The 57671-nt window shown below is 60.4% G+C and carries 46 protein-coding genes and 1 pseudogene (2 of these 47 cut by a window edge); 20 read left to right on the top strand and 27 right to left on the bottom strand.

The annotated features are described in order from the left end of the window. The 4 genes and pseudogenes from hflC to cfaB form a co-directional block, all read left to right on the top strand. A protein-coding gene (gene hflC / locus GTQ41_RS28060; RefSeq protein ID WP_047297355.1) for a protease modulator HflC crosses the window boundary here: on the top strand, positions 1-478 show its 3' portion. 569 nt of this gene lie to the left of the window's left edge; only the last 478 of its 1047 coding nucleotides appear in the window; the start codon falls outside the window, past its left edge; its stop codon occupies positions 476-478. After that, a pseudogene (hflK, locus tag GTQ41_RS28055) lies at positions 475-1536 on the top strand (protease modulator HflK). Before hflC ends, hflK begins: the two are co-directional and overlap by 4 nt. Then, positions 1533-3440, top strand: a complete 1908-nt coding sequence (locus GTQ41_RS28050) for a heavy metal translocating P-type ATPase (RefSeq protein ID WP_047297353.1) — start codon at positions 1533-1535, stop codon at positions 3438-3440. Before hflK ends, GTQ41_RS28050 begins: the two are co-directional and overlap by 4 nt. 211 nt (positions 3441-3651) lie before the next feature. Further along, positions 3652-4839, top strand: a complete 1188-nt coding sequence (gene cfaB / locus GTQ41_RS28045) for a C17 cyclopropane fatty acid synthase CfaB (protein WP_047297352.1) — start codon at positions 3652-3654, stop codon at positions 4837-4839. Between the two features lie 42 nt (positions 4840-4881). Here cfaB and cls read toward each other — a convergent pair whose 3' ends face one another. Further along, positions 4882-6321: a cardiolipin synthase gene (cls, locus tag GTQ41_RS28040; protein ID WP_047297351.1), complete on the bottom strand. Its 1440-nt coding sequence runs from the start codon at positions 6319-6321 to the stop codon at positions 4882-4884. Positions 6322-6452: 131 nt separating this feature from the next. Between cls and GTQ41_RS28035 the strand changes: the two genes are divergently transcribed. Then, positions 6453-6971 (top strand): DUF3617 domain-containing protein, encoded by a 519-nt coding sequence (locus GTQ41_RS28035; protein WP_027610324.1) that lies wholly within the window; start codon positions 6453-6455, stop codon positions 6969-6971. 94 nt (positions 6972-7065) lie between these two features. Here the strand turns inward: GTQ41_RS28035 and GTQ41_RS28030 are convergent, their stop codons facing one another. From GTQ41_RS28030 to folE2, 6 genes are read right to left on the bottom strand one after another with little or no spacing between them, the layout of a single operon-like run. Then, positions 7066-8397 carry a dihydroorotase gene (locus GTQ41_RS28030; protein WP_047297350.1) on the bottom strand — a complete coding sequence of 444 codons (1332 nt, stop codon included), beginning with the start codon at positions 8395-8397 and terminating at the stop codon, positions 7066-7068. 3 nt (positions 8398-8400) lie between these two features. After that, positions 8401-8961, bottom strand: coding sequence for a DapH/DapD/GlmU-related protein (locus GTQ41_RS28025; RefSeq protein ID WP_047297349.1), 561 nt, complete (start codon positions 8959-8961; stop codon positions 8401-8403). Then, positions 8958-9833, bottom strand: a complete 876-nt coding sequence (locus GTQ41_RS28020; protein ID WP_047297348.1) for a metal ABC transporter substrate-binding protein — start codon at positions 9831-9833, stop codon at positions 8958-8960. Before GTQ41_RS28020 ends, GTQ41_RS28025 begins: the two co-directional genes overlap by 4 nt. An 11-nt stretch (positions 9834-9844) precedes the next feature. Beyond that, entirely contained in the window at positions 9845-10711 is an 867-nt protein-coding gene (locus tag GTQ41_RS28015; RefSeq protein ID WP_047297347.1) for a metal ABC transporter permease, read from the bottom strand. Further along, on the bottom strand, positions 10711-11379 hold the full coding sequence (locus tag GTQ41_RS28010; protein WP_047297346.1) for a metal ABC transporter ATP-binding protein: 669 nt from the start codon (positions 11377-11379) through the stop codon (positions 10711-10713). Before GTQ41_RS28010 ends, GTQ41_RS28015 begins: the two co-directional genes overlap by 1 nt. Further along, on the bottom strand, positions 11376-12272 hold the full coding sequence (gene folE2 / locus GTQ41_RS28005; RefSeq protein ID WP_047297345.1) for a GTP cyclohydrolase FolE2: 897 nt from the start codon (positions 12270-12272) through the stop codon (positions 11376-11378). The genes GTQ41_RS28010 and folE2 overlap by 4 nt, the downstream gene beginning before the upstream one ends. 84 nt (positions 12273-12356) lie before the next feature. Between folE2 and GTQ41_RS28000 the strand changes: the two genes are divergently transcribed. Then, on the top strand, positions 12357-13559 hold the full coding sequence (locus GTQ41_RS28000; protein ID WP_047297344.1) for an N-acetylmuramoyl-L-alanine amidase: 1203 nt from the start codon (positions 12357-12359) through the stop codon (positions 13557-13559). Here GTQ41_RS28000 and GTQ41_RS27995 read toward each other — a convergent pair. Next, positions 13556-13933, bottom strand: coding sequence for a hypothetical protein (locus tag GTQ41_RS27995; protein WP_047297507.1), 378 nt, complete (start codon positions 13931-13933; stop codon positions 13556-13558). The two genes, GTQ41_RS28000 and GTQ41_RS27995, sit on opposite strands and share 4 nt — an antisense overlap. Positions 13934-14166: 233 nt before the next feature. Between GTQ41_RS27995 and zigA the strand changes: the two genes are divergently transcribed. Together zigA and GTQ41_RS27985 are read left to right on the top strand one after the other, a co-directional pair. Continuing rightward, the gene (gene zigA, locus GTQ41_RS27990) at positions 14167-15372 is read left to right on the top strand and encodes a zinc metallochaperone GTPase ZigA (RefSeq protein WP_047297343.1); all 1206 of its coding nucleotides are present in this window, start codon (positions 14167-14169) and stop codon (positions 15370-15372) included. Next, positions 15372-16022, top strand: a complete 651-nt coding sequence (locus GTQ41_RS27985; protein WP_047297342.1) for a DUF1826 domain-containing protein — start codon at positions 15372-15374, stop codon at positions 16020-16022. The genes zigA and GTQ41_RS27985 overlap by 1 nt, the downstream gene beginning before the upstream one ends. A 4-nt stretch (positions 16023-16026) precedes the next feature. Here GTQ41_RS27985 and GTQ41_RS27980 read toward each other — a convergent pair whose 3' ends face one another. Beyond that, entirely contained in the window at positions 16027-16383 is a 357-nt protein-coding gene (locus tag GTQ41_RS27980) for a hypothetical protein (RefSeq protein ID WP_047297341.1), read from the bottom strand. Positions 16384-16411: 28 nt separating this feature from the next. Between GTQ41_RS27980 and GTQ41_RS27975 the strand changes: the two genes are divergently transcribed. Further along, positions 16412-17383: a GTP-binding protein gene (locus tag GTQ41_RS27975; RefSeq protein ID WP_047297340.1), complete on the top strand. Its 972-nt coding sequence runs from the start codon at positions 16412-16414 to the stop codon at positions 17381-17383. Position 17384: 1 nt separating this feature from the next. Here GTQ41_RS27975 and GTQ41_RS27970 read toward each other — a convergent pair whose 3' ends face one another. Continuing rightward, positions 17385-17798: a DUF3301 domain-containing protein gene (locus GTQ41_RS27970; protein WP_025112628.1), complete on the bottom strand. Its 414-nt coding sequence runs from the start codon at positions 17796-17798 to the stop codon at positions 17385-17387. Between the two features lie 117 nt (positions 17799-17915). On the opposite strand from GTQ41_RS27970, the gene pdxY reads away from it, so the two are divergent. Then, a complete protein-coding gene (gene pdxY / locus GTQ41_RS27965; protein ID WP_047297339.1) occupies positions 17916-18788 on the top strand; it encodes a pyridoxal kinase PdxY in 873 nt (290 codons plus the stop codon). 95 nt (positions 18789-18883) lie between these two features. Here the strand turns inward: pdxY and GTQ41_RS27960 are convergent, their stop codons facing one another. Continuing rightward, complete coding sequence (locus GTQ41_RS27960; protein ID WP_003229693.1) at positions 18884-19366, bottom strand: acyl-CoA thioesterase; 483 nt, start codon at positions 19364-19366, stop codon at positions 18884-18886. Positions 19367-19648: 282 nt separating this feature from the next. Between GTQ41_RS27960 and GTQ41_RS27955 the strand changes: the two genes are divergently transcribed. Then, the gene (locus tag GTQ41_RS27955) at positions 19649-21412 is read left to right on the top strand and encodes a cation:proton antiporter (protein WP_041073855.1); all 1764 of its coding nucleotides are present in this window, start codon (positions 19649-19651) and stop codon (positions 21410-21412) included. Between the two features lie 21 nt (positions 21413-21433). Here the strand turns inward: GTQ41_RS27955 and GTQ41_RS27950 are convergent, their stop codons facing one another. The 4 genes from GTQ41_RS27950 to uvrD form a co-directional block, all read right to left on the bottom strand. Further along, positions 21434-21841, bottom strand: coding sequence for an SMI1/KNR4 family protein (locus GTQ41_RS27950; protein WP_024164487.1), 408 nt, complete (start codon positions 21839-21841; stop codon positions 21434-21436). A gap of 137 nt (positions 21842-21978) precedes the next feature. Next, entirely contained in the window at positions 21979-22854 is an 876-nt protein-coding gene (locus tag GTQ41_RS27945) for a Tim44 domain-containing protein (protein ID WP_041073858.1), read from the bottom strand. Positions 22855-23029: 175 nt separating this feature from the next. Further along, positions 23030-23470, bottom strand: a complete 441-nt coding sequence (locus GTQ41_RS27940; RefSeq protein WP_027610340.1) for an EamA family transporter — start codon at positions 23468-23470, stop codon at positions 23030-23032. Positions 23471-23611: 141 nt separating this feature from the next. Next, entirely contained in the window at positions 23612-25795 is a 2184-nt protein-coding gene (uvrD, locus tag GTQ41_RS27935; protein ID WP_041073860.1) for a DNA helicase II, read from the bottom strand. A gap of 225 nt (positions 25796-26020) precedes the next feature. Between uvrD and GTQ41_RS27930 the strand changes: the two genes are divergently transcribed. The 3 genes from GTQ41_RS27930 to GTQ41_RS27920 all read left to right on the top strand — a co-directional run bounded on the left by GTQ41_RS27930 (position 26021) and on the right by GTQ41_RS27920 (position 30372). Continuing rightward, a complete protein-coding gene (locus tag GTQ41_RS27930) occupies positions 26021-28927 on the top strand; it encodes a GGDEF domain-containing phosphodiesterase (RefSeq protein WP_047297338.1) in 2907 nt (968 codons plus the stop codon). 127 nt (positions 28928-29054) lie between these two features. Beyond that, a complete protein-coding gene (hexR, locus tag GTQ41_RS27925; RefSeq protein ID WP_007962240.1) occupies positions 29055-29921 on the top strand; it encodes a transcriptional regulator HexR in 867 nt (288 codons plus the stop codon). Between the two features lie 238 nt (positions 29922-30159). Next, positions 30160-30372: a PA3496 family putative envelope integrity protein gene (locus tag GTQ41_RS27920; protein WP_047297337.1), complete on the top strand. Its 213-nt coding sequence runs from the start codon at positions 30160-30162 to the stop codon at positions 30370-30372. Here the strand turns inward: GTQ41_RS27920 and GTQ41_RS27915 are convergent. Beyond that, positions 30314-31276 (bottom strand): LysR family transcriptional regulator, encoded by a 963-nt coding sequence (locus GTQ41_RS27915; protein WP_047297336.1) that lies wholly within the window; start codon positions 31274-31276, stop codon positions 30314-30316. The genes GTQ41_RS27920 and GTQ41_RS27915 overlap by 59 nt on opposite strands. 190 nt (positions 31277-31466) lie before the next feature. Between GTQ41_RS27915 and GTQ41_RS27910 the strand changes: the two genes are divergently transcribed. Together GTQ41_RS27910 and oadA are read left to right on the top strand one after the other, a co-directional pair. Beyond that, positions 31467-32882: an acetyl-CoA carboxylase biotin carboxylase subunit gene (locus GTQ41_RS27910; protein ID WP_041073867.1), complete on the top strand. Its 1416-nt coding sequence runs from the start codon at positions 31467-31469 to the stop codon at positions 32880-32882. A gap of 11 nt (positions 32883-32893) precedes the next feature. Further along, positions 32894-34702 (top strand): sodium-extruding oxaloacetate decarboxylase subunit alpha, encoded by a 1809-nt coding sequence (gene oadA / locus GTQ41_RS27905; RefSeq protein WP_007962245.1) that lies wholly within the window; start codon positions 32894-32896, stop codon positions 34700-34702. A 172-nt stretch (positions 34703-34874) separates the two neighbouring features. Here oadA and GTQ41_RS27900 read toward each other — a convergent pair whose 3' ends face one another. After that, positions 34875-37133, bottom strand: coding sequence for an autotransporter domain-containing protein (locus tag GTQ41_RS27900; RefSeq protein WP_217325397.1), 2259 nt, complete (start codon positions 37131-37133; stop codon positions 34875-34877). A 501-nt stretch (positions 37134-37634) separates the two neighbouring features. On the opposite strand from GTQ41_RS27900, the gene GTQ41_RS27895 reads away from it, so the two are divergent. Together GTQ41_RS27895 and GTQ41_RS27890 are read left to right on the top strand one after the other, a co-directional pair. Then, positions 37635-38987 carry a HipA domain-containing protein gene (locus GTQ41_RS27895; RefSeq protein WP_047297334.1) on the top strand — a complete coding sequence of 451 codons (1353 nt, stop codon included), beginning with the start codon at positions 37635-37637 and terminating at the stop codon, positions 38985-38987. Then, the gene (locus tag GTQ41_RS27890) at positions 38984-39262 is read left to right on the top strand and encodes a helix-turn-helix domain-containing protein (protein WP_047297333.1); all 279 of its coding nucleotides are present in this window, start codon (positions 38984-38986) and stop codon (positions 39260-39262) included. The genes GTQ41_RS27895 and GTQ41_RS27890 overlap by 4 nt, the downstream gene beginning before the upstream one ends. Before the next feature lie 31 nt (positions 39263-39293). Here GTQ41_RS27890 and GTQ41_RS27885 read toward each other — a convergent pair whose 3' ends face one another. Both GTQ41_RS27885 and GTQ41_RS27880 read right to left on the bottom strand, forming a co-directional pair. Continuing rightward, the gene (locus GTQ41_RS27885; protein WP_047297332.1) at positions 39294-40130 is read right to left on the bottom strand and encodes an amino acid ABC transporter permease; all 837 of its coding nucleotides are present in this window, start codon (positions 40128-40130) and stop codon (positions 39294-39296) included. Further along, the gene (locus tag GTQ41_RS27880) at positions 40127-40948 is read right to left on the bottom strand and encodes an ABC transporter substrate-binding protein (protein WP_047297331.1); all 822 of its coding nucleotides are present in this window, start codon (positions 40946-40948) and stop codon (positions 40127-40129) included. The genes GTQ41_RS27885 and GTQ41_RS27880 overlap by 4 nt, the downstream gene beginning before the upstream one ends. 111 nt (positions 40949-41059) lie before the next feature. On the opposite strand from GTQ41_RS27880, the gene GTQ41_RS27875 reads away from it, so the two are divergent. Continuing rightward, the gene (locus tag GTQ41_RS27875) at positions 41060-41959 is read left to right on the top strand and encodes a homocysteine S-methyltransferase family protein (RefSeq protein ID WP_047297330.1); all 900 of its coding nucleotides are present in this window, start codon (positions 41060-41062) and stop codon (positions 41957-41959) included. Between the two features lie 88 nt (positions 41960-42047). Here the strand turns inward: GTQ41_RS27875 and GTQ41_RS27870 are convergent, their stop codons facing one another. From GTQ41_RS27870 to GTQ41_RS27860, 3 genes are read right to left on the bottom strand one after another with little or no spacing between them, the layout of a single operon-like run. Continuing rightward, entirely contained in the window at positions 42048-42719 is a 672-nt protein-coding gene (locus GTQ41_RS27870; protein ID WP_047297329.1) for a GNAT family N-acetyltransferase, read from the bottom strand. 12 nt (positions 42720-42731) lie between these two features. Continuing rightward, the gene (locus tag GTQ41_RS27865) at positions 42732-43178 is read right to left on the bottom strand and encodes a GNAT family N-acetyltransferase (RefSeq protein ID WP_047297328.1); all 447 of its coding nucleotides are present in this window, start codon (positions 43176-43178) and stop codon (positions 42732-42734) included. Positions 43179-43188: 10 nt separating this feature from the next. Beyond that, the gene (locus GTQ41_RS27860; RefSeq protein WP_047297327.1) at positions 43189-43812 is read right to left on the bottom strand and encodes an FMN-binding negative transcriptional regulator; all 624 of its coding nucleotides are present in this window, start codon (positions 43810-43812) and stop codon (positions 43189-43191) included. Positions 43813-43904: 92 nt separating this feature from the next. Between GTQ41_RS27860 and GTQ41_RS27855 the strand changes: the two genes are divergently transcribed. Next, entirely contained in the window at positions 43905-45467 is a 1563-nt protein-coding gene (locus GTQ41_RS27855) for a PLP-dependent aminotransferase family protein (RefSeq protein ID WP_047297326.1), read from the top strand. Positions 45468-45499: 32 nt separating this feature from the next. Here the strand turns inward: GTQ41_RS27855 and GTQ41_RS27850 are convergent, their stop codons facing one another. The 5 genes from GTQ41_RS27850 to GTQ41_RS27830 form a co-directional block, all read right to left on the bottom strand. Beyond that, positions 45500-50014 (bottom strand): hypothetical protein, encoded by a 4515-nt coding sequence (locus GTQ41_RS27850; protein ID WP_047297325.1) that lies wholly within the window; start codon positions 50012-50014, stop codon positions 45500-45502. A gap of 26 nt (positions 50015-50040) precedes the next feature. After that, positions 50041-54612, bottom strand: a complete 4572-nt coding sequence (locus GTQ41_RS27845; protein WP_217325396.1) for a DUF6543 domain-containing protein — start codon at positions 54610-54612, stop codon at positions 50041-50043. 152 nt (positions 54613-54764) lie between these two features. Further along, complete coding sequence (locus tag GTQ41_RS27840) at positions 54765-55865, bottom strand: polyamine ABC transporter substrate-binding protein (protein WP_047297323.1); 1101 nt, start codon at positions 55863-55865, stop codon at positions 54765-54767. After that, positions 55862-56887 (bottom strand): histone deacetylase family protein, encoded by a 1026-nt coding sequence (locus GTQ41_RS27835; RefSeq protein WP_047297322.1) that lies wholly within the window; start codon positions 56885-56887, stop codon positions 55862-55864. Before GTQ41_RS27835 ends, GTQ41_RS27840 begins: the two co-directional genes overlap by 4 nt. Positions 56888-57097: 210 nt before the next feature. Then, positions 57098-57671: the 3' portion of an AraC family transcriptional regulator gene (locus GTQ41_RS27830; RefSeq protein WP_047297321.1), read on the bottom strand. It continues 419 nt past the right edge of the window; only the last 574 of its 993 coding nucleotides appear in the window; the start codon falls outside the window, past its right edge; the stop codon is at positions 57098-57100.

Raw genomic sequence — 57671 nt, 5'->3', positions numbered from 1 at the left:
TGCCGGTTTCGAAGCGCAACTGCGTCAGCAGATCGACCAGCAGTTGCTGGCCACTTACGGTGTGCGTGTGGTGCAGGTGGGCATCGAACGCCTGACCTTGCCTTCGGTCACGCTCACCGCCACGGTCGATCGGATGCGCGCCGAGCGTGAAACAATTGCCACCGAACGCACCGCCATCGGCAAGCGAGAAGCGGCGCAAATTCGATCTGCCGCCGAGCGCGATGCGCGAATTGTCCAGGCCGATGCCACGGTGAAAGCGGCAGAAATCGAAGCGCAATCCCGAGTCGAAGCGGCGCAAATTTATGGCCGTGCCTACGCTGGATCGCCGCAGTTGTACAACCTGCTGCGTTCGCTGGACACCCTGGGCACTATCGTCACGCCGGACACCAAGCTGATCCTGCGTACCGACGCCGCACCATTCCGCGTGCTGGTGGACGGCCCGCCGAATGTCGAAAATAAATCCGGATCGCAGCCATGAGTGATGAAGTTCCACGTGGAACACATTCGCTGAGCAGTCCGTGGATTCAGGCCGGACGTTTGGCGTTTTTCGCCTTGTATGCTGTGACGGTATTGGCTGCGTTGGCTTGGGCATTTTCCAATGTGCGGCAGATCGATCCGCAAAATCGGGCCGTGGTTCTGCATTTTGGCGCGCTGCAGCGTATTCAGAATGCCGGGCTGTTGCTGGCCTAGCCGCAGCCGTTCGAGCAGGTGGTTTTACTACCGGCAGCGGATCGGGTGATTGAGCGCCGAGTGGAAAACCTGCTGCGCAGCAGTGAGGCGATCAAGGCTGATCGTGTAGCGACTTTCGCCACACCGCTGAGCGATGCCCTGGCCGGTTCCGGTTACTTGCTGACGGGGGACGCGGGCGTGGTTCAGCTGGATGTGCGGGTGTTTTACAAAGTGACCGACCCTTACGAATTCGTCCTGCAGGGTGATCATGTGCTGCCAGCGCTGGATCGGCTGGTCACCCGCAGCGCTGTGGCTCTGACCGCCGCGCGGGATCTGGACACGATTCTGGTCGCCCGTCCGGAGTTGATCGGTGCTGATAACCAGGCTGCCGAAAGACGTGAGCGTCTGCGCGGTGATCTGGTGCAAGGCATCAACAAGCGCTTGGCAGAGTTGAAGGCGAGCGGGCAGGGCATCGGCATTGAGGTGGCGCGTGTCGACGTGCAGTCGAGTCTGCCAGACCCGGCCGTTAGTGCGTTCAACGCCGTTCTGACGGCCAGTCAGCAAGCCGACAAAGCCGTCGCCAATGCACGCACCGAAGCAGAAAAACTCACCCAGACCGCCAATGAACAAGCCGACCGCACCCTGCAAGTGGCCCACGCGCAGGCCAGCGAACGGCTGGCAAAAGCCGCTGCCGACACCGCCACGGTGCTGAGCCTGGCCAAGGCGCAACAACAGGGTACCGACCCGCAGATGCTCCTGCGGCTGTACCGTGAACGCATGCCGAAGATTCTCGGCCAAGCCGGTTCAGTGACCACGGTCGATCCAAAAGACGATTCCCGCCTGATCATTCAGGGAGCCAGCAAATGACTGCGACCACTGCCGCACCGAGCCTGTTGTCCTCGGCCGAACAGCGCCGCGCCGCACGGCAATTGACCCTGGCGATGCTCGCCCTTGGCTTGCTCGGCCTCGGTCTGCTCTGGCGCTGGCTGTTACCGGAGCAAACCGGTGTCAGTCAGTTGCTGCTGGGTTTCGCTTCTCTATTGGTGGCGGTGCCGGTGATGCGCTCGGCGTGGTACAGCCTGCGTTATCCGAGCCTGCACGGCATCACCGATCAACTGATTGCCCTGGCGATGCTTGGTGCCTGGGCGACCGGGGATCTGCTGACCGCCGCGTTGCTGCCGATCATCATGATCTTCGGCCACGTGCTGGAAGAGCGCAGCGTGATCGGCTCGCAGGAAGCGATTCACGCCCTCGGCCAGTTGACCCGCAGCCACGCGCGCAAGATTCAGACTGATGGCTCGATCATCGAAGTCGATAACGGCACGCTCCAGCCCGGCGACAAGGTCGAGGTGCGCGCCGGAGATCGGGTGCCAGCGGATGGCCAAGTGTTGTTCGGCCAGGCCAGCCTCGACACGGCGTCAATTACCGGTGAGTCGGTTCCAGTGGAAACGGCGGTGGGCATGACGGTGTTTGGCGGCGCGATCAACCTCGATGGCTTGCTGCGCATCGAGGTGACCCGTACCGGCGATCAATCGACGCTGGGCAAAGTCATCGCGCTGATGCAGAACGCCGAGCGCTCGAAGCCGCCCATCACGCGCCTGCTTGAGCGCTATGCCGGTAGCTACATGGTGCTGGTGTTGTTGCTGGCGGCGGTGACCTGGTTTATCACCCATGACGCGCAGGCGATGCTCGCGGTGCTGGTGGCGGCATGTCCCTGCGCTTTGGTGCTGTCGGCACCGGCCACAGCGATCGCCGGTGTGGCGGTGGCGGCGCGCCACGGCATTCTGATTCGCAGTTCGGCGTTCCTTGAGGAGTTGGCAGATCTCACTTCACTGGTGGTCGACAAAACCGGCACGCTGACTTACGGCACTTTGCGTTTGCAATCGATCAGCAGCCCACGGCTGGATCAGGCCTCGGTGATGGCACTGGCCGCCAGCCTCGGGGCGGCCAGCAGCCATCCGGTCAGCCGCGCGTTGGCCGGGCTGGTCAGTCAGGACCAGAGCCTGCCGCTGACGGATATTCATGAGCGTCAGGGTCTCGGTGTAGTCGCCACGACCGCCCAAGGCGAGGCGGCGTTGGGCCGGCCCGAGTTGTTCGCGCAACTGGGCATCGTCACCACCACCGTTCCCGAGCACGACGGGCCGATTGCCGGATTGGCACTGAACGGCGAATTTGTCGCCTGGCTGTTGCTGGCCGACAGCATCAAACCGGAAGCCCGCTTTGCCCTCAGCGAATTGCGCGAGCTCGGTCTGGGTCGCCAGTTGCTGCTGACGGGCGACCGCCAAAGTGTTGCTCAGACCCTGGCCCGCGAGGTCGGCCTGCAAGAGCTGGAAGCGCAGGCGCTGCCCGAGGACAAACTCAACCGCGTACTGAAGGAAATCGACAACGGTTTTCGGCCGATGGTGGTGGGCGACGGCATCAATGATTCGCTGGCACTGAAGGCTGGAGTGGTCGGTGTCGCAATGGGCGCGGGCGGCGCTGACATCGCGCTGGCCTCGGCGGATATCGTGTTGATCGGCAGTGATCTGCGCCGCCTCGGTACTTGTGTGCGGCTCAGCCGCCAATGCCGACGAACCTTGCAGGTTAACGTGATCATCGGTCTGGGCTGGACACTGGCGATTGTCGTCTTCGCCGCCTTCGGCTGGCTCGGCGCGGCCGGGGCGATGATCGCCGCGCTGCTGCACAACCTCAGTACGTTGCTGGTGTTGGGTAATGCCGGACGGCTGCTGCGGTTTCAGGAGCCATTGCTCAAGCTCAAGGATGGTCTTTGAAATGAGTTGCAGCGAACTGTGCGCCGAATAGGCAGTCATCTATGTAGAAGGCGCACACGTCATTGCCGGTTTCCGTGTCGAAAACACGGGTTGCATTCCGGCTTGGTGGAGCGTCTGAAACGATAGTCTCGGCTAATTAAATCGATAGCCTGCTATTTTTCAAGGATGGTCTACCCTCAGATCTGACGTCTGAAACAAGGGGGGATTTTCCATGCTCGCGCAACTTCCACCGGCCTTACAGAATCTGCAGCTTCCTCTTCGCTTGCGACTCTGGGACGGCCATGAGTTCAATCTGGGACCGACGCCCAGCGTCACCATCGTGGTCAAGGACCCGACGATGGTCACCCAGTTCACCCATCCAAGCCTCGACGCGCTGGGGGCGGCGTTTGTTGAAGGCAAGCTTGAACTGGAGGGCTCGATCAGCGAGGTCATCCGGGTCTGCGACGAATTGAGCAGCGCCTTGCTCGATGAAGATGAAGGCGCTCAGCCGGTGCGTGCAGTGCACGACAAGGAAACCGACGCCAAAGCCATTTCCTATCACTATGACCTGTCCAACGCGTTCTATCAGCTGTGGCTGGACAGCGACATGGCGTATTCCTGCGCGTATTTCGAAACGGGCAGCGAAACCCTGGAGCAGGCGCAGCAAGCCAAATTCCGCCATCTGTGTCGCAAGCTGCGTTTGCAGCCGGGCGATTACCTGCTGGATGTCGGTTGCGGCTGGGGTGGTCTGGCGCGTTACGCCGCACGTGAATTCGGCGCCAAAGTGTTCGGCATCACCCTGAGCAAGGAACAGCTGGAACTGGCCCGTGAGCGCGTCAAGGCCGAAGGCCTGGAAGACCAGGTCGAACTGCAACTGCTCGACTACCGCGACCTGCCGCAGGACGGGCGATTCGACAAGGTGGTCAGTGTCGGTATGTTCGAGCACGTCGGCCACGCCAATCTCGCCGAATACTGCAAAGTCCTGTTTGGCGCGGTGAAGGAGGGCGGTCTGGTGATGAACCATGGCATCACCGCCAAGCACACCGACGGCCGCCCGGTGGGGCGCGGTGCCGGCGACTTCATCGAGAAATACGTGTTCCCCAACGGCGAGTTGCCACACCTGGCGATGATCTCCGCCGAGATCAGCGAAGCCGGGCTGGAAATCGTCGATGTCGAAAGCCTGCGCCTGCATTACGCGCGCACGCTGGATCACTGGAGCGAGCGGCTGGAGGATAACCTCGAGGCCGCCGGGAAACTGGTGCCGGATCAGGCGCTGCGCATCTGGCGCCTGTATCTGGCCGGGTGTGCCTACGCGTTTGCCCGGGGCTGGATCAATCTGCATCAGATTCTGGCAGTCAAGGCTCATCCGGACGGCAGCCATGAACTGCCCTGGACCCGTGACGACATCTACAACCCTTGATGCCTGAACCATGCCCTCTCCCTTGGAGAGGGTGATGGGCTTCTAGAGGATCGGTGAAATAAGCCGGGCGATCCGCATGCCGAGCTGTTGCAGGCGGTGGATCTCCCGGCTTTCCTCTTTGGCAACCTCGTAAGCCTGCTCGAAATCATCGTTGAGCATACGTTCCACGTGGGCGGCGAATTCGCTGTCGACGGTCAGTAGCATCACTTCGAAATTCAGCCGGAACGAACGGTTGTCCAGATTGGCGCTGCCGATGGCGCTGATTTCGCTGTCGATCAACACCACTTTCTGATGCAGGAACCCCGGTTCGTAGCGGAACACCCGCACGCCGGCGCGCACCGCTTCGAATGCGTACAGGCTGGACGCGGCGTAGACGATGCGGTGATCGGGGCGCGATGGCAGCAGCAGGCGCACGTCGACGCCGCGCAGCACCGCCAGGCGCAACGCGGCGAACACGGGTTCATCGGGAATGAAGTACGGGCTGGTGATCCACACCCGCTCGGTTGCGGCGTGGATCGCTTCGACGAAGAACAGCGAACAGGTTTCGTAGGCGTCGGCCGGTCCGCTGGCCAGCAACTGACAGAGCACGCCGTCGTCCGGGTAAACATCCGGCAGGATCAGCGGCGGCAATGTGCGCGCAGCCCAGAACCAATCCTCGGCAAATGACTCCTGCATGCAGGCCACTACCGGCCCGCGCACTTGCACATGGGTATCGCGCCATGGCGCCAACGGCGGCTTCTCGCCCATGTATTCATCGCCAACGTTGTGCCCGCCAACAAAGCCGAGCACGCCATCGACCACGACGATTTTGCGGTGGTTGCGGAAATTCACCTGGAAGCGATTGAGCCAGCCGCTACGTGTGGCGAAGGCTTTGACCTCGACACCGCCATCGCGCAACGCCTGTACATAACTGTGGGGCAGGGCGTGGCTGCCGATGCGGTCGTAGAGCAGATAAATCGCCACGCCCTCGGCAGCTTTCTTCAGCAACAGATCGCGCAGGCGCTGTCCGAGGCGGTCGTCATGGATGATGAAGAACTGGATCAGTACGGCTTCGCGCGCTTGATCGATGGCCTGGAAAATCGCCTCGAAGGTCGCGTGGCCATTCACCAGCAGTTGCACTTCGTTATTCGCCAGGCATGGCATCCGCCCCAGTTTGGGCATGGCCCGTAGCGAAGCATAGGCATTTGAGGCGCGGGCGGTGAGGGCTTCTTCGACCCACGGTCGCCAGTTCAACTCGGAGATCGCCTGGCGCATCTGTTCGTTGGCCTGGCGCCGTGCCTTGATATAGCCGTCGAAGGTGCTGCGGCCGAAAACCAGATAAGGGATGAGTGTCAGGTAGGGAATGAAAATCAGCGACAATGCCCAGGCGATCGAGCCTTGGGCGGTGCGAACGGTCAGCACCGCGTGGATCGCGGCGATCAAGCCGAGGCTATGTATGAGGGCGATCAGATAGCCGAAAATGTGCGGTCCAAAATAATCCATGGGGCAGCCTTGCTCCTGAAGACTCAATGCGTAACAGACCATGTTCCGAGGCGAATGTCGCTATTTAATTGGTGCATGAACCGAAGCAATCGGCTGACGTCTAACGGCCACTACTGATCAGGAGTTTTTCGATGAACGTTCGTCTGCTGGGTTTGGCGCTGGGCCTGGGTTTGGCAATGCCGGTGGTTGCGCAGGCGCAAATGCTGCAGCCGGGGCTGTGGGAAATGACCTCGAGCAACGTCAAGGTCGATGACCAGCCCATGGATGTGCAATCGATCCTCGGCCAGTTGCAAGGCCAGATGACCCCGCAACAGCGGGCGGCGCTGGAGAAGAACGGGATCAACATCGGCGGCAAGGGCATTCGTGCCTGCCTGACGCCGCAGCAGGTCGCGACCAACGATATTCCGCTGGCCGATCCGCAGTCGGGCTGCAAGCAGCAGATCACCGAGCGCACCGGCAACCAGTGGAAATTCCGCTTCAGCTGCCCGAAAGCGCAAGGCACGGGTGTCGCGACGTTCCTCAGTGATCGTGAGTTCACCACCGTGGCCAACGGCACATTCAATGCGATCGGAATCAACCAGAAGGGCAGTCTGGAAACCCGTGCGGTGTGGTTGGGTCAGGATTGCGGCACTGTGAAGCCAAGAGCTTAAAAGCTTCGCGAGCAAGCTCGCTCCCACAGGGCCAGCGCGATTCCTGATGGGAGCGAGCCTGCTCGCGAAGACGTTCTGTCAGACACCTGATCATTCAACGCATAAACCGCAGCGGCAGCCCCTGACAGCTTTCGTTGATGCGCTGCTCCCGCCAGGCAATCTGCCCCGACACCAACGTCGTATCCACCCGATAGCGGAAAGTCTTGTCAGCAAACGGCGACCATCCGCACTGCGACAGAATCGGTTGCCGCGACACCTCCATGGCCGCGGGCTCAACCAGCACCAGATCCGCCCAATACCCCTCGCGCAAATAACCCCGATCCGGAATCGCAAACAGATCCGCCACCCGATGGCTGGTCTTCGCCACCAACGTGGTGATCGGCAGCACGCCATCGGCCACCAGCTCCAGCAGTGCCGGCAGGGCGTGTTGCACCAGCGGCAAACCGGACGGTGCTTCGGTGTAAGGACGCTGTTTTTCCGCCCAGGTGTGCGGTGCATGATCGCTGCCGATCACATCCAGCCGGTTACTCAGCAGCGCCGCGCGCAAGGCATCGCGGTCGGCCTGATTCTTGATCGCCGGGTTGCATTTGATCAGGTTGCCGAGTGCTGGATAGTCGCGGTCATCGAACAGCAGGTGGTGCAGGCAGACTTCAGCGCTGATGTGCTTTTGAGTGAGAGGCTTGTCTTCGAACAGCTCCAGCTCGCGAGCGGTGGTCAGGTGCAAAACGTGCAGGCGGGTGCCGTGACGTCGGGCCAGTTCCACCGCCAGCGAAGAGGATCGGTAGCAAGCTTCGGCATCGCGGATCAGTGCGTGGATATTCGCCGGCAGGTGGTCGCCGAGGCGTTCGCGCAGACGTGCTGCATTGGCCTCGATGCTTGGTGTGTGTTCGCAATGCGCCAGCAGTATCGTCGGCACCTCGGCGAACAGACGTTCGAGGGTCTGCGGATCATCCACCAGCATATTGCCAGTGGAGGCGCCCATGAACACTTTGACCCCGGCCACTTCGCAGGGGTTGAGCGCGGCCACGGTGTCGAGGTTGTCCTGACTGACACCGAAGTGAAATCCGTAGTTGGCCACGGAGTTGATCGCCGCCCGACGCTTTTTATCCGCCAGCGCTTCCAGGGTGAGCGTGGCCGGTTGGGTGTTGGGCATGTCCATGAAACTGGTGATGCCACCCGCCACCGCTGCGCGTGACTCGGTGTGGATGCAGCCTTTGGCCGGCGCTCCCGGTTCGCGAAAATGCACTTGGTCATCGATCATGCCCGGCAACAGCCATTGGCCATTGGCGTCGATCTCCACACGGGCATTTTCACCGTCGATGCGGCCTGCGATCTTGACGATGCGACCATGGCTGACCAACAGATCGCCGTCGAACTCGCGTCCTTCATTGACCAGTCTGGCGTTGCGAATCAGCACGCTGCTCATGGTTCAGAACTCGTTCTGCAAGGCTTTGTAACCGCGCACCAGATCGACATTGGTGCGCGCCACGTCTTCGGAAAACTCCGAGGCGCTGACACTCACCGGCGGGAACTGCGAGAGGTCGGTGTTGGGGCCGATGCGGGTGGTGGAGGGCACGTAGAACGCGTCCGGTAAATCGCGGCCATCGACCACCGAGTTGTGCCGCACCACACAGCCGTCACCGACCACGCAATTGAACAGCACGCTGTTGAAGCCGATGAACACCCGGTCGCCGACCACGCACGGGCCATGCACGATCGAGCGGTGAGCGATCGAGGTGAATTCGCCGATGGTCACGGCAGCGCCGGATTTGGAATGGATCACCACGCCGTCCTGGATGTTCGAATTGGCGCCGATGGTGATCGGCTCCATCGTGCCCGAAGCGTCGACTTCGTCGGCGCGGATCACTGCGTAGGGGCCGACGAAAACGTTCTCGCCAATGATCACCTTGCCGCAGATGATCGCGGTTTTGTCGACGTAGGCCGACTCGGCAATTTGCGGCAAATCGCCTGAGGGGTTTTTGCGGATCATGGTTGGCTCAGCGCGTCGTAAAGGGTGTTGAGGTTGTATTCGAACAGTCCGGTAAAGGTGCTGGCCGGGCCACTGGCGGCGAGGGCATCGGAGTACAACGTGCCGCCGATATGCGCGCCACTTTCCTCAGCGATCTGCTTGAGCAGGCGCGCGTCTTTGATGTTTTCCATGAACACCGCTTTGACCTTGGCCTGACGGATCTGCGTGATCAGTGCAGCGACTTCGGCGGCCGATGGCTCGCGCTCGGTGGACAGACCTTGCGGCGCCATGAAGTCGATGCCGTAGGCCTGCCCGAGATAACCGAAGGCGTCGTGGCTGGTGACGATCTTGCGATTGCCCGGTGGCAGCGAGCCGAGCTTGGTCTTGGCTTCGGCGAGCAGGGCGTAGATCTGTTTCAGGTAGGTCTGGCTGTTGCGTTGATAATCGGCCTTGTTCGTCGGATCGGCAGCGATCAGCGCCTTGGTGATATTGGCGATGTACAGCTCAGTGTTAGCCAGGTTGTGCCAGGCGTGCGGGTCGGGAATGGTTTCACCGTCTTCATCGAGCGAGCGCGGAATCACGCCGTGGCTGGCACTGATGAGCGGGGCCTGGGTGCCGGTGCTGGTCACCAGTCGATCGAGCCATGGTTCGAAACCGAGGCCGTTCTTGATGATCAGCTTGGCGTTGAGCAGCGCTTTGGCGTCGTCCGGTGTTGGCTCATAGGTGTGCGCGTCGGCGTCCGGGCCGACCATGTTGGTGATCTGGATATGCTCGCCGCCGACCTGATGCACCATGTCGGCGAGGATGCTGAAGCTGGTGACCACCGGCAATTTTTCCGCCGCCGATAACGACATCGACAGCAGCAAGCTGAACAACACGAGTAGAACGCGCATCGGGAAACACCTCATTGGGATGTGAGCAAAGGCGGGCGGCGCAGCAGACCGTGAACCGGTCCGAACACCACGGACAGCAAGTAGACGGACCCCGCGACCAGCACGATGGCCGGCCCGCTGGGCAGCGAGTAGTCGAACGACAGCAACAATCCAAGCCACACCGACAGGCAGCCAATGAGTGCGGAGATGGCAATCAGGCTTGGCAGACGACGACTCCAGAACCGTGAGGCAGCGGCAGGCAGCATCATCAGACCCACCACCATTAATGCACCGATGGCCTGGAAGCCGATCACCAGATTGAGCACCACCAGGGTCAGGAACACGCCGTGGGCGAGAGGGCCGAGGCGGCTGACGGTTTGCAGGAATAGAGGATCGAGGGTGTCGAGCAGCAGCGGTTTGTAGATGACTGCCATGGCGATCAGACTGAGGGCCGAGACCCATAACATGCCGTTGAGGGTCGGGCCGTCGACGGCGAGCGCCGAGCCGAACAACAAGTGCAGCAAGTCGAGGCGTTTGCCGGCGATGCCGAGAATCAGCACGCCGCTGGCGAGTGAGATCGGGTAGATCGCGGCGAGGCTGGCATCTTCGCGCAAACCGGTGCGACGGGTAATCCACGCAGCCAGCCCGGCCATGCTCAGGCCCGCACCCAGACCGCCGAACGTTAGCGCGGGCAGACTCAGACCGGCGAACCAGAAGCCCAATGCGGCGCCGGGAAGAATGCCGTGAGCGACGGCGTCGCCGATCAGGCTCATGCGCCGCAGTATAAGAAAAACGCCGAGCGGTGCTGTGCTGCAGGCCAATACCAGTCCGCCGAGCAGCGCTCGGCGCATGAACAGGAACTCGCTGAACGGTTGCCAAAGGTGAGCGACGGTGAGCATCAAGCCACCTGCGTGCCAGGTGTTTGCTGGATCAGCTCGACGCTGTCGCCAAACACGCATTCGTGGTTTTTGATCAGCAGTGTCTGCGGGATGTGTTGGCGGACGGCGGCCAGGTCGTGGCAGACCACCAACAAGGTTCGACCTTCGGCGTGCCAGGCGTGGATGTGTTGCCAAAGCAATTGCTGACCCAGTTCGTCGAGCGCAGCGTGGGGTTCGTCGAGAAGGAGTAGTGGCGCGTCAGCCAGACTCAAACGGGCGAGCAATGCGCGTTGCAGTTCGCCACCGGAGAGCGCCATCAGCGGGCGCTTCTCGAGTCCGCTCAAGTGCCAATTATCGAGTGCATGAGTGAGGCGCTGTGCACGCAGTTGGGTCGACAATCGACGGCCCCAGAACCCTGCAGCCACCAGTTCTTCCAGGCTGATGGGAAACTGTCGATCGAGGTGTTGCTGTTGCGGCAGGAACGACAATCCTCCTTGGCGTGGAACGCCTAGCGCAACTTTTCCGGTCAAGGGTTTCTGCAACCCGGCGATGACTTTCAGCAGGCTGCTTTTACCGCAGCCGTTGGCGCCGACGATAGCGCTCAGACTGCCACTTTCCAGCGTGACCGTCAGTGGTGAAGTCAGCGGTTGGCTTGGCGCGCCCCAGCTCAAGGAATGGCAGCGGATCATGCGTGTTCTCGATGCCAGTGGCTTTCGGCGACGGCGTCGTGGGCGTGCAGACTTTCAGCGTGAATCACTCGCAGGTGGAATCCGCTGACACCGGGGCAGCGCCGCAGGGCCAGATTGAGTCGTCGCGCGGCGTCTTCGCAGAACATCAGGTTCTGCCCGTTGGCCAGCGCGAAGGCTTGTTCGTCGGCGCGTTTCACGGCGGTTTGCACGGCGGTGCCCAGTGCGGCTTCAGCGTCATTGATGATCACGCTGAGGGGCAGCTCATCGATAAACTCGTCCAGATGCATGTGCAATTGCGCGGTGCTGCGTTGGCTGTGCGGAGTGGCAACGATGCCGTGGCTGGAACCAAGCCAAGCCAGAACTTCAGCGTGCTGCAGTGGCTTGTTGGCAAAATCATCGATGAACTGCTGCTGGATCAGTTGCCTCGCTAATGCGGCTGAGCACGGGCAGGTCGAGGAGTAGGGCACATCGATCTTGAGTTCCACGTGGAACACGTTGTTTTTGAGGCTGGCAGAAATGCTCACTGGATAGCTTTTCCACCCCGCCAGTGGGCTGACCAACGCGGGTCGTTTCAGCAGCACTTCGCTGTGGATATTCAGGTAGGCATTGCTGGATAAGCCTTCGTGGCTGGCCAGAAAATCGTCCAGTACCTGATGCAAAACCCGTGGAGAAAGGTTCTGCTGCTCAAGCGTTGCCAAGGCCAGATACAAACGCGACATGTGAATCCCACGCGCCTCACCATCGTCAAGACTGACGCCTGCATCTGCCTTAGCGCTCAGACGCTGGCCATCCAATAAAACCGGCAAGGCAATGCCGCGCATTCCCACCCACTCAAGCGGTAATGCTTGTCGAGAGGCTTGAGTGGCGATATCCGGAAGTGTCAGCGAATTCATGTTCGGAACCATCGTGTTGACTGAATTGGATGTTACATTATAACAATTCAAATCACGATGCTTTTTTCATGAACGGGTTTTCATATGCACAGACGCCACTTGCTCAGTTTGTTTTTGGCCAGCGCAGCCTTGGCTCTGCCCTTCAGTGTCTCGGCCACCCAAGTGCGAAATGCGCGGCTCTGGCGTTCGGGTGAAAAGCTGCGACTGGTCTTCGATTTAAGCGGCCCGGTGCGCTACAAAACGTTCACGTTGAGCGCGCCAGAGCGCTTGATCATTGACCTGTCCGGGGCGAGTCTGAGTGGTGATTTCAGTCAATTGCCGTTAGCAGATACGGCCATTCGCTCGATCCGCGCCGGGCATTTTGGTCAAGGCGATACCCGGATCGTTCTCGATCTGAACACTCCCGTTGTATTGAACAGCTTTGTTTTGGCACCGCAGGATGGTCAAGGACACCGTTTGGTGCTCGACCTGATGAACGCCGATAAAGTGCTGAGCAGCGCAGTGGTTCCACGTGAAACATCCACGAATAACCATCACCTTAAACGCGACATCATTGTCGTGGTTGATCCCGGACACGGTGGTAAAGACCCTGGCGCCGTCGGCGCGAAGGGTGAGCGGGAAAAGGACGTGGTGCTGTCCATCGCACAATTGCTCGCCAAACGTCTTAAAAAGGAGAAGGGCTTCGACGTGAAATTGGTGCGCAATGACGATTTTTTCGTGCCCCTTCGCAAGCGTGTAGACATTGCCCGTCAGCACAAGGCCGACATGTTTATCTCCGTGCACGCCGATGCAGCGCCGCGACTGACGGCGTCGGGAGCTTCGGTGTATTGCCTGTCAGAAGGGGGTGCGACGTCAGCGACTGCACGCTTCATGGCACAGCGCGAGAACGGCGCAGATCTGCTTGGCGCGACCAGTCTGCTCAATCTCAAGGACAAGGATCCGATGCTCGCCGGCGTGATCCTCGACATGTCGATGAACGCCACCATCGCCGCCAGTCTGCAACTCGGCAGCAGCATATTGGGCAGTCTGCAGGGCATCACCACATTGCATCAAAAGCGCGTGGAACAGGCGGGATTTGCGGTGCTGAAGTCGCCGGATGTGCCGTCGATCTTGGTAGAAACCGGCTTTATTTCCAACGCGCGTGACAGCCAGCGCCTGGTGACAACTCGACATCAACAGGCTATCGCTAATGGGTTGTTTGAAGGATTGCAGCGCTATTTCCAGCAGAACCCGCCAACCGACAGCTACATCGCCTGGCAGCAGGCGCAGCAAAAGGTGCAGGTTTAGCAGCCGGTGATCCGGCTGCAGGTGAACTTCGCGCTGCTGCCGCCTGAGCTGGAGAAGCGATTGATCGTCGTCCAGCCCACGCGACGGGTGTAGCCGACCCAGGCTTCGCCGTCAGAGGCGATGCCGGTGAAGAACGTCAGTTGGCCGAACCGACTGTTGGTCTGCGCCCAGTAGCGTTTGCCGTCCTTTTCAAAGCCGCGCAGGTAAATCGTGCGGCCCACCGTATTCACGCTGTAGGCGTTGCCTTGCGCATCGACACATGCCAGCAGGTTAGCGCTGTGTGTGCACTTGGCGAGCATCGGCGCTTGTCCCCATACGTTGGCACCCGACAGCAATGCCAGACTCATTAGCGAGCATTTCAGGACATTTTTCATCACGGTTCCCGACGGGCAGATGGCATGCAGCTTCATGCTCTTTATCGGTTTGGGCAAGAGCAGGTCTGGCTAATTCATATTGTTATACTATAACATCAATTTCATTGAGCCTGAGTCCGCCGATTTAAAGCGTCAGCTTCTGCCGTCACGCTGTCTTGAAGCTCTAGAACGAGGCGCGTTACGCCAAATCCGGCATAAACGCCCATCGGCCACCATCTGATGAGGATTATCCAATGTCATCTCCGCTTCCCGTGACCGTTCTTTCGGGCTTTCTCGGCGCTGGAAAAAGTACGGTTTTGAATTACGTACTACGTAATCGAGAAGGTTTGCGCGTTGCAGTCATCGTTAACGATATGAGCGAGATCAACATTGATGGCAGCGAAGTCCAGCGCGATGTCCGCCTGAACCGTGCTGAAGAAAAACTGGTAGAGATGAGCAATGGTTGTATCTGCTGTACGTTACGCGAGGACCTGTTGGAAGAGGTCAGCAAACTTGCTCGTGAAGGCCGTTTCGATTATCTGCTCATCGAATCCACCGGTATTTCCGAGCCGCTGCCGGTCGCCGAAACCTTCACCTTTCGCGATGAGCTGGGCCAGAGCCTCGCCGACGTTGCTCGACTCGACACCATGGTCACGGTAGTCGACGGCGTGAACTTTCTCCTCGACTATCAGGCTGCCGAGAGCCTCGCGTCCCGCGGCGAGACCTTGGGCGACGAAGATGAACGCTCGATCACCGACCTGTTGATCGAACAAATCGAGTTTGCCGACGTACTGCTGATCAGCAAGATCGACCTCATCAGCCGCCAGGCGCGTGACGAACTCACGGCAATTCTCAAGCGCCTCAATGCCCAGGCGGAAATCATCCCGATGGTGATGGGCGAGGTGCCGCTGGAGAAGATCCTCAACACGCGCCGATTCGATTTTGACAAAGCCGCCCAAGCGCCGGGCTGGCTGCAGGAATTGCGCGGTGAGCATGTACCGGAAACCACCGAGTACGGCATTGCTTCCACGGCTTATCGCGCACGCCGCCCGTTCCATCCGCAGCGTTTTTACAGCTTCATTGACCGTCCATGGACGAACGGCAAATTACTGCGCTCCAAGGGCTTTTTCTGGTTGGCCAGCAAACCCTCCGACGCAGGAAGCTGGTCGCAGGCAGGCGGCCTGATGCGCCACGGTTTCGCTGGACGCTGGTGGCGTTTCGTGCCGAAAAACCAATGGCCGCAGGATCAGGACAGTACCGCAGCAATCATGGAAAACTGGACGCCGAGTGTCGGAGATTGTCGTCAGGAGCTGGTGTTCATTGGTCAGAACATCGATTTCGTACAGCTCAAGTCGGAGCTTGATGCCTGCCTGCTGACTGACGAAGAAATGGCTGCTGGCGTAGACCGTTGGCGCACGCTGCCGGATCCGTTCGGCCCTTGGCACGATGAGGCCGCCTGATGCTTGCGCTCAAGCTGCAGCAGAATCGAGTACGTCATCAGCATCAGGGGGCGACGCCGAAAACGCTGACTCGAATCCTCGAAGACGACGTCAATCTTGCGGTCTGGCAGCGCCAACTGCCGCTGCACATCGCCGATTTCGCAGCGTTGTTGCTGTCGCTCAACGAGCCACTGACGCAGTCGCTCTGCCTCGAATTGCCGGATGAAGACGGCGAGCCTGATCTCAGTGGACTGGCCGCCGGGTTCCGTGATCTGGAAGGCTACGAAGGCTTTGTCGCTGATCTGAGATGGCTGGTCAGTGCCTTCGCCTGCCTGCTGGGTGCACGGCGTATTGGCCTGCGCCTGCGGGTGCTGGACAAGGCCATGTGTCCGCGCTTCCACGTCGATCATGTGCCGGTGCGCCTGATCACCACGTATGGCGGAATCGGCAGTCAGTGGCTCGAGGAGGGCGCGATGGACCGTGAGCAATTGGGCCAGGCGAACGCTGAGCCAAACGACATGGCGAACATCCAGCAACTGCACAGTGGCGACGTGGCGCTATTGAAAGGCGAGAAATGGCACGGCAACGAAGGCTTCGGTCTGATCCATCGTTCTCCGCAACTGCCAGCGGGTGAACGACGGCTGCTGCTGACGCTCGACTGGCTCGGTTGATGGCTCAAGGCTTGAGCCATTTACCCTGGCTCTGGCCTTCGCAATACGGCTTCAAATACGCCATGTCTGAAGCCACGCCGTAATAGTGGATATCCTGGCGATAGGGCATATTGGCGACTTGCGCGTTGCTGCACACGCCGAACGCGCCGCTCGGGCATTGATCGACGTACTGCACCTCGACTTTCTGCCCGGCCAGGGTCGGTTGGCAGAACCCGTCGCTGAACAGCTTCTCGGGAATACTGCGGTTTTGCTGGCAAACCTTGACGTCGAGTCGTTCGCCCTGACTGTGCACAACGCAGGCTTGAGCCAAGGCTTCGCTCGACAGCAACATCAACAGCAACGACCATCCCATCCAACGCATGTCCAATCCCCTCAGAAAACGCCCAATCATGTTGCAGAACATTCCTACCCATGTCATCGCCGGCCCTTTGGGCGCCGGCAAGACCAGTCTGATTCGCCAGCTCATGGCCCAACGGCCGGAAGGCGAGCGCTGGGCGGTGCTGATCAACGAGTTCGGTCAGATCGGCCTCGATGCCGCATTGCTGACCCGCGACGCCGATGGTATCGCACTGGGCGAAGTCGCCGGAGGGTGCCTTTGTTGCGTGAACGGTGTGCCGTTTCAAATCGGCCTCGGTCGTTTGCTGCGCAAGGCCAGACCGGATCGGCTGTTCATCGAGCCGTCCGGACTGGGCCATCCGGCGCAATTGCTCAAGCAGTTGGGTGAGTCGCCGTGGTTGGGTGTACTGGCGCTGCAGCCCTGTGTGTCAGTGCTGGATGCCCAGGCACTGGCAGCCGGGAAAGCGTTGCCACCCGCTCAGCAGGACGCTTTGGGCAGCGCCGGTCTGCTGTTGCTGAACAAGGCAGAAGGTCTGGATGAGGCTGTGCGGCAGACCATCGCCGAGCGTTTGCCGGCGGTCAAATTGATCTGGACGCAGCAGGCGCAACTGTCTTTACGCGAGTTGCCGGGTGTGACGGCGCAAGCACTGGCGGGTGTGGATAACCTTGTTGTTCCGCAGGGGGCGGGACCGATTCCGGCGCTCTGGAGCGACCCGGCATCGCCGATCTGCCTGAGTCAGGCACAAGAGGGCGGTTGGAGCATCGGCTGGCGTTGGCACCCGGGACAGAGGTTCGATACGCAACGTCTGAGCCAATGGCTGCAGAGCCTGAACTGGCGGCGGGCGAAACTGGTTATCCATAGCGCCGAGGGCTGGATCTCGGCCAATGCCGTGGATAACGCTGAACTGGATTGGCAGCCCAGTGAGTGGCGCCGGGATTCGCGTATCGAGCTGATTTTTGCCGACGCGCACAATGTCGCTGATTTGCAGGCAGGCCTGGCGCAATGCCAGATTCAGGCGAGTTAGTTCAAGGCTTCCACTTATTGTGTTCCTGACGCCACTGGCTCAGCTCGATCACTTCGGCCCGTGGGCGGGTAACCTCAACCACCGGTGGCGTGTCGTCGAACGGCGCCGGGTAGGGCGCCAGTTCAATCTGAGCGCTGTGCGCACCAAACTGGGTGATGGTGCCGTTGTGCCGGGTTTCGCCGGTCACGGTGAACTCGAAGTTATAGACCCGGGCCAGGCGCCGCCGGCCGCTGGCATCCTTGATCAAGCCGATTTTTTTCAACGCGACGTTACCGTCCAGCAGTTCGACGCCGACGTTGATGCAATGCTGCTTGACCCGCTCCAGCGCCCGCTCGCGCAAGCCGTGGTTGTGCCAAAGCCATGCGCCGGCAGCGGCGAACAGCATCAGCACGAAGATGTTTTCGAGGGTCAGCATCAACAAGAAACTCCAAAAGATTGGTCCAGCTTAACTGCGTCGCCGGTCTGTCGTACAGGCTGTGTTTCGTCGCATACTGCGCGGCTTGAATTTCAATCGTTTTACGGAATAACCCGAATGAAACGTACGCCTCATCTGCTCGCCATTCAGTCCCATGTGGTCTTCGGCCACGCCGGCAACAGCGCTGCGGTTTTTCCGATGCAGCGGGTCGGGGTGAACGTCTGGCCGCTCAACACCGTGCAGTTCTCCAACCATACCCAGTACGGCCAATGGGCCGGTGAGGTGCTGGCGCCGCAGCAGATCCCCGAACTGGTCGACGGCATTGCCGCCATTGGCGAGCTGGGCAACTGCGACGCTGTACTTTCCGGTTATCTGGGTAGCGCGGCGCAGGGTCGGGCGATTCTCCGTGGTGTCGAGCGCATCAAATCGGTCAATCCGAAGGCGTTGTACCTGTGTGACCCGGTGATGGGCCATCCGGAGAAAGGCTGCAGCGTGCCGGCCGAAGTCAGCGACTTTCTGCTGGAAGAAGCCGCGGCGGTGGCGGACATCATGTGTCCGAACCAGTTGGAACTGGACAGCTTCTCCGGGCGCAAGCCGCAGTCGTTGTTCGATTGCCTGGCGATGGCCCGGGCGCTGCTGGCGCGCGGGCCGAAAGCGGTGCTGGTCAAGCATCTGGATTATCCGGGCAAGCCGGCGGATGGTTTCGAGATGTTGTTGGTGACCGCTGATGAAAGCTGGCACTTGCGCCGTCCGCTGCTGGCGTTTCCGCGTCAGCCGGTGGGCGTGGGCGATCTGACGTCCGGGCTGTTCCTCGCGCGGGTACTGCTCGGCGACAGTCTGGTGGCGGCGTTCGAGTTCACCGCAGCGGCGGTGCATGAAGTGCTGCTGGAGACCCAGGCGTGTGCCAGTTACGAGCTGCAACTGGTGCGGGCGCAGGACCGGATCGCGCATCCGCGGGTGAAATTCGAGGCGACGGCGATCAGTCTGTAATCGCGTTATTGTTCAAAAGATCGCAGCCTGCGGCAGCTCTTACAGGGTGAACATTAATTCTCTGTAGGAGCTGCCGCAGGCTGCGATCTTTTGCTTTAAGCGTCGCCCTTGATCTCCTGATAACGCTTCTCCAGCTCCTGACGAATCTGCCGACGCTGCTGCGCCTGCATATAACGACGCTTGTCTTCACTGTTCTGCGGTTGCAGCGGCGGTACGGCGGCCGGTTTGCGTTGGTCATCCACCGCCACCATGGTGAAGAAGCAGCTGTTGGTGTGGCGTACCGAGCGCTCGCGGATGTTCTCGGTCACTACTTTGATGCCGACTTCCATCGAAGTATTGCCGGTGTAGTTGACCGACGCGAGGAAGGTCACCAGTTCGCCGACATGGATCGGCTCGCGGAAAATCACCTGATCCACCGACAGCGTCACCACGTAGCGGCCGGCATAGCGGCTCGCGCAGGCGTAGGCCACTTCGTCGAGGTATTTGAGCAGGGTACCGCCGTGGACATTGCCAGAGAAGTTGGCCATGTCGGGGGTCATCAATACCGTCATCGACAGTTGGGCGTTTCCGGGTTCCATAACGTTCTCACGGATCAAGGCTGGATGGCTGGACGCACCTCTGCGGGTGCCTGGTGGCTTTTTCAAAAGCACCCTTATCGGGACGCCAGACGGCTGGCTGCCGTCACGCCGCGACCGATCTGTTTCCTTATATTGCACCGCCTTCCAGCCGGAAGTCGCGGTGTTAACCTGCAAAAGGCCCTGCCCAAGGGCAATTCCTACACGAAAAGCGGATTTTTACCCAACTCGCTCAGAGCTTTCTGAAGTCTCACGGCGGGTCACGTCATACAAGGAGCCCACACCATGCATGCCATCAGCTTTATTCAGGACCTGGCAGTGATCATGTTGGTCGCAGGTGTGGTCACCGTGCTGTTTCACCGCTTCAAGCAGCCGGTGGTGCTCGGCTACATCGTCGCCGGTTTCATCATCGGCCCGCACACACCGCCGTTCGGACTGATCCACGACGAAGAAACCATCAAGACCCTCGCCGAGCTGGGGGTGATTTTCCTGATGTTCTGCCTCGGGCTGGAGTTCAGCCTGCGCAAGTTGTTCAAGGTCGGGGCCACGGCGTTTATCGCGGCGTTCCTCGAAATTGTCCTGATGATCTGGATCGGCTATGAAATCGGCCGCTGGTTCGACTGGAACACCATGGATTCGCTGTTTCTCGGCGCAATCCTCGCCATCTCCTCGACCACCATCATCGTCAAGGCGCTCAACGACCTGAAGATGAAGAACGAGCGCTTCGCCCAGTTGATCTTCGGCGTGTTGATCGTCGAGGACATCCTCGGCATCGGCATCATCGCCTTGCTGTCGAGCATCGCAGTCAGCGGCACGGTCAGTTCGGGCGAAGTGTTTTCCACGGTCGGCAAGCTGTCGCTGTTCATGATCGTCGCGCTGGTGATCGGCATTCTGCTGGTGCCGCGTCTGTTGGCTTATGTCGCCAAATTCGAAAGTAACGAGATGCTGCTGATCACCGTGCTCGGCCTGTGTTTCGGCTTCTGCCTGCTGGTGGTCAAGCTCGAATACAGCATGGTGCTCGGCGCCTTCCTGATCGGCGCGATCATGGCCGAGTCGCGGCAGTTGCTGAAGATCGAGCGCCTGATCGAACCGGTTCGCGACCTGTTTAGTGCAATCTTCTTCGTCGCCATCGGCCTGATGCTCGATCCGATGATCCTGCTGCAATACGCGTGGCCGATCGCGGTAATCACCGTGGCGGTGGTGCTCGGCAAGATGTTGTCCTGTGGCCTCGGGGCGTTTATCGCCGGCAATGACGGACGCACCTCACTGCGGGTCGGGATGGGGCTGTCACAGATTGGCGAATTTTCCTTCATCATCGCCGCGCTCGGGATGACGCTGCAGGTCACCAGCAACTTTCTTTATCCCGTCGCGGTGGCGGTGTCGGTGATCACCACGCTGCTGACGCCGTACCTGATCCGCGCGGCCGATCCGCTGTCGATCAAACTCTCAGCGGCGGTACCCAAGCGTCTGGGCCGAGTATTCGGCATGTACGGCGAGTGGCTGCGCAGTATTCAGCCGCAAGGCGAGGGCGCGATGCTGGCGGCGATGATCCGGCGGATTCTGTTGCAGGTCGGGGTCAACCTGGCGCTGGTGATCGCGATCTTCTTCAGCGGTGCGTTCTTTGCCGGACGGCTGTCGGAGTGGATGCAGGACTGGGTCGCTGATCCGAGCTGGCAGAAGGCGTTGATCTGGGGCGGTGCGCTATTGCTGTCGCTGCCGTTCCTGATCGCCGCGTATCGCAAGCTCAAGGCGCTATCGATGCTGCTGGCGGAGATGGGCGTGAAGCCGGAGATGGCCGGGCGGCACACGCAGCGAGTGCGGCGGGTGATCTCCGAAGTGATCCCGATCCTCTCGCTGCTGGTGATCTTCCTGCTGTTGGCAGCCTTGTCGGCCAGTATCCTGCCGACCAACAAGTTGCTGGTGCTGGTCGCCGTGGTGGCGGCCGCCGTGGCGGCGCTGCTCTGGCGCTGGTTCATCCGCGTGCACACGCGGATGCAGGTGGCTTTGCTGGAAACCCTCGACAATCACAAGGAATCGTCGGGGCACTGACCGCCCGGGGCGTCTGGTGAATCAGCTTTCCAGCCAGACGTCCCGCGCCCAGTGCCACACCGATTCCCAGGACTCTTCGGTGATCAGCTCTTCTTCGCCGGACCACAGCACCACGGTGCCGTCTTCTTCGACGCAGTAGTAGTTGTCGCCGTCCTGGCAGATCGGGATCAGGTCGCGCGGTACGCCAGCGTCCCAGGCGTTGGCCGCGACATCCGGCAGGTAGGTGTGCGATTGCGGGTCGGTGACGGTCACCGGCTCGAGGCTGCCATACACAACATCGCTGACGGTCAGCAGAAACTCTTTGAAGACGAACGGGATGTTGATGAAGAGTTCTTCTTCGATCTCCACCAACTGGTCTTCGTCGGGCAACTCCAGGGGAACCGGTACGGGTTCGTTGGCTTCGCGCAGTTGTTCGATGATTTCTTCCACGTCCGGGATCCTCTTGCTTGAATGGCGCGGTTTATATGGGCCGGTTTATACAGTAGCTCGCTATAGATGCAACCGCGAAATAGAAAACCCCGGCCTGAGCCGGGGTTTTTATTACCACATGCGTAACGCGGTGGGGATCAGCCGTTCTGGCGGATACCGGCCACCAGCCAAGGCTGGTTCTCGCCCTGTGGACGTTCCATGTTCCAGCTTTCGCTGAACACTTCGCCCTGGTCGAAACGCGAGGTCTTCGACACGCCGCTGAAGGTCAGGGTGGCGATGGTCTTGTCGGCACGATCATCCACGCCGTCCAGCTGCACTTGCAGGTTGTCGATGTAGGTCGACTGGAAGCCGTCGCCCAGATCCGCACGCTCACGCTTGAGGAACTCGAGCATCTGCGGGGTCACGAACTCGGCGATCTTGTCCATTTCGTTGGCGTCCCAGTGCTGCTGCAGCGACTGGAAGTGGCTGCGCGCGGCTTCAAGGAAGCGCTGTTCGTTGAACCAGGCTGGCGCGTTGATCACCGGACGAGCGGCAGCCGGAGCAGCCGAACCACCGAAGATCGAACCCATGGCAGCAGGCTTCTGTTCGAATACTTCACGCTGCATCGGCGCGCCGGCCGGAGCCAGGTGCTCCTGCTGCTTGCGTCGACGAGCGGCGATGAAGCGGAAGATCACGAACGCGATCACGGCCATGATCAGGATGTCGAAGATCTGCATGCCCTGGAAGCCGCCGCCCATGAACATGGACGCGAGCAAGCCACCGGCGGCGATACCGGCCAGAGGGCCGAGCCATTTCGAAGCGCCGCCAGCCTTGGCCGCGGCACCGGCAGCGCCGGCTGCACCAGCGGTCGCTGCTGCGCCGCCCATGCCTGGGGAAGAAGGAGCCATCTGGCTGGTCTGGTGCGTCGGCGCAGCGCCGGCACTTTTGCCACCACCAAAGCGCTTGGCGTTGGCGTCGAGGCTCATCGTCAGGCCGATGCACAACGCCATGGCGATGCTAAGAAAACGTTTCATAAAGGGAATTCCCGTTTGTGGAGACACGCGCGCCATGTTGCACAGCTGAAGTGTTACTGGCTAGCGAGAGAGTGTTTCGGGCTTTTGCCTGACAGGTTACGTTCAGCTCCGTCGAAGCAATAAGGCCATGTACTTTTGTCTGTAGGAAAAAGGGATAGGTTCAGCGAGAAATCGCTTAACGACGTAGCGCCAGCATCACCACACCGGCCGTGATCAGGCCGATGCCGCCCCATTGGCGCAGGTCGAGCTTCTCGCCCAGCAGGATCACGCCGAGCACCGCCACCAGCACCACGCTGAGCTTGTCCACTGGCGCGACCAGCGAAGCCGGGCCGACTTTCAGCGCGCGGAAATAGCACAGCCACGACGCGCCGGTACCCAGGCCGGACAACAGCAGGAACAGGTAGCTCTTGGCGGAAATTGATCCCAAGGACTGATATTGGCCCGTCGCGTACAAAATCAAGGCCAGGCTGACCAGTACCACGATGGTGCGCAGCAGAGTGGCGAAGTCGGAATTGACGTTTTCGATGCCGATCTTGGCAAAGATCGCCGTCAGCGCGGCGAACGTCGCCGAGAGCAGGGCCCAGAATGTCCAGGAAGAGAAGAAGCCTGAGCCCATGCAAATATCCTTGTTAGATCATCCAACGCCGACCCCTGTGGGAGCGAGCCTGCTCGCGAAAGCCACACTGCGGTTTATCAGATCAACCACGGTGATGTCATTCGCGAGCAGGCTCGCTCCCACAGAAAAGCGAAACCGGCGTCAGATCGCTTCCAGCTTGGCATACCCCAGCATCAGCCACTTGCTGCCTTCGCTGAAATTCACCTGCACCCGTGCCTGCGCGCCGGAACCTTCGAAGTTGAGGATCACGCCGTCGCCGAAGATCGAATGGCGTACTGCCTGACCCAGGCTGAAGCCGGTTTCCGGAATCTCGCTGCCGCTGAACAGGTTGCTGCCGCTCATCGACTGGTTGCCGCCAAACGGTCGGCTGACGCTGTTCGACAGGCGCACTTCCTGGATCAGCCCCTTCGGCACCTCGCGGACGAAACGCGAGACCTTGTTGTAGGTCTCGCTGCCGTACAGGCGTCGGGTTTCGGCATAGGTCATCACCAGATTCTGCATGGCGCGGGTGATGCCGACATAGGCCAGACGGCGTTCCTCTTCAAGGCGCCCCGGTTCTTCCAGGCTCATCTTGTGCGGGAACAGGCCTTCTTCCATGCCCACCAGGAACACGTAAGGGAATTCCAGGCCTTTGGCGCTGTGCAGGGTCATCAGTTGAATGCTGTCTTCATGCTCGTCGGCCTGAGTGTCGCCGGCTTCCAGCGACGCGTGGCCAAGGAATGCCGCCAGGGGCGTCAGCTCTTCGTCTTCTTCGGTGTTTTCGAAGTTGCGCGCGGCGCTGACCAGTTCCTCAAGGTTTTCTACCCGGGCCTGGCCTTTCTCGCCTTTTTCCGCTTCGTGATAGGCAATCAGCCCTGATTGCTCGATGACGGTCTGGGTCATCAAATGCAACGGCATCTCCATGCACTTGGCAGCGAGATTTTCGATCAGCTCGATAAACGCTCCCAGGGCGCCGGCAGCACGACCGGTCAGGCCTTTATTGGCGACCAGTTGCCGCATTGCTTCCCACATCGACACATCGCTGTGACGGGCATGGTCGCGGATCGCCTCGACGGTTTTCTCGCCAATGCCACGGGCCGGGACGTTGATGACCCGCTCCAGCGCGGCATCGTTGCCGCGACCTTCCAGCAAACGCAGGTAGGCCATGGCGTTCTTGATTTCCGCGCGCTCGAAGAAGCGCTGGCCGCCATAGATACGGTACGGAATGCGCTCGCGCAGCAAGGCTTCCTCCAAAACGCGCGATTGGGCGTTGGAGCGGTAAAGAATCGCGATGTCGCTGCGAGCCAGGCCGGTTTTCAGCGCGCTTTCGATGGTTTCGACAACATAGCGTGCTTCGTCGTGTTCGTTGAACGCGGCATACAGGTTGATCGCTTCGCCATCGCCACCGTCGGTCCACAGCTCTTTGCCGAGGCGTCCGGTGTTGTTGGCGATCAAGGCGTTGGCCGCTTTGAGGATGCCGGCGGTGGAGCGGTAGTTCTGCTCCAGGCGGATGGTCACCGAATCCGGGAAGTCGGACGAGTACTGATGAATGTTCTCGATTTTCGCCCCGCGCCAGCCGTAGATCGACTGATCGTCGTCACCCACCACCATCAGGCTGTCACCGCCCTTGCCGAGCAGGCGCAACCAGGCGTACTGCACGGCGTTGGTGTCCTGGAACTCGTCCACCAGAATGTGGCGGAAGCGCTTTTGATAGTGCGCCAGCAGACCCGGATGATCGCGCCACAGGTCGAGGGCGCGTAGCAGCAGTTCGGAAAAATCGATGACGCCGGCGCGCTGGCAGGCCGCCTCGTAGGCTTCATAGATGCCGCGCATGGTCGCCAGGTACAAGTCGCCGCTGGCCTGAATGTGCTGTGGGCGCAGACCTTCGTCTTTCTGCCCGTTGATGAACCATTGGGCCTGACGCGCCGGCCAGCGTTGCTCGTCCAGCCCCAGCTCGCGGATCACCCGCTTGACCAGGCGTTGCTGGTCGTCGCTGTCGAGAATCTGGAAAGTCTGGCTCAACCCGGCTTCCTGCCAGTGCGCCCGCAACAGGCGGTGCGCCAGGCCGTGGAAGGTACCGACCCACATGCCGGCCGGGTTGATACCCAGCAACTGCTCGATGCGATGACGCATCTCGGCAGCGGCCTTGTTGGTGAAGGTCACCGACAGAATGGAGTGGGGCGAGGCGTTTTCCACCTGGATCAACCAGGCGATACGGTGCACCAGCACTCGGGTTTTACCGGAACCGGCACCGGCCAGGACCAACTGACGGCCAACGGGGGCTGCTACGGCCTGGCGTTGGGCATCGTTGAGGGAGTTCAGCAGAAGGGAGAGATCATCGCGCATCGGGGCATTCTAGGGTGCGCCGCAGGCCCGGGCAAACCGAGCTTTGCATTAGCCGATGAAAGCGCCGTCGATGACGACCGGTCGGTCACTGGCTACAGGCTTCGGCCCGCCTCGCTTTGCGGGTTTTGCCGGTGATCGGACGGGAAAAGTTTCCGGCAAATTATGATCTGGAGCAGTTTGGCAACGGGGGCTGCTTGTGTATGCTCCGTCCACGTTTCGGGCCCAATGCTCACTCTTATAAGAACAACAACATTGCACAAGACCCTCAGCTCAGACCTGTCGGGCCCCTCTGTGGAACCCCGGGTCATCCGCAAGCAATACGCCGTCGAAATGGCGGTCGAACGCACGCGCCTGCTGTATCAGGGCTCGCTGCTGCCGACGATGTTCATGTTGCTCAATGGTCTGGTCTGCGCCGCTTTGCTCTGGAGCCCGCAGCGCTATTTCGTGGTCAGCATCTGGCTGGTCTGGTTGTTGTCGCTGGTGGCGCTGCGGGTGATTCAGGTCGCCGCGTTCGATTCGGCGATCCCGGACCGTCAGGCCCAGCCGATCTGGTTCCGCATGTTCCTGTTAGGCTCGACCATGACCGGCCTGACGCTGGCTGGCGCCGGCATTGCGCTGGTGCCCGCCGACAACTTCATGCAGCAAGCCTGGGTGTTCGGCCTGATCGGCGCCGCGACATTGTCGGCCAGCGTTGCTTATGCCGTCAGCCTGCCAGCGTTTCTGTCCTTTACCTTGCCGTGCCTGCTGCCGGCGATCGGCTACCTGTTCTGGGGCGGCGACGAACAGGCCCGCGGTTGGGGCTGGCTCGGGCTGATTCTGCTCGGTTCGCTGAGCGTGGTCGCCTGGCAGGTCAATCGGCTGATTGATCGTGGTTTGCTGCGGCGTTTTCAGAACCAGCACCTGATCGAGCACCTGCAGCAGGCGCAGAACCGCAGCGAGCAGCTCAATCAGGCGCTGGCCAAGGAAATCGAACAGCGGCGCTGCGCCGAGGGCCAATTGCGTGAGGCGCAGGTCGAGCTGGAGGACCGGGTGGCACAGCGCAGTCGCGAACTGGACGTAGCCAATCAGGCGTTGAGCAAAAGCGAAGCCCGTCTGGCCCTGGCGTTGAAGGCCAGTGAGCTGGGGCTGTGGGACTGGAACCTGCAAACCGACGAAGTCCATCACACGCAGATTCAGGAGTTGTTCGGCCTCGCGCCTGAATACGTCACGGCGATCCTGCGCGACCTCAAGCCACGCCTGCACCCGGAGGATGTGCCAGGGCTCAAGCAGGCGCTGATCGAGCACCTGAAGGGGCGCTCCGAGGACTATCAGATCGAATACCGCGTACGGCACGGTGACGGCCATTGGGTATGGATCGAAGACCGCGGCCGCGCTGTGGAGCGCAGTGACAGTGGCCGGGTGATCCGCATGGTCGGCACCCGGCGCGACATCAGCGCGAGCAAAAGCCTTGAAGAACAGCAGCGACTGGCGGCCACGGTGTTCGAAGCGGCCAGCGAAGGTATCGTCATTCTCGACCCGAACTACGCGATGATTGCGATCAATCAGGCGTTCAGCCGGGTCACCGGTTATGACATCGAAGACATGCTCGGGCGCAATGTCGTCGAGCTGCCGTGCAGTCGTGATGCGCGGCGACATTACGTTTCGATCCGCCACGCGCTGCAGCAGCACGGCAGCTGGCAGGGCGAACTGGTGGAAACCCGCAAGAACGGCGAGCTGTATCCGCAGTGGCTGCAACTCAACGCGGTGCGCGACAGTCGGGGAAACGTCAGTCATATCGTTGGCTTCTTCGCCGATCTTTCCGCGCGGCGCGAATCCGAAGAACGCATGCGCTACCTGACGCACTACGATGAACTCACCGGGCTGGCCAACCGTTCGCTGTTCCGCGAGCGCCTGCACGAAGCCCATCAGCGCGTGCGTCAGGGCGGCCGGCGCAGTCTGGCGCTGCTGCACATCAATCTCGATCGCTTCAAGCTGCTCAACGACAGCCTCGGTCATGAGGTCGCGGACCAACTGCTGCAGAAAATGGCCCGACGCCTGGTCAATGCGTTGCCGGAGGCTGACACCATCGCGCGACTGTCCGGTGACGAGTTTGCGGTGCTGTTCGATGCCTACGGCAACCTGTCGAGCCTGGCACGGGTCGCCACGCGGCTGTCGAGCAAGCTGCGCCTGCCGTTGACGGTCGAAGGGCATGAACTGGTGGTCAGTGCCTCGATGGGCATCAGCATGCTGCCGGACAACGCCCGAGAGATTGCCGCGCTGGTCAGTCAGTCGAACATGGCCATGCAACACGCCAAGCACCTGGGCGGCAACAATTTTCAGTTCTATACCGACAGCTTGCAGGCTAGCACCCTTGAACGTCTGCAACTGGAGAACCAGTTGCGCAAAGCCATCGAAGACAAGCAACTCAAGGTGTTCTACCAGCCGAAGCTGTGCCTGCAAACCGGGCGCCTGAATGCGGCGGAAGCGCTGGTGCGCTGGGATCATCCGACCATGGGTCGGGTGCCGCCGGGGGACTTCATCGGTCTGGCCGAGGAAACCGGACTGATCGGCCCGATCGGCGAATTCGTGCTGCGCCAGGCCTGCTGGCAGGCGTGCGAATGGCAGCGTCAGGGGCTGGCGCCGATTCGGGTATCGGTGAACCTGTCGGTGCATCAACTGCGTCAGGGCAAACTGGTCAGTCTGGTGCGCCAGGTGCTGGAGGAAACCGGGCTGGCGCCGCACTACCTCGAACTGGAACTCACCGAGAGTCAGCTGCTGGACAGCGTCGAACACATCATCGCGACCTTCCAGCAACTGCGCGATCTGGGGGTGAAGCTGGCAATCGACGATTTCGGCACCGGCTATTCGTCACTGAGTTACCTCAAGCGGATTCCGGTGGATTACGTGAAGATCGATCAGGCGTTCATTCGCGGGCTGGGGCAGGGCAGTGAGGATGCGGCGATCACCCGGGCGATCATCGCCATGGCTCACGGGCTGTCGTTGAAAGTGGTGGCCGAAGGTGTCGAGCGGCAAGAGCAGCTGGAATTTCTACGCGTCGAGCGCTGCGACGAAGTGCAGGGTTATCTGATCAGTCGTCCGGTGGAGGCCGACCGTCTGGCCGGGCTGTTGCGCGAACAGGAAAAACCGCTTTAAGGGCTACATGCACTCCATCGCGCCTGATATGGGGACATGGAGTTACGCATTGAGCAGGCAAAAAGCCAATTCATGTAGTATAACTACAAGCGTGCTACATCCTTGCCCATAAGAAGAGTCCAGCCCCTTGAATCTGCTGCAACACATCGCCCAGTCACGTCACCTGTTACGCAAGTCGGAGCTCAAGGTCGCCGACCACGTGCTGCTTGACCCTGCGGCGGTGATGCACAGTTCCATGGCCGACCTGGCCCACAGCGTCGGCATCAGCGAACCGACCATCGTGCGCTTCTGCCGGGCCATTGGCTGCTCCGGGTTTCAGGATCTCAAACTCAAACTGGCGCAGAGCCTGGCCGCCGGTGCCAGCTTCGGCCAGTTCGCGATCCATGAAGACGACTCGGTCGCCGACTACAGCCTGAAAATTTTCGACACCACATTGCATACGCTGATGGAGGTTCGCGAGAAGCTCGATCCGGTGGAATTGCAGCGTGCCGTGACGCTGATGTCCCAGGCGCAGCGCGTCGAGTTCTACGGCTTTGGTGCGTCGGGCGCGGTGGCGGCGGATGCGCAGCACAAGTTCTTCCGTCTGCTGCTGACCGCTGCGGCGTATTCCGACCCGCACATGCAGGCGATGTCGGCGGTGACCTTGAAGCCAACCGACGTGGCGATCTGCATTTCCCAGTCCGGGCGCTCCAAGGATCTGCTGATCACTGCCAACCTGGTGCGCGAGAGCGGCGCTTCGCTGATCACTTTGTGCCCGAGTCAGACACCGTTGGCGGAGCTGTCGACGGTCAACCTGGCCATCGATGTACACGAAGACACCGAGATCTACACGCCGCTGACCTCGCGCATTGCGCACCTGGTGGTGATCGACGTGCTGGCGATGGGCGTGGCGATGGCGCGTGGGCCGAGTCTGGTCAATCACCTGAAGAGCGTGAAGCGCAGCCTGCGCAGCTTGCGGCTGTCCCCCAAGGCCGTGAAAGCCCTCGACGACTAAAGTCATTCTAAGGTCGTTCCGACCTTGATCGCGGGCAAGCCCGCTCCCACAGGGATTGATGGTGTTCACAAATTGTGTGCTCCACACAAAAACCTGTGGGAGCGGGCTTGCCCGCGATGGCGTCCTCGAAAAAAACACGGTTATCAGAAATTTTCATCGCACTGTCATCCCCGCGCAGCCAAACCGTCATCCCTCACGCCTATCGTGAAACTCCCGTACTCGCCTTGGGAGACTCGAAATGGCTCAGCCCTACGAAGAACGCAACAGCGCCGCGAAAACCCGTCGTCAGCAGGAAGACCAGCGCCGTATGGAATTCCGTCGCGCCATCGAAGATCGCTTCGAACTCCGTCAGCTTCAGAGCGAAATCAGCGATTTTCCCGAGGACATCGAACTCAAATACTGGCAGACCGCACCGGCAGCTTCCCGTCGAAGCGCTCAACCAGCGCGCTGATCTGCGCCCGCTCGCTGCGGATAAACGCCAGGAAGGCATGCGCCACCGGTGACAGCCGTTTGGCCTTGGCTTGCACCAGACACCAGCTGCGAAACAGCGGCAACTCCTCGACCGGTAGCTCCACCAGGCCGCCGGTCGCCAGTTCCAGGTTCAGGGCGTGGCGCGTCAACAGCGCCAGGCCCAGCCCCGCCACGACGCATTCACGTTGAGCTTCGGCCGAGGCCACTTCCTGAGTCTGGGTGAAGTGCACGCGTTTCTCTTTGAAATACTCTTCACAGGCCAATCGCGTACCTGAGCCCGGTTCGCGGATCAGCAGCGTGTAAGGCTCGAGATCCTGCAGACGCAGCGGCCCCATGTGCGCCAGCGGATGGTCCGGGCGCGCCACGGCGACAATCGGGTTGTTCAGAAACGGCAGAAACTCCAGACCCATGTCCTGCGGCACCATTGACATGATCACCAGATCATCGCGGTTGTCCGAGAGGCGGCGAATCACCTGGCCGCGGTTGACCACAGTCAGCTGCAGGTTCACTTCCGGGTGCTGGCGCTTGAACGCGGCGAACAGGTGCGGCACGAAGTATTTGGCACTGGATTCCACCGCCAGCTTCAACTGGCCTTGCAGCGAGCCCTGCATGTCCGACAGCTGCATGTCGAGGTTTTCCAGGCGGCCGAAGATGTCCCGGCTGGCACGCTGCAGGGCTTCGGCGGCCTCGGTCATGTAGAGTTTTTTGCCGACGTAATCGAATAACGGCTGGCCGATCAGCTCTTCCAGCTGACGAATCTGTAGGCTGACGGCCGGTTGTGTTAGAGACATTTCATCGGCGGCGCGGCTGTAGGAACGTAAATCACACACTTCGTTGAAGATCTGCAATTGGCGTAATGTCATACGCATCAAGGACTTACGCATTTCTCACGGGCTCTGGCGGCGGGCTGATGGTTTAACTATAAGTCTTTGCTTATGCCTGACCCAATTTTTATTCATTTTTGTTAATCCCTTACGAGCGCTAGTGTGGGGCGGCGACTAAATTGAAACATTTAGTCACGCGTCGACCTGGGTCTAGCAGGTCGTGGTGCCACCGGCTCAAGGGAACCTCCAAGTGATAACAAAGATCCTGATCGCCAACCGTGGTGAGATTGCCGTACGAATCGTGCGAGCCTGCGCCGAAATGGGCATTCGCTCGGTTGCGATTTTTTCCGACGCCGACCGCCATGCCTTGCATGTGAAGCGTGCGGACGAAGCCCACAGCATCGGTGCCGAGCCACTGGCCGGTTACCTGAACCCGCGCAAGCTGGTGAACCTGGCGGTGGAAACCGGTTGCGATGCATTGCATCCCGGTTACGGCTTCCTGTCGGAAAATGCCGAGCTGGCAGACATCTGCGCCGAACGCGGAATCAAGTTCATTGGCCCGTCGGCGGAAGTCATTCGCCGCATGGGCGACAAGACTGAAGCCCGGCGCAGCATGATCAAGGCCGGCGTACCCGTCACCCCAGGCACCGAAGGCAACGTCTCCGGTATCGAAGAAGCCCTGGCCGAAGGCGACCGCATCGGTTACCCGGTGATGCTCAAAGCTACTTCTGGTGGTGGCGGGCGCGGCATCCGTCGCTGCAACAGCCGCGAAGAACTCGAACAGAATTTCCCTCGGGTGATTTCCGAAGCGACCAAGGCTTTCGGTTCGGCGGAAGTGTTCCTGGAAAAATGCATCGTCAACCCGAAACACATCGAAGCGCAGATCCTCGGCGACAGCTTCGGCAACGTCGTGCACTTGTTCGAGCGTGACTGCTCGATCCAGCGCCGCAACCAGAAGCTGATCGAGATCGCCCCGAGCCCGCAACTGACCCCGGAACAGCGCGCCTACATCGGCGACCTGTCGGTGCGCGCGGCCAAGGCTGTGGGTTACGAAAACGCCGGCACCGTGGAGTTTCTGCTCGCCGAGGGCGAGGTGTACTTCATGGAGATGAACACCCGGGTGCAGGTGGAGCACACCATCACCGAAGAAATCACCGGGATCGACATCGTCCGCGAACAGATCCGCATCGCTTCCGGCCTGCCACTGTCGGTGAAGCAGGAAGATATTCAGCACCGTGGTTTCGCGTTGCAGTTCCGCATCAACGCGGAAGACCCGAAGAACAACTTCCTGCCGAGCTTCGGCAAGATCACGCGTTACTACGCTCCCGGCGGCCCGGGCGTGCGCACCGACACGGCGATCTATACCGGTTACACCATTCCGCCGTTCTACGATTCGATGTGCCTGAAACTGGTGGTCTGGGCGCTGACCTGGGAAGAGGCGATGGACCGTGGCCTGCGCGCGCTGGACGACATGCGCCTGCAAGGCGTGAAGACCACCGCCGCCTACTACCAGGAAATCCTGCGCAATCCGGAATTCCGTAGCGGCCAGTTCAATACCAGCTTCGTTGAAAGCCACCCTGAACTGACCAACTACTCGATCAAGCGCAAACCCGAAGAGCTGGCCCTGGCCATCGCCGCCGCCATCGCCGCCCACGCAGGCCTGTGAGGAATATAAGAATGAGCAAGAAGATCTTTGTCACCGACACCATCCTGCGCGACGCTCACCAATCGCTGCTCGCCACCCGTATGCGCACCGAAGACATGCTGCCGATCTGCGACAAGCTCGACAAAGTCGGCTATTGGTCGCTGGAATGCTGGGGCGGTGCAACCTTCGACGCCTGCGTTCGCTTTCTGAAAGAAGACCCGTGGGAGCGTCTGCGCCAACTGCGCGCCGCGCTGCCCAACACTCGCCTGCAAATGCTTCTGCGCGGGCAGAACCTGCTCGGCTACCGCCACTATAGCGATGACGTGGTCAAAGCCTTCGTCGCCAAGGCCGCGGTCAATGGCATCGACGTATTCCGTATCTTCGACGCAATGAACGATGTGCGTAACCTGCGCGTGGCCATCGAAGCGGTGAAAGCTGCCGGCAAACATGCGCAAGGCACTATCGCCTACACCACCAGCCCGGTGCACACCATCGACGCGTTCGTGGCGCAGGCCAAGCAGATGGAAGCCATGGGGTGCGACTCGGTGGCGATCAAGGACATGGCCGGTCTGCTGACACCGTACGCCACCGGTGAACTGGTCCGCGCCTTGAAGGCCGAGCAGTCGCTGCCAGTGTTCATCCACTCGCATGACACCGCTGGTCTGGCGGCGATGTGCCAATTGAAAGCCATTGAAAACGGCGCCGATCACATCGACACCGCGATCTCCAGCTTCGCCTCGGGCACCAGTCATCCGGGCACCGAGTCGATGGTTGCTGCGCTCAAAGGCACCGAATACGACACCGGTCTGAACCTCGAGCTGCTGCAGGAAATCGGTCTGTACTTCTACGCCGTGCGCAAGAAGTACCACCAGTTCGAAAGCGAATTCACCGCAGTCGATACCCGTGTGCAAGTCAACCAGGTGCCGGGCGGGATGATCTCCAACCTTGCCAACCAGTTGAAAGAGCAGGGCGCGCTGAACCGCATGGCCGAAGTGCTGGCGGAAATCCCGCGGGTGCGTGAAGACCTTGGTTTCCCGCCGCTGGTGACTCCGACGTCGCAGATCGTCGGCACTCAGGCGTTCTTCAACGTGCTGGCTGGCGAGCGCTACAAGACCATCACCAATGAAGTGAAGCTGTACCTGCAAGGTGGTTACGGCAAGGCGCCGGGCGTGGTCAACGAGAAGTTGCGTCGTCAGGCCATCGGCAGCGAAGAGGTGATCGACGTGCGTCCGGCGGATCTGCTCAAGCCGGAAATGACCAAGTTGCGTGCCGACATCGGCGCACTGGCCAAGTCCGAAGAAGACGTGCTGACCTTCGCCATGTTCCCGGACATCGGGCGCAAGTTCCTCGAAGAACGTGCCGCCGGCACCCTGGTTCCGGAAGTGCTGTTGCCGATCCCTGAGGCCGGTGGTGTGGCGAAGGCTGGCGGCGAAGGCGTGCCGACCGAGTTTGTCATCGACGTCCACGGCGAAACCTACCGCGTCGACATCACCGGTGTCGGTGTGAAGGCCGAAGGCAAGCGTCACTTCTACCTGTCCATCGACGGCATGCCGGAAGAGGTGGTGTTCGAACCGCTCAACGAATTCGTCGGCGGTGGCAGCAGCAAACGCAAGCAGGCGTCGGCACCGGGCCATGTCAGCACCACCATGCCAGGCAACATCGTCGATGTGCTGGTCAAGGAGGGTGACACCGTCAAGGCTGGCCAGGCTGTATTGATCACCGAAGCGATGAAGATGGAAACCGAAGTCCAGGCAGCGATTGCCGGCAAGGTCACCGCCATTCATGTGGCCAAGGGCGACCGGGTCAACCCGGGCGAAATCCTGATCGAGATCGAAGGCTGAGATAACCGCCGCGATCCAACGCTTTAAACCTCGGGGGGGCATGTGCTCCCCTTTTTTTTCGCCTGCAATATGCCGTTTTCTGTAGGCGCTGCCGCAGGCGGCGATCTTTTGACTTTGCTCTTGGAGATCAACAGATCGCAGCCTGCGGCAGCTCCTACAGGGTAGCGTTGTGTCAGAACGCCATGCGCCACTGGCCTGCCACGCCGTAACTGCGGCTGTCGTTGCCGGCCTCACCGGTGAGGCCTATGGCCAGGGCGTTGCGGTCGGACAGCGTCAGGTCCAGACCGGCGTCCAGCGTAAAGCTGTTGCGATCCATCTCGGCGCCGGTGACTTCATAGCTTCTGCCACCCTTGACCAGTTGCTGGCGCGTTACGTTATCCAGATCGCCGTAGGTGTGTTTCACGCTGGCGCTCAGACGCGGCATCAGTTGCATGCCGTTCGACAGCTGGCTGATGTTCGCCAGGCGCAGGCCGAGGGTGCTGCTCGGATTCGCCTGGGTCTGACCCTGAACCTTGAGCGCCGCATCGCCACCTTTCTCGGTGTAGCCGTCACGTTGATAGCGTTGATAGCCGACGCTGGCGAACGGCTCGATGCTGACGTTGCCACGACCGAGGTTGTAGCCGACTTCGGCAAAGGCGTGCTGGGTGCTGGCGCCATAGCTGCTGTTGAGCCGATCACTGAAACCCTTGAACGCAACGCGACGTTTGCCGCTGCCGTCATGGCTGCCGTACGAGGCGCCCAAGCGTAAGGCTAACGGGCCATCCTGACGCAACGCGTAGGCGCCGAGGTGCCAGCTGTCGAGATCACCGTCGTACTGCCGGGCATCGAAGCGGGTCTGCGCTTTTGCACCCATCAGGCCGACGTGCCATTGCTCGTCGATTCGCCAGTCGGACCCCATGACCAGACCTTGGGTGGAATGCTTCAGAACACTGGCGGCGTCACGATCTACCTGGCCGCCATGCCCCAGTGCCTGCAGCCAGACCCGCCCGTTGCCTTCGCCACCAGCCGCTCGGCGCGGTGCATTCCCTGAGCTCTGCGCGCCATTGCCGCTGTCCAGTTGATGCATGGCCGAAAGCATGCTGGCGCTGAGCGGATTGACGCTGCTCAGTGTGGCTTTGGCGAGGTTGGCGTTGCTGCCGGCGGCGAGTTGTTCGAGAGCCAGGCTGGCCGTCGGCTTGCTGGAGCCGAGCAGGGCCGTGACGGCAGTATTTTGAGGGGTGGACGCGCTGATGGCTTTGCTTGTCTGGCGAAGTGTCTCAGGCTCTTGAGGTTGCTGAGGTTGCTGAGGTTGCTGAGGTTGCTGAGGTTGCTGAGGTTGCTGAGGTTGCTGAGGTTGCTGAGGTTGCTGAGGTTGCTGAGGTTGCTGAGGTTGCTGAGGTTGCTGAGATGGGGAGGGTGTCTCGTCAATGCTTTGGGCGAGCGCCTGACTACTCTGCGTGGTCGCAAGTTTTTCGAGCGGCACATCGTTACGGGCATAGAGCAAGCCCACTCGTTGTGCTTCGTAGTGCAGCGTCGGAGTCATGTATGCCAGATCGTTTTCAACGGTGCCGAACTGTCCCTCAATCTGTTCCGCTTGCAGAACGGTGTGTTGGCTGCTTTGCGGATAGTCGCCGGCGGTGACGAGTTTCAGGGTGGCGTCACCCAAATGCGCGGTTCCTTTTACCACCACCGTCTGACTGTTGCCGGAGGCATCCACGGCATAGGCCAGCACGGCAGAACGGGCCAGGCGCAGATCTCCCGCGATCTTGGGTGCGCCATAGACATCGTCGACGGTCATGCGTCCGTGCAGGTTCAAATGATTAACCGCACCATTCCCGGCTATATGGGCGTTTTCATGAACATCCACCGTGCCGTCAATGAGGCCCTGGTTGGTCAGGTCACCGCCAGACGCGACAGTGGCGCCGCCATTGATCGCTCCTTTGTTGATCAGAATACCCTCGGTCACTGCCGTGCCCAGAATTTGCCCATCGTTGACCAGCAATGCCTTCGGATGGACCAGTACGCCGATGTTGAAATCACCCGGTCCGCTACGGGTCCAGCTCCCGCGCCTGACCTCCAGCCCGCTGAAGTTACGGGTTTCACCCAGCACGCCTTTCTTGTTCGCGTCGAGTTGCAGCAGGTTGTCGCCCCCGCCACCGTCGACCAGACCGGCGAAACTGCCCCGAGATTGCACGGTGACAAGATCGTTGCGGCCATCGAGCGCCAGCGCTACACCCTCTTGCGCCGGATACGCTTTGCTGACCTTCAGTTGGACGGTGTCCGGATGATTGGCGAAAGCGTTGATCGCTGATTTGAACGTTTCAGAGGGGGCGGGAGAGATGCCTTGAGTGTCGGGCGGTGTGTCCTGAGCCATGGACAGATCAGCACATCCCATCGCCAGAGTAATGGCCAGTGTCAGGTGTTTGGGTCGAAAGTGGAATTGAACGGGCATCGAGTTCAGCCTCTCGTGGAAGGAGGCCAAACTCTAAGTTGGAGCCTGCAGGCACCGATGTCAGCCGGATCGCTCGGTGCTGCGGGCTGCGTCTGTTTGATCTTCGGAAAAGGGCGGCTCGACAAAGACTGGCGGATTGCGCCGTGCCGTCGCGTTGTCGTTTCCTACAAATTGAATTGCCATTAGCAGCTTGTAATGATCAGAAACTCATCTGCGACTGCCCGATCAACCCGTGGTTGCGACTGTTGCTGCCAATCTCGCCGCTGCAGGGCATTGATGGAGGGCCTTTGGTTATTAGCGGGCCGTCCGTATAGCGAGGGGTTCTTACAGAATGAAGTCGGAGGATGACTTGCATTATTTTGCGTTCAGATGATCTTAAACTCAGTCTTATCTGCATTTTGTTGCATATTGCACCGCGCCATCATCCGTGGAAATGCACTATATTGCATCTAAGGACAATGAATTCCCTGTTTAAATGCATTTAAATGCAGGTGTTGAGACATGTACAACCTGACATTACAGGTATTCAGTGCTGGGAAATGGCACGACGCCATGATTCTAAGGTTCGACAATCCTGAAATGGGGTTCGAAAGTCGCTGCAGTTTCGGCTACGAGACGCCATACCTTGTCGAAAATATTGAAGCCATAGGCTCTTCGTTTTCCAAAGCCGTCAGTGCGTTGTATCCATTGGATTGGGAAGGGCGACGCTCCAGTACGCCCGCATTTGTCTATGACATTGCCCCCGCAGGAGCGGCCAAAAGATTTCTGCTTGCGCGTCTGGGGCAGGAGAAACCGGCGCATATCGGTGCCGATCTGTATCTGCTCGGCCAGAGCACTCCAGCCCCCATTGGCAATATGCGCGTAAAAGAGTCGGCCGAGGCTGTCGATGAGCGTGAGCCCATCGGATTCAAGCGTGAGGATGTTGTTCACCGCGACAGTCGCTTTTTGGAATACGCCTATGAGCAAGGCGCGGCAGTTGGTGGTGCTACAGGGGCAGGCGGTGAGGCACCGAAGCTATTGTTGGCTGAAAACAAGGCCGGCCTTTTGTACCCCGATGCGGTATTGGGCGATGAAGAGGTCAGGCAGCATTGGTTTATAAAATTTGCCAGAAACAAAGGAAGTCTGGTCGATCAAGATATCCTGCGTAGCGAGTTTCATTACTACAAGGCGCTTCAGAAACTCGGCATTGAAACGATCGCGGTTGAAGGTTTGGCATTAGAAGAAGCGAGTAAGCCGAGCTTGTGGATGCAGCGCTTTGATCGAGAAGTAACGAATGGTGAGGTCAATCGTTTTGCTGTCGAGTCGATTTATTCACTGGCTGAAGTAACGGCGCCGGGAAGTGCAATGAACCATATGGATGTCATCCGCATGCTCGCCGGGCTCTGGCGAAAAGCAGGACAGGCCAGTCAGATCCCCGCACTGGTGACGGATTACTTACGTCGGGACCTGATCAACAAGATCCTCGGTAACTCGGATAACCATGGCCGTAACACCGCGATAATTCGCCAGGAAAGTTCGTTTCGTCTGGCGCCGATCTATGACTTGGCCCCGATGGTCATGGATGACGAGGGTGTGACCCGGACAACCAAATGGCCAAAAGATCTGGAGAGGGCGGGAGAGGTCGATTGGCGGGGAGTGTGCCGCGCATTGGCTGATATCACCGATCCCAAAGACCCTTTGGCAGGCTTGACTGACGCATCAGATCCTTTCGAACGCTTGCGTGAAGATGCCCAGCGTCTGGCGGCGCTCCCCGACATATTGACGGCGAGCGGTTTGCCCGACAGAACGATGAACCACCCGGGAATCCACCTGAAAAATCTGGAGCAACGCTTGAAAGAGTGGGATCTGAAATGAGCATGACGGTAGCCGAGCGCACGGTACTCATCGAAAACATTCAAGAGGCGCTGGCCCAAGGAACACTGGAGGTCGGTGAAGCGGTTCGCCGACTACGCGTGGAAGTGACCGGTCTGCATCAAACCCAGTTTGCCAGAATGTGCAAAATATCGGTTCGCACGCTGGTGCATATCGAGCATGGCGAGGGCAACCAGACATTGAAATCGTTGAATGCGGTGTTTCGTCCGTTTGGACTGAAAATGGGCGTGGTGCGGATCCGACGAGAGGTCAATTAAAACCCGACGCTGGCGCAAGGTGCTGGTTAACCTAGCTACGCCGCACATAAGCCTTGCCATAATGCCGCTCCATGCGCGCCTGAATCAGCTCCAGACCGATCGACATCAGCCAGTAAATGATCGCCGCCGTGGTCAGCATCTCGATGTAGCGGTAGCTCGAGCGTCCGTAGGACTGTGCCAGAAACATCACTTCCCAGACGCCCATCACCGAGATCAGTGACGAGTCCTTGAGCATCGAGATGAACTGGTTGGTGGTCGGCGGGATGATCGTGCGCATCGCCTGGGGCAGGGTGATGCGCCAGAAGATCACGCTCTCGCGCATGCCCAGCGCCAGCGAAGCTTCGCGTTGGCCGTAGGGCACGCCGAGGATGCCGGCGCGGAAAATCTCGCTCAGGTACGCGCCATAGTTGAGTGACAGGGCAATGATCCCGGCGACCACTGCGCCGGGCACCACGCCCAATTGCGGCAGGCCGAGGTAGATCAACAGGATCTGGATCAGCAGCGGCGTGCCGCGAAAGAACGAGGTGTAGAAACTGGCGATCCCGAACGCCACGGCGCTTTTCGACAGGCGCGCGAGGGCGGTGACGAAGCCCAGCAAAGACGAAGCGACGATGGCGCACGCGCAAAGAAACAGGGTCAGCGCCGCACCCTGCAGAAAGCCGTTGGGCGCCAGGTGCACGCCAAGCAGATTCGGCAGCTTGTCGAGGATGATCGAGAGCTTCAGATCGAAGCTCAGGAAAAACCCGGCGAACAGGCTGAACATCACCGCCCAGGTCAGGTACAGGCGCGTGCGGAAACCAAGCAGCCGTTGCAGGCGCGATTCAGCCACCGGTTGCGGCGGCTGTGGGGGTGTCGGGAAGGCAGTCATTGGCTGATATCGGCGCCGATCCATTTCTGCGACAGCGTGCTCAGCGTGCCGTCCTGCTTGAGTTGCGCGAACACCTCGCGCACCTTGGCGTCCCACTGGGCGTCACCCTTTTCGATGGCCACCGAGTTCGGCTCCGAGTACAGCGGCGCGCCGGCCAGTTTGAAGCGCTGGTCCTGATTCAGGCGCGGCTGCGCGGTCACCAGGTTGGTGAGGATGGCGTCCAGGCGCACACCGGCGCCCAGGCCCAGGTCCTGGAAGGCGACGTTGTCGGTATCGTACGGAGCGATCTGCACATCTTCGAACGGGTACTCCAGGCGCGTGTCTTCGGCGCCTTCAATGACCAGATTCTTGTTCAGATAACTTTCGTAGCTGCTGGCGCTGGTCAGGCCGACTTTCTTGCCGCTCAAGTCCTTGGCGCCGTGGATGCGATCGTCCTTGGCATTGACCACGATCACGGCGGGCGAGGCGTAGTACTCGACCGGGAAATCGAACACTTCGGCGCGGGCCTTGCTCGGGGTCATGGAGCAGATGCAGATGTCATAGCGCCCGCTCCAGCGGCCGGCAGCAATCACGTCCCAGGATGGCGTTTCGAGGCGCAGTTTGACCCCCAGCTTGTCCGCGACGGCTTTGGCGACGTCGACATCGAAGCCGTCGAGCTGATTCTGCTCGTTGAGAAACGAGAAGGGCGGGTAGCTTTCCATCAGCACGCCGACCAGTTCTTTTTTCTGTTCGACACGATCGAGTGTGGCGCCGCCGAAGGCTTGAGTGGACGCGGCCAGAATCGTCAGGCCCAGGGCCAGTAGCGGTTGAAAGTTCACAGTCGACACCTGAAAAAAAGAGGTTGTTATTAACCGAATGGTGCGTATTAAATAGTTATAAGAACTACTCTGGTAGTGAGAAATATTCATAAGCATATGAGCGAAAAGCATATGGGCACAGCAAGCACGGTAATTCTCGATGGCGGCATGGGCCGTGAGTTGCAACGCGCCGGGGCGCCGTTTCGGCAGCCCGAGTGGTCGGCGCTGGCCCTGATCGAAGCGCCGCAAGCGGTCGAAGCGGTGCACGCCGCTTACATCGCCAGCGGCGCCAAGGTGATCACCAGCAACAGTTATGCGGTCGTGCCGTTTCATATCGGCGAGGCGCGGTTTGCCGCTGAAGGTCAGGCTCTGGCGGCGTTGGCCGGGGAGCTGGCACAGCGTGCGGTGCAGGCTTCGGGCAAAGCGGTGCGGGTGGCCGGTTCGTTACCGCCGCTGTTCGGTTCCTATCGCCCGGACCTGTTCGAAGCGACGCGGGTGAACGAATTGCTGGCGCCACTGGTGACCGGCCTGGCGCCGCATGTCGATCTGTGGCTGGCGGAAACCCAGAGCTCGATCATCGAGGCGCGTTCCATTCGTGCCGGTCTGCCGCAGGACGGCAAACCGTTCTGGCTGTCGTTTACTTTGAAGGATGAAAACACCGACGAAGTACCGCGTCTGCGTTCCGGTGAGCCGGTGGCTGAGGCTGCGGCCGTGGCGGCGGAGCTGGGCGTCGAGACGCTGCTGTTCAACTGCAGCCAGCCGGAAGTGATCGGCGCGGCGATTGACGCAGCGCGCGATACCTTCGAACGCCTGGGCGTGCAGATTCACATCGGCGCGTATGCCAATGCGTTTCCACCGCAACCGAAAGAGGCGACGGCCAACGACGGCCTCGATCCGTTGCGCGACGATCTGGACCCGCCGGGGTATCTGCACTGGGCGAAGGATTGGCAGCGGCGTGGTGCCAGCCATTTGGGCGGTTGCTGCGGGATCGGCCCGGAACACATTGCGGTGCTGGCGCAGAAACTGGGGTAAACAACAGATCAAAAGATCGCAGCCTGCGGCAGCTCCTGCATGGGATTGATGTTCACCCTGTAGGAGCTGCCGATTTTGCTTTGACGATTTAACTACGGCACTCGACCAAGCCTTTCACCTGCCCGGTCGGCGTCTGGTTGGCATCGCTCAACCACTGCTCGAACCCTGCCGCAATCGCCGGCCACTCTGAATCCAGAATTGAATACCACGCGGTATCGCGGTTCTGGCCCTTGACCACCATGTGCTGGCGGAACACGCCTTCGAAGCTGAAGCCCAGGCGTTCGGCGGCGTATTTGGAGCGGGCGTTGCCGTTGTTGCATTTCCATTCCAGGCGCCGGTAGCCCAGCGCGAAGGCATATTTGGCGAGCAGGTACACCGCTTCAGTGCTTTTCGGCGAGCGCTGCATCGACGCGCCGAAGGTCACGTGGCCGATCTCGATGCGGCCCTGCGCCGGGACAATCGACATCAGACTCAAAATGCCCTGCACCTGGCCTGTAGCGCGGTCGATGATGCTGAAGAAATACGGATCGCTGCTGGCCGCATGGTTGTTCAGCCAGTCATTGAACGCGCTGCGCTGCGGAAACGGCCCGTAGGGCAAGTAATCCCACAGCTTAGGGTCGGCGCCGGGGCCCTCAAGGGCGTTAAACAGCTCGTCGCCGTGGCGCGCCGGGTCAAGTCTTTCCAGGCGGATAAAGCGGCCTTCGAGCAGTTTGCTGGTGGGCGCCGGGACGCCTTTCCAGTCGGCAAGGGAAGTGGTCATGTACGCGGCTCCTTAAATGGCTTTGCGAAACTGGATGAACCCCGGGCGCTCGGCGATGCGCTCGTAGAGCTGGATCGCGGTGGCATTGGTTTCGTGGGTCAGCCAATGCACCTTGCAGCAACCGTCGGCCTTGGCGGTGGCGTAAACGTGTTCGATCAGCCGGCGTCCGACGCCAGTGCCACGGGTCTCCGGCGTCACCAGCAGGTCCTGCAGGTAGCAAGAGTTTTCGATGCTCCAGTTCGAGCGGTGGTAGATGAAATGCACCATGCCCACGGTCTTGTCATCGGCCCAGGCGAGGGCGGCGTGGGTCGGTTCACTCGGGTCGAGGAAGCGCTGCCAGGTGCTGTGCGTGACGGTGTCCGGCAACTCGGTGTTGTAAAAGCGCAGGTAGGCCTGCCACAACGGCAGCCAGGCGGTGTGATCACCGGCAGTCACCGGGCGGATCTGGATCTGACTCATGCTGATTTCCTTAACGCATCAAGTGGGCGAGGGTCTGGTCATGGATATCGGGGCTGGCAGCCAGGCCTTCGCGCACGCCGGCAATGTCTTCGGCGCTGCGGTTCTGGCTGAGCTTGCGCTTGCCTTCGAGGCGGTCGATGGGAATGGCGAAACCGACGATGGCCTTGAGCATGCCGTCGATGTAGTCGGCTGGCGCGTCGTCGACCTTCCACGGCTGCGCGCGCCCGGCTTCATGGCGATCAGTCAGTGTGCTGACGATGTCGAGCAGGCGCCCGCCGTCGCTGAAGGTTTCGGCGTGGCCGTAGGCGTGCACGGCGACGTAGTTCCAGGTCGGCACGACTTTGCCGTGCTCGGCCTTGCTCGGGTAAAACCCGGGGCTGACGTAGGCGTCGGGGCCGGCAAATATCAGCAGCGCTTCGGCGCCGTCGCGCAGGTCTTTCCATTGCGGATTGGCTTTGGCCAGGTGCCCGTACAGCGTGCCGTTCGGACCCTGTTCGCGGTGCAGCAGCACCGGCACATGGCTGGCTTGCAGGCCGTTTTCACCGTGACTCACAAGAATGGCAAGGCGAGTGGCGAGGATCAGTTCGTGCAATTGCGACAGGTCGTCGATGGCGAAGGCGCGGGGCGTGTACATGGAGAGATTTTCCTTGGCGAATGCCTGCATCCTAGGCAGGCTATTGGTCTGTTGTAAGAGCCATTGATGACCAATTTCATAGGTCCATTGCCATGCCCGAATCGACCACACTGTCTATGCCGTTCAATCCGGCCGGAATCGAACTCGACCGCCGCCAAGGCTTGAGCCGTCAGCTTTATCAGGCGTTGCGCGCGCGCGTGCTGGATGGACGCCTGGCCAGTGGCACGCGCTTGCCTGCCAGTCGCGATTTGGCGCTGGCCCTGGCGATTTCGCGAAACAGCGTGGTGCGGGCCTATGACCAGTTGTATGCCGAGGGTTTTATCGAGGGGCGGGTGGGGGACGGCACGTATGTTGCCCAATTGCCCCAGAAAGTGCTGCCGGCAAAAAAACTATCCACAAAAATATCCACAGGGTTTTCAACAGGCTTACCCACAGCCTTATCCACAGATGGGCTGGATTTGCCTGTGGATTCATCCAGCAAGGTTATCCACAGTGCTGCGCTGGCTCGCATCAAAAACAATCATTTGTCTCGTCCACCGAGTGGCCCGCCCCGGGCTTTTCGGGTGGGTGTTCCGGCGTTCGATCTGTTTCCTTTCGATGTCTGGGCCAAGCTGAATGCGGCTTTCTGGCGCAAACCGGATCTGCAGCAACTGTGTTACGGCGATCCGGCCGGCGATGCACGATTACGCGGCATGATCGCCGCCTATTTGCGCAGTTCACGAGGCCTGCCATGCACAGCTGAGCAAATTGTGATCACCAGTGGCGCGCAGCAGGGGATCAGTCTTTGTGCACAGCTGTTGGTCGAGCCGGGTGACGGCGTGGCGATCGAGAATCCGGGCTATCGGGCGGCCGGTCATGCCTTCGCCGTGGTCGGTGCGCGGTTGCACGGAGTGGCGGTGGACAGTGAGGGAATCGACTGCAATCAACTGGCGGACCTGAAGGACTGTCGCCTGACTTACGTCACACCATCGCATCAGTACCCCACCGGCGTGGTCATGAGTCTGGCTCGACGGCTCGAGCTGTTAGCCTGGGCCGAGCGCACACAGGGCTGGATCGTCGAGGATGATTACGATGGCGAGTACCGTTACAGCGGTGCGCCGCTAGCGCCTTTGGCTGCCCTTGACCGACAGGGGCGCGTTCTTTATGTCGGCACGTTCGGCAAAGTCGCTTTTCCGGCATTACGCCTGGGTTATCTGGTGTTGCCGCCGGGATTGGTGGATGCCTTTGCCCAACGGCGCGCCGTGGATGTGCGTCATTCGGAAGTCAGTACGCAAGCGGTGATGGCCGAGTTCATGGCCGCCGGGCATTTCCAGCGGCACATCCGGCGCATGCGTCGCGCGGCGTTGAGTCGGCGCAACAGTCTGCTCGGTGGCTGGCCGCAAGACATTGCGGGCATCGGCCCATTGCCCGCTGTCGCCGCCGGGCTGCACTTGACCGTTGCCGTCGAGAATGTGGCACGCGAACGCGAACTGATTGAGCTGGCGCGCGGTGTCGATGTCGAAATCAATGCCTTGAGCAGCTATTGGCTGGAAGACTCGACGGTTCCGGTCGATCGTCGTGCCGGGCTGGTTCTGGGCTTCGCAGCCGTGTCTGAACAGGCGATCGAAGCGGCGCTCCAGCGTTTGCGAACGGTTTGGTGCACCCCTTTGACTTGAAGCGGGAGCCATGTTGGCGCCCGCATCCGTTCTCAAGGGCGTGGTTCGAGTTGCAGGAACACACTCGGATCACTGATCCGGCGCAAGACGTAATCAAGCGGCGTCAGACTACTCAAGGCCTTACGACGTTCGGCACTGAGCGACTGCAGGTGTGCATCGGCGATTTTCAGGTGTGCGGCGGTGAATTGTTCTGGCGGGTCTGCCAGCGAATCATAGTGAAAGTGCGCCAGCCACAGCGGTCGGTCCTGATCAGTGCTGTCGAGTATCTGATATTCCTGAAAATAATCCTGGCGCTTTTTGGTCCTGATCCGCCCCTGGTCGTTTCTTGCGACCCGCACTTGGTCGTTTTCCAGCAGCCATTGCAAGTAGGCTTGTCGCGGCTGGCGATGTTTGAGCAGTTCTGCGCGCACGGCGATGCCTTGGGCGCGCAGGCGCTCGGCGGCGCCGTTGAGTTCCATGCTCAAGGTTGCGACGGGCAGCCGCGTTCCACCGCCAGCGACGATGCGCGCCTGGGCTTGTTCAACATTGCTTGCCAACTGCTCCAGTCGGCGGGCCTGATTATTGAAGAGATCCTGCATGTCAGCCGGTATGCGGTTGGGTTTGAGCGCATCGCGGCGGGTCCGGTCAATGAACGCCTGGACGTGCTCATTTTGTGTCAGGGCGTCATCGATGATGTCGATATCGTCGAGGTGTGCTTGGGGAGCCGCCTTCGGCGCAACCGGGAGTACTTGTTGCAGCAACGTTTCGCCGGCGGTTGCCGGCTTGGCGGGTGCAGGATCGCGTGGACGACTCTTGGTGACCTTGCCGGCGGGGCGAGACGGTCCTGCGACCGGTGGCTTTGCCGCGAGCGGCATGGCTCTGTCGGCGTTCTCCGGCAGCCCTTCGCTCAATTGTTCCTGGGCCAACTGCCTGAACTCACCGATAAGGCTTTTGATTCGCTCGATTTCGGTTCGGTCGATCATGTCGGGGTACTCGCCAGGCAAGTCGCCCAAGCGTTGTTCGGCGTCATCATAGACATCGATCAACCGGCTCAAGCGATCGATGCGCGCCTCCACGCTCTGTCCCGTATCGGGCGATCTGAGCAAGGCGGCATGCTGGTGACTGGCGGTTGCCGCTTCGACAATCAATGCACCGGTTGCTTCCCGTGCCGCTTGGGTGGCCGTGGTACGCAGGCATAATTCATGGGACATGCCGATGGCATTGGATTTCAAGTCCCATTGAGTAAAAGCAGGCAGCAGGCTGCGCAATTGTTGGGCGGTGGTCATGCCGGCGCTGCCGGTAGCATCAAGCGCGGCGAGGGAGTCGCTGGACTGTTTCAGGCGGGCAATCATTTCCTGGCTCAACGCCAGGGTTTGTTGCACCTCCTGAACATGCGACTGCAGTGCGCTCGATGAATCGATCACGGTGTTCTCGACCAGCTTTTGAGTCAGCTGCGAGTACGCGTTGCGTTTGAGGACGAACCAGAGGCTGAGGTTTTTCTGCAGCAGCACTGTCATGCGCTGCAACTCGCTGAAATAGCCCTCCGTTCCGCCCAGCAGGCGCCACTGGCCAAGGTTTTTCAGGGCCTCGTCGTAATCGCCTATGAGTTTTTCCACCTGCTCAAGGTAGCGTCTGGAAGCCTCTTCATGGGCTTGTCCCGAGCTGCCCAGCAATGATGTCTGAGCGGTTTCCAGGGCGGCGTTAGCCGTGGCTTCCTGACCTCTGAAAACGTCCAGGGCAGAGCCCAGTTGGTTTCTTTGCGTTTCCTTTTCCTTGCGCTGAGCCTTGAGCCGGCTCTTGAGGCTTGTGCCTCCGGCGCCGCCGCGCAAGCGCAGTCGTGTGTCCACAAACCATTGACCCCGCTGGTTATGGATCAACAGAGGCCCGGTATTTGAAGGCGTCTTCGGATAGACGATCAGCACCTGCTCGTCATCGTTTTCCATGACCTGAAACCAGCGCTCACCGACCTGGGCAAAGGTCTTTGAATTGAGGCGATACATGGGCGCCTTGCCGCGCAGCAAGGTTTCCAGATTGGCCGCGGTCAAGTCAGGAGGCGAGACTGCCAGCCCGTTCAAAAACGTTGCCAACGCCGATGTCGAACGACGAGGTACCGAGCCGCTGGCTGCAAGCGAAGAGCAGTGGCTGTCAGGCAGCTCGCCAGTCATGACGGTATTGATGTGCGTAACCGTGGGCAGCGCAGGCGTCGTCGGGCGGATGATTTCGACTCTGGGCATTGTTGCGGTGCGGGTGCCGGTCTTGCGTCGAGCGGCGGCGTGATGGGCCAGAATCATCCCCATGTTCAGCAGCATGTCGGCAATGGCGCTCCACTGGGCACGCTGATCGCCGCGATTGTATGCGTCAACGACTTGATCAGTTTCACTGATGCTTTGCCAGACCCAAATAGCGGCTCCGGCCGGGCCGCAGAGAAAGTTTGCGGCCACGTTGAGCAGCGCCCAGCCGCTGTCGCGCAGCAGGTTCCAGCGTCGTTGCGCATTAGACAGTGATTGACGGTCCGCGAGCTCGGCCATCGCCAGTGCATGGGTCTTGAACAGGACCGTAAACACGTCCCCGGTCAGCTCTTGTGTGGACAACTCGACAGGCCCGGTCCAGTTCGCGGAGGTCCATGGCTCGGCCAGCATTTGTGCCCCCAGCCATGGACTCGGCAGGCCGACAGGGAACGTGTATTGCTCATATTTGAAGCTGGTTTGCGAATCCGCCAGCCAGGCGAGTACCGAATCTCTCAAGGCGCCTGATTGATGCAAGGCGTACAACAGGTTTTGTGTCGAAGGGAACTGCAGCAGTGGCTGATCCATCAAGGGGCGATACAGCAGACAAGGCCCGGTCTCGTTATTGCGTTCAGCGATGATGAACATGTTGGTGACGGTGTCACCGTTGTCCTGCCCGGCCTGCACGAACTTCAGGGGACGGATGCCTACGGTACGCGGCCGGCCGGGCGTCGGTTTGAGCCACTCACGCACAAAGCGATAACCCTGCTCATCGATACCGCCAAGGCCACGCAGTTTGCACTCCAGCGCAATCAAGGGAAGCAGCGCTTGCAGTTGGCTGATGTAAAAAGCCTGCTGCAACGGTGCTTGCACCGGATCGTCAATCAATCTGTTTCTGATCAGTTCAGGGTAGGCCTGGCCAATATCAACCTTGGCCGCCATGTTCGTCAGGTAGGCGACCGTCAGCCAGGACGGCACCGGGTATGCCGGGCTGAACGCAATGGAGGCCAGATACGGCGCACTGTTTTGCAGTGCGTACTCAGCCAGGGTTTCGGTATGAGTGTCATGCGGATTGGGCAGCGTCACGCCACCCGATTCGAAACTATGGGTGACATGGATGCGCAAGTTCTCAAGCGGCAGCCCGACAGCAGTTGTCTGCTCGGCAAGGATCGCCTCACGCATACGGTTCTGTGCATAGGTGTCGATAGCCGGAATCGGTTGCAAAGCGTTGTCTGCCTGGCGATAAAGCTGGCCCAGGGCATTGATCGATTGACTGTACTGATCAAGGTCGGCGGCCGATGCGCCAAACAGCCAGTCGGGTATTGCCTCGTTCAGACCGATGAGTGCGTTTGCTGGCGGCTCGCTGTCGTCTAGCACAGAGGGAGGAGTGCCGCTCGGCGATTGTGCTGCGGTGACGAGGCTTTGTCGGGTCAATGCCTTAATGGCATCCAGCTGGCTGGAGACCAGCGCCCAGGCCATGTGATCAAAGAAATTGCCTTCGGGTTCGAATAATTGCCACTGCAGGTTCTGACCGCTCGGCAATGCGATGCGCGAAGGCAATGTGTCACCCAGTTGCTCAAGAGAGTCGTACGTTTCATAACCGTTTTCCACGGTGTACATCATGACCAGATCGCGTTGCTCGTAACGTCCGGTCACCACGGCAGCGCCCCCCAGAAGAAAGTGATGTGCGATGCCTTGAGCATCGACGCCATCCATATCCAGCAGGCATACCCGAATGGCCGCCAGTGTTTTGTCCTGGATCAGACGTTTCTGTTTATCGGGTTGCTGAGAGATGGCCCGCGCGACCCGGCACTGAATCTCATCCCAACCGTCAGCGCTGCTCACGTCCAGGGCTTTGCGCAATGCTTCGGACAGGGCCTGCCATCGCGGCACCTGGTGTTGAGTGCTGTTCCAATATTCCAGCTGGTGTTCGGCAAAAGCCACGAACAGCAAGGGCGAGCAGTCATTGAGCACCACGGCAATGGCCTCGATATCGACGTCCAGATGCACCACGGGCGTGGCCTGGGGATTCAGGGTCAGATAGTGTTCGCCCTCCAGATAGTTGGCACTGGAACCGCTCAGGCAGTGGCGGATCAGGGTCTGGGTCAGCGATTCGTATCGGGTCGGCAAGGCCATCAGATTACCGTCGAGCCACTGCCATTGCGGTGTTGCGATCTTGGTCACATCGGGATCGATATCTCGTTGCGGATAGCGCGCTTTCAGTGCCTGGCGGAGCATGGTGGCGGCGACCTCATCGATTGTCGGGCCGCGACTGGTCTGGTGGATGATCAGGCTTTTTTGTAGCAGTGTCCGGGTTTCGCCGTTCTCTGAATCGTTGCTCATTGTCACTTCCTTTTGACGTGGCGGGTTCATTTGAAAAACAGTGCGCGTGCCTGCTGCGGGCTGATCGCGCTGCGATAGATGGCAATGATTTGCGGGTTGCTGCTGGCGGAGCTCAAATCGATGGCGCCGGCCAGGCGCCGCTGTTCCTGAAGTTTCAGGTGGGCCGCCGTGAAGGCATCGACAGGCGCGTCGAGGCTGTCGTAATGGAAGTGGGCGTACCATAACGGCCTGCCGGTGCCTCGCTCGCGAATCTCATACTCCTGCAAGTAATCCTTGCGCGGCCCTTTCAAGCGGCGTCGGGCTCCGCTCGAGACAATGACGACTTCCTCCTTGCTTAATAACCATTGGATCCGGGCAGCCGTGGGCGGTTGTTGTTTGATCATTTGCACCCGCACCCGGTAACCCTCGGCGTACAGGCGCCCACAGGCTGCATGCAGCTGCGCGATCAGCGCGGGTGGTTCCTCGGTGCTGTTGGCCCGCAGGCGCGCCTGCTCCAGGTTTTTTGCCTGCTCATCAAGCTGTTCGGCCTTGTGCTGAAACAATTCTTCGATTTCTATCGGGATGCGCCCGGGCTTTTTCGCGTGCGCCTCGGTCTGTCGGATGAATCCTTCCACGCCCTCCAGCAGCGTCTGGCCTTGAGTCAGTTGCGTGGCCAGATCCGTGGCGGAGGCCGTGGGGTGACGACGACCGGGCTGTACGCGCTCGACCCAGACTCCCGGAGTTTTTTCATGAAAGGTGGCAATCACGTTGCCGGTCATGGGCGCTTTTACATCGAGCAGGATCGGTTGTCCTGGCGCCGAAGGACGCAGTTCCCCAACGACCGTGCCTTTGAAACGGGTTTTGATGACTCGTTTGCGTGAAGCCGGCGCTGGCCTTGAAGGGCCGGGAAGAGGTTTGACAGGCGCGTGATCCAGCAGCAGTTGCGCCAGGTGCTTTTCGGTCTGCTGCTGGAATTCGCCGATTCGGGCGCGTAGATGTTCGAACGGCAGATCAAGGATTTCGTCCTTGTGGTTGACCTGAAAATCTTCGAGCGACTGAGCGATGTCGGCAAACTGTTCCAGCAGGTCGTTGAGGCCTTCGATCCGTTCGCTGGTCCCGAGGCCGGGGTGTTCGGTCATCAGTTCCTGAGAGGTCTGGATGACCAGATTGCTGCTGTCGATCAGGCGAACGATATCGGCTTGCGCCTGCCTCGGGCCTGCCGGCGCCTGTTCTTTCAGACAGAGATCGCGCGCCAGCGAAACCTGCAGCGCCTTGAGATCGTTGACACTGTAAGCAGGAAGCCTGGTGCGATAGGTATTGGCGATTTGCGCGGCGCTCTTGCCCAACCGGCTCAGTTCCTGGAAGCGCGATTGGGCGAATTCGATCCTGTTGATCATGCCTTCGCTTAAGTCTGACATCTTGCGATAGGTCGCGATGTCACCTGCACCTTGGGCCGCCTCTTGTGCTTCAAGCAGTACCAGGGTTTCCCTGAGCGCTTGAGCGAATGTGGGGTTGCGCTGATCGAGCCAGGTCTGGTTGAAGAACAACTGCGTACCGAGCATCTCGGTCATGGCGCTACGGAAGTTGGGCACCGTCTCCAGCAGATTCAACGCTTTCAACTGCTCGATCGGGGCCGCGTATTCTCCGGTCCGGCGCTCCAGCAGTTCGAGGAAGCGAGTCTGCTCGGTCAGTAATGTCTGGTCGCTGGCCGCCTTCATGGCGTTATAAGCGGCTGTCAGTTCCTGACGTGCCTGTTCGCGCTGGGCATCGAACTCCGTGAGTTGTTTCTTGAGCGCCGCGATGCGTTCGCGGTTTTCCTGGCGTTTAGCCAGGCGGCGTCTGGACAGGCCTCCTCCACGCAGACGCAGGCGGGTGTCGACGAACCATTCGCCCCGTCGATTACGTATCAACGCAGGCCCATGTTGCCCAGGCTGCTGTTCGCTATTGATGATCGATACGTCACCCGTGGCCGCAACCGTTACCTCGAACCAGCGTTCACCTACTGGTGCGTAGTAGCGGGTGGCGTGACGGTAAAGATAGGCATGCAGGCCGGTTTCGCTGGCCGGTGGCACCAGTGAAGCCGGGCGAGTGACGGCGAAGCGATCAAGGGTTTTGGCCAGGTTCAATGCGGCATCGGTGTGCAATGAACTTCGGTGCTGAACCGGATGCTCGCCCAGCACATCGGCCTGCTGAACAATCGTCACAGGCGTGCGTGTCGAAGGCCTGCTGACGGTGTCTGCAAGGGTCGCTGACGCTCTTTCGGTTCTGTCATGTGCCCAGTTGCGCGTGCTGGCGTGATGGGCGAGCACCATGGCCAGGGTCAACAACAGATCGGTCATTGCGCTTTTCTGCTGCTCGGTGTCACCGGTGACGCCGGCATCGAGGGTTTGCTGCAAGTCGTCCAGAATTTGCCAGATCCACGCGGCGGTGCCTGCCGTACGCCCGAAAAACGGCAGCGCGGCGTTGAGAATCAGCCAACCCGCTCGCTTGAAACTTTCCCAGCGATTTTCGCTGTTAGAGATCGATTGTCGATCAGCCAGCTCGATCATGGCGCCGACATTGGCCTTGAAGACAGACGCCAGGTAATCGGTGTTGAGAACCTGTGTTCCCAGCGTCAGGGTTCCGCTCATTTGCAGCGACGTCAGTGGGTCGGCGAGCAGTTGCGAGAGCGACCATACCGTCGGCCGGTCGTCGCTGAACACATAGTTGGCGTAATTGGCACGGACGTTACCTGGCAGCCAGGCAAGGACTGATTGCCGCAGTGTCGGCGAATGCTTGATCGCGTAAAGCAGGTTGGCCGGCGAGGGGTACTGGCTCAGGCAATGATCAAGCAAAGGCCGGTACAGCAGGCATGGGCCCTTGTCCATCTGCCGGGGACCGATGACGTACATGTTGGCGACTTCGTCCGTGGATTGGCCCGGGCGCCACGCCGGATTGAGAGCCAGCGGGCGAATGACGATCTCTTGACCGTCAACCCGGCGATTGGCATCGACTATCTGCACGACGGCAGCGATATAGCGATACCCCGTCTCATCGACGCCGGCCTGTGCGCGGATTTTCTGTTGCAAGGCGAGCAGCGGCAGTTCAACGCGCAAGCGGCTGGTGAACAGGTTCTGCCGGCGCAGGCTTTCCAGCGAATCATCACGCAGTTTGCTTTTGATCAGGGCGGGATAGGTCCGGCCAATGTCGACCGTGGTGATCAGCGCTTCCAGATAGCTTGCCGTCATCCACGCCGGCACCGGGCTGCCGCTGAGACTGCACACGGTTTTGTTGCCCGTTGGCAGGCTGATGAGGTTTTGTAGCGCCAGGTCGCCAAGGCTGAAGGTACTGCGCTCGGATTCAAGCGGCGGCGCGAACGCGCCCCACACCACCACACTCTGCACCACGATCCGGATGTCGGCCAGATTCAGTTCCGCCGCATCGGGATGGTCCTTGAGCATCGCCTCGCGCAGTTGCTTCAGTGCGAACTCCTGAATCGGCGGGATGCCATCATCGAACGACTGGCCGCTGTTCTGGATCTGCACCTGCGCCAACTCCATCAAGTGGCGGCTGTAAGCGGTCAGGTCGGTAGACGATGCCTTGGCCATCCATTCGGGCAGCGCTTGTTGTAGCTGCTTGAAACGAGAGGGCGATTGGCTGTCTGTCGGATTGAGTCCGTGAGTGGTGCGGCTGATAGGCGGGGCCAGACTGATTGAGTCGGTTTGTGTGGCGAGCGCAGTGATGGCATCGGCCTGGAGGGCGATCAGGTTGCACGCCAAGTGGTCGAAGTAATCGCCCTCAGGTTCGATCAATCGCCATTGCAAGGTGCCTGGCGGGCTGCCTTCGATCTGCGTGTGCAGTGACGCGCCCAATGCCTGCAACGAGTCGAAGGCCTGAAAGCCTTGAGTGATGGTGTGCGTGAGAATCAGCGTACGTTTGCCGAGCGTGCCGATCAGGACCGCCATATCGAGCACGTTGAGGTGCCTGGAAACGCCGTTGTCGTCGGTATCCAGGTCGATCAGGCAGGCGCGTGAGAGAAAGTGGTCATGAACATGGCGCGTGGTTTTTTGCGGATAGTCGAAAAGACCGCGAGCCATGGCGCGCTGGTCGTCGTCCCACGCTGGATGGGACTGCACGTTCCACAGCTCGCGCAGGGATCTGGCGAGCTCCTTCCAGCGTGGCATCGACGCGCGGGTCAACTGATTCCAGTATTCGACCTGTTGTTCGGCAAACGCAACGAACAGCAACGGTGCCAGTTCATTCAGCAGTCTGGCGATGGCTTCGATGTCGACGGGCAGTTGCACTGGGGTCGGTGCCAGAGGTTGCAGCGTCAGGTAGTGCTCGCCGTCCAGCCAGGTCACCGATGTGGCGCCAACGCCGAGACGCACGAGGATGTCAGTCAGGGATTCGTAATACCACGGTCCGGGGACGACCTGCTGATCCTGAACGGTCCAGCCTGGTGTCACGACCATGGCCAGTCGAGGATCGATTCGTAGTGTCGGGTACAGACTGTTGAGCGAAGGTTGCAGGGCGTTGGTCGCCACCTCTCTGATAGACGGCCCGGTGACCAGTTGCGTGAGAAGGGCATCCCGGTCGGTAGACAGCGCAGGGGTGGAAGAGGGGCTCGGTGTTTCGGTCATGGTCACATCCTTTGTGCAGGGCGGCAGGCACAGCGCGGGTGCGGTGGGCGATCCGTTGCAAGGTAGTGACAGGTGAAGTATTCGAGGTGGTAGATAGATATTGCAGGCAAAAAAAGACCTGCGCGTGCGCAGGTCTGGGTCATGCGAAGCGATCAGGTGCCGGATTTGATCTTGGTCCAGGCCCGTGTGCGCGCCCGTTCGGCATCACGCGGCAGCGGTTGCAGGGTGTAAAGCGTGCCCATCGCCGCATCGGTCGGGTACAGGTTGGGGTTGTTGCGGATCGCCGGGTCGACCAGTTGGGTGGCGTCCTTGTTCGGGTTCGGATACCCGACGAAGTCGCTGACCGGCGCGATCACCGCCGGTTGCAGCAGGTAGTTGATGAAGGTGTAGGCGTCTTGCGGATTCTTCGCGCCCTTGGGAATGGCGAGCATGTCGAACCAGATCGGTGCGCCTTCCTTGGGCAGGCGCATGTCGACCACGACACCGTTCTTCGCCTCTTTGGCGCGGTTGGCCGCTTGCGAGAAGCTGCCGGAATAACCCACCGCGACGCAGATGTCACCGTTGGCAATATCAGCCATGTATTTGGAGGAGTGGAAGTAAGTGACGTACGGGCGGATCTTCATCAGCAACGCCTCGGCCTTGGCATAGTCCGCCGGCTTCTTGCTGTTGGGGTCCAGGCCCAGGTGTTGCAGGGCCAGCGGCAGGATCTCCGACGGCGAGTCGAGCAGGGCGACGCCGCACTGCTTGAGCTTGCTGATGTTCTCTTCCTTGAAAATCAGGTCCCAGCTGTCCACCGGCGCGTTGTCACCCAGTGCGGCCTTGACCTTGGCCGGGTTGAAACCGATCAGGATGGTGCCGTACATGTATGGCACGGCGAACTGGTTGCCCGGGTCGTTGGCCTCGATCAGCTTCATCAGTTTCGGATCGAGGTGATTCCAGTTCGGCAGTTTGCTGCGGTCCAGCGGCTGGAACACCCCGGCCTCGATCTGCTTGGCGAGGAACACATTGGACGGCACCACCACGTCATAGCCGGAGTTGCCGGTCAGCAGCTTGGCTTCCAGCGCTTCGTTGGTGTCGAAGATGTCGTAGACCAGTCTGGTCTGGCTGTTCTGCGCCTTGAAGTCTTCCAGCGCCTTGGGCGTGATGTAGTCGAACCAGTTGTAGACGCGCAAGGTGCGTTCTTCGGCGTGGGCGCCGAAGCTGAGCAGCGCCGCGCACAGGGCTGGCGCCATGCAGTGCTTGAGTCGGTTCATTGTTCGAACCCATCCAGCACGTTCACCGCGTTGATGCCGATTTCTTCGACGGCGTAGCCACCTTCCATCACGAACAGGGTCGGTTTGCCGAGGGCGGCGATGCGCTTGCCCATTGCCAGGTAATCCGGGCTGTCGAGCTTGAACTGCGAGATCGGGTCGTCCTTGAACGTGTCGACGCCCAGCGACACGACAATGATGTCGGCGCCATAGCTGTCGATCTCGTTACAGGCCTGCTCCAGTGCCGCGCTCCACACCTCCCAGCCAGATCCGGCCGGCAGCGGATAGTTGAAGTTGAAGCCTTCGCCGGCGCCTTCGCCGCGTTCATCCTCGTAGCCGAGGAAGAACGGAAACTCGGCTTCCGGGTGGCCGTGGATCGAGGTGAACAGCACGTCGCTGCGCTCGTAGAAAATCGACTGGGTGCCGTTGCCGTGGTGATAGTCGACGTCGAGGATTGCGACTTTCTTGTGGCCGGCATCAAGGAATGCCTGAGCAGCGATAGCGGCGTTGTTGAGGTAGCAATAACCGCCCATCAAGTCGCTGGCGGCGTGGTGTCCCGGTGGTCGGCACAGGGCGAAGGCGCTGCGGGCGCCGCGCTGGATTTCGGCCTGGGCAGTGAGGGCGACTTGCGCTGCGCTATACGCTGCTTGCCAGGTGCCGGCGGTGATCGGCGCGCCGCCGTCGAAGCTGTAATAGCCGAGCTGGCCGTGCAGGCTGGTCGGTTTGATCTGGCGCAGCGTGCGCGCCGGCCAAGTGTACGGCAGCAGGTCGCCGTCGGTGTTGAATTCGGTCCAGCGTTCCCAGGCGCCTTTGAAGAAGTCGAGGTAGTCGCGGCTGTGGATGCGCGCGATCGGTTCGAGACCGAAATCCTTTGGCGCTTCCACCGAACCGAGGTTCTGGTGCTTGACCCGTTGCAGCACATGGTCGGCACGCGATGGCATCTCGAAGCACGGCTTGAGCTGGCCGTCGATGAGCTCGCAGCGGCCGTGGTGCAGGTGGTGATCGTCCGAGTAGATGGTCAGCATTTGTTGTTCTCCGCAGGGGCTGATTCGGTTGCCCCCAGTGTTGCGGCGCGCGGCGCAACGGAGAACGGCAGGAAAGGCCAAAAGGGGATCGATATGGCCAAAAACTCTGACCGCAATTCGCCCCTTTCCAGCAGATCAAAAGATCGCAGCCTTCGGCAGCTGCTACACAGATCGGCGTAGGAGCTGCCGAAGGCTGCGATCTTTTGATCTTCAGGGTCTGAACTGGCTCGGCGCCACGCCGCTCCACCGCACGAACGCATGGCGGAAGCTTGCGGTTTCGCTGAAACCCAGGGTCTCGGCGATGCGGTAGATCGGCAACTGATCCTCACACAGCATCTGCTTGGCGCGCTCGAAACGCAGTTCGTCGAGCAGCTCCTGATAACTGCTGCCCATGTCCTTGAGGTGACGGCGCAAGGTGCGCGGCGAGCATTTCATCTGCTGGGCCAGCCCCTCGAGGCCTGGTGCTGCATTGAGCTGGGCACTGAGCAGCTGGCGAATCCGCCCCAGCCACGCCTGCCGTCCGGTGAATTCGATGTTCTGTTTGCGGCAGCGGTCGGCCATGGCCTGATGCGTGATGCTGTCGGCCAGTGGCAACGGTTGATCGAGCCAGCGCCGGTCGAAGGCGAAGGCGTTGTCCTTGGCGGCGAAGTGCAGCGGGCTGGCGAAGTGCTCGGCATAACTGTCGCGATAATCCGGCGCAGCATGTTCAAAACGCGTCGCCAGCAATGGCAGTGGATGCCCGAGCAGGTCGTCGCAGATGACCTTCAGCGACACCAGGCAGAAT

Source organism: Pseudomonas sp. AN-B15, from assembly GCF_019056475.1.
Taxonomy (GTDB): Bacteria; Pseudomonadota; Gammaproteobacteria; order Pseudomonadales; family Pseudomonadaceae; genus Aquipseudomonas; species Aquipseudomonas parakoreensis.
Note: the sequence above shows the minus strand (reverse complement) of the source record. Positions and strands in the feature narration are given on the sequence as shown.

Excerpts from the sequence above, each read along its gene's own strand:
- GTQ41_RS28050 (WP_047297353.1), top strand. The coding sequence starts at position 1,533 with ATGACTGCGACCACTGCCGCACCGAGCCTGTTGTCCTCGGCCGAACAG.
- cfaB (WP_047297352.1), top strand. The coding sequence starts at position 3,652 with ATGCTCGCGCAACTTCCACCGGCCTTACAGAATCTGCAGCTTCCTCTT.
- cls (WP_047297351.1), bottom strand. The coding sequence starts at position 6,321 with ATGGATTATTTTGGACCGCACATTTTCGGCTATCTGATCGCCCTCATA.
- GTQ41_RS28035 (WP_027610324.1), top strand. The coding sequence starts at position 6,453 with ATGAACGTTCGTCTGCTGGGTTTGGCGCTGGGCCTGGGTTTGGCAATG.
- GTQ41_RS28030 (WP_047297350.1), bottom strand. The coding sequence starts at position 8,397 with ATGAGCAGCGTGCTGATTCGCAACGCCAGACTGGTCAATGAAGGACGC.
- GTQ41_RS28025 (WP_047297349.1), bottom strand. The coding sequence starts at position 8,961 with ATGATCCGCAAAAACCCCTCAGGCGATTTGCCGCAAATTGCCGAGTCG.
- GTQ41_RS28020 (WP_047297348.1), bottom strand. The coding sequence starts at position 9,833 with ATGCGCGTTCTACTCGTGTTGTTCAGCTTGCTGCTGTCGATGTCGTTA.
- GTQ41_RS28015 (WP_047297347.1), bottom strand. The coding sequence starts at position 10,711 with ATGCTCACCGTCGCTCACCTTTGGCAACCGTTCAGCGAGTTCCTGTTC.
- GTQ41_RS28010 (WP_047297346.1), bottom strand. The coding sequence starts at position 11,379 with ATGATCCGCTGCCATTCCTTGAGCTGGGGCGCGCCAAGCCAACCGCTG.
- folE2 (WP_047297345.1), bottom strand. The coding sequence starts at position 12,272 with ATGAATTCGCTGACACTTCCGGATATCGCCACTCAAGCCTCTCGACAA.
- GTQ41_RS28000 (WP_047297344.1), top strand. The coding sequence starts at position 12,357 with ATGCACAGACGCCACTTGCTCAGTTTGTTTTTGGCCAGCGCAGCCTTG.
- GTQ41_RS27995 (WP_047297507.1), bottom strand. The coding sequence starts at position 13,933 with ATGAAAAATGTCCTGAAATGCTCGCTAATGAGTCTGGCATTGCTGTCG.
- zigA (WP_047297343.1), top strand. The coding sequence starts at position 14,167 with ATGTCATCTCCGCTTCCCGTGACCGTTCTTTCGGGCTTTCTCGGCGCT.
- GTQ41_RS27985 (WP_047297342.1), top strand. The coding sequence starts at position 15,372 with ATGCTTGCGCTCAAGCTGCAGCAGAATCGAGTACGTCATCAGCATCAG.
- GTQ41_RS27980 (WP_047297341.1), bottom strand. The coding sequence starts at position 16,383 with ATGCGTTGGATGGGATGGTCGTTGCTGTTGATGTTGCTGTCGAGCGAA.
- GTQ41_RS27975 (WP_047297340.1), top strand. The coding sequence starts at position 16,412 with ATGTTGCAGAACATTCCTACCCATGTCATCGCCGGCCCTTTGGGCGCC.
- GTQ41_RS27970 (WP_025112628.1), bottom strand. The coding sequence starts at position 17,798 with ATGCTGACCCTCGAAAACATCTTCGTGCTGATGCTGTTCGCCGCTGCC.
- pdxY (WP_047297339.1), top strand. The coding sequence starts at position 17,916 with ATGAAACGTACGCCTCATCTGCTCGCCATTCAGTCCCATGTGGTCTTC.
- GTQ41_RS27960 (WP_003229693.1), bottom strand. The coding sequence starts at position 19,366 with ATGGAACCCGGAAACGCCCAACTGTCGATGACGGTATTGATGACCCCC.
- GTQ41_RS27955 (WP_041073855.1), top strand. The coding sequence starts at position 19,649 with ATGCATGCCATCAGCTTTATTCAGGACCTGGCAGTGATCATGTTGGTC.
- GTQ41_RS27945 (WP_041073858.1), bottom strand. The coding sequence starts at position 22,854 with ATGAAACGTTTTCTTAGCATCGCCATGGCGTTGTGCATCGGCCTGACG.
- GTQ41_RS27940 (WP_027610340.1), bottom strand. The coding sequence starts at position 23,470 with ATGGGCTCAGGCTTCTTCTCTTCCTGGACATTCTGGGCCCTGCTCTCG.
- uvrD (WP_041073860.1), bottom strand. The coding sequence starts at position 25,795 with ATGCGCGATGATCTCTCCCTTCTGCTGAACTCCCTCAACGATGCCCAA.
- GTQ41_RS27930 (WP_047297338.1), top strand. The coding sequence starts at position 26,021 with ATGCTCACTCTTATAAGAACAACAACATTGCACAAGACCCTCAGCTCA.
- GTQ41_RS27920 (WP_047297337.1), top strand. The coding sequence starts at position 30,160 with ATGGCTCAGCCCTACGAAGAACGCAACAGCGCCGCGAAAACCCGTCGT.
- GTQ41_RS27915 (WP_047297336.1), bottom strand. The coding sequence starts at position 31,276 with ATGCGTAAGTCCTTGATGCGTATGACATTACGCCAATTGCAGATCTTC.
- oadA (WP_007962245.1), top strand. The coding sequence starts at position 32,894 with ATGAGCAAGAAGATCTTTGTCACCGACACCATCCTGCGCGACGCTCAC.
- GTQ41_RS27900 (WP_217325397.1), bottom strand. The coding sequence starts at position 37,133 with ATGCCCGTTCAATTCCACTTTCGACCCAAACACCTGACACTGGCCATT.
- GTQ41_RS27895 (WP_047297334.1), top strand. The coding sequence starts at position 37,635 with ATGTACAACCTGACATTACAGGTATTCAGTGCTGGGAAATGGCACGAC.
- GTQ41_RS27890 (WP_047297333.1), top strand. The coding sequence starts at position 38,984 with ATGAGCATGACGGTAGCCGAGCGCACGGTACTCATCGAAAACATTCAA.
- GTQ41_RS27885 (WP_047297332.1), bottom strand. The coding sequence starts at position 40,130 with ATGACTGCCTTCCCGACACCCCCACAGCCGCCGCAACCGGTGGCTGAA.
- GTQ41_RS27875 (WP_047297330.1), top strand. The coding sequence starts at position 41,060 with ATGGGCACAGCAAGCACGGTAATTCTCGATGGCGGCATGGGCCGTGAG.
- GTQ41_RS27870 (WP_047297329.1), bottom strand. The coding sequence starts at position 42,719 with ATGACCACTTCCCTTGCCGACTGGAAAGGCGTCCCGGCGCCCACCAGC.
- GTQ41_RS27865 (WP_047297328.1), bottom strand. The coding sequence starts at position 43,178 with ATGAGTCAGATCCAGATCCGCCCGGTGACTGCCGGTGATCACACCGCC.
- GTQ41_RS27860 (WP_047297327.1), bottom strand. The coding sequence starts at position 43,812 with ATGTACACGCCCCGCGCCTTCGCCATCGACGACCTGTCGCAATTGCAC.
- GTQ41_RS27855 (WP_047297326.1), top strand. The coding sequence starts at position 43,905 with ATGCCCGAATCGACCACACTGTCTATGCCGTTCAATCCGGCCGGAATC.
- GTQ41_RS27850 (WP_047297325.1), bottom strand. The coding sequence starts at position 50,014 with ATGAGCAACGATTCAGAGAACGGCGAAACCCGGACACTGCTACAAAAA.
- GTQ41_RS27845 (WP_217325396.1), bottom strand. The coding sequence starts at position 54,612 with ATGACCGAAACACCGAGCCCCTCTTCCACCCCTGCGCTGTCTACCGAC.
- GTQ41_RS27840 (WP_047297323.1), bottom strand. The coding sequence starts at position 55,865 with ATGAACCGACTCAAGCACTGCATGGCGCCAGCCCTGTGCGCGGCGCTG.
- GTQ41_RS27835 (WP_047297322.1), bottom strand. The coding sequence starts at position 56,887 with ATGCTGACCATCTACTCGGACGATCACCACCTGCACCACGGCCGCTGC.